Here is a 53480-nt window from a genome sequence, read left to right on the forward strand (position 1 = left end):
CTACGTCCTCGACACCCACCTACGCCCCGTACCCGTCGGCGCCACCGGCGAGCTCTACCTCGCCGGCTCCGGCCTCGCCCGCGGCTACCACCACCGCCCGGCCCCCACCGCCGAACGCTTCACCGCCGACCCCCACGGCCCGGCCGGCAGCCGCATGTACCGCACCGGCGACCTCGCGAAGTGGAACCACCACGGCGAACTCGAATACGCCGGCCGCGCCGACCAGCAGATCAAACTCCGCGGCTTCCGCATCGAACTCGGTGAAATCGAAGCCGCGTTGACCACCCACCCCGCCGTCGCCCAGGCCACCGTCCTCCTCCGCGAAGACACCCCCGGCCACAAGCGCCTCACCGCCTACACCGTCCCGACGGGCACGTTGGACGAAGCAGCCGTACGAACCCACCTCACGGCCACCCTCCCCGAATACATGGTCCCGGCAGCCATCGTCGTCCTCGACGCCCTCCCCCTCACCGTCAACGGCAAGCTCGACCGCCGCGCCCTCCCCGCACCCGACCTCACCCCGGTGTCCAGCCGCGCCCCACGCACCCCGCTCGAGGAGGTGCTGGCCACCCTGTTCGCCGAGGTCCTGGCACGTCCCCGGGTCGGCATCGACGACAGCTTCTTCGAGCTCGGCGGGCACTCCCTGCTCGCCACCCGTCTCCTCGGCCGCATCCGCACCACACTCGGCGAGGAAGTGGCCCTGCGGGACCTCTTCGAGGCCCCCACGGTGGCCGGTCTCGCGGAGCGGCTGACGACGGGCGGCGAACTCGGCGACAAGTTCGCCGAACTGATGCCGCTGCGCCGCGAGGGCGAGTTGCCGCCGCTGTTCTGCGTCCACGCCGGGTACGGCGTCGCCCTCGGCTACAGCCGTCTGCTCCCCTACCTGCCCGGCTGGCCGCTGTACGCCCTCCAGGCGCGCAGCCTCACCCGGAGCGACGAACTGCCGGACAGCGTCGAGCAGATGGCGGCCGACTACGTGGCCCACATTCGCCGGATCCAGCCGTCCGGCCCGTACCACCTGCTCGGCCACTCCTTCGGCGGCCTGGTGGTGCACGCCGTCGCCAGCCGCCTCCAGGAGCTCGGCGAGGAGGTGGCCCTGCTCGTCATCATGGACGCCTACCCGTACGCGACGTACACCGTGAAGGGCGTGGAGCGGGACGAACAGGAGACCCTGGAGCTCTTCCTGGAGATGTTCGAGGCCGAACGCCCGAGCCCCGAGGGCCGGCCGCTCGACCGGGACGAGGTGCTGCAGACCCTGGTGGACAGTTCGGCCTCGGCCTTCACGGCCGACGACCTCGCCGCGATGGGAGACGCCTGGGAGCGCCACACCCGGATGATGCGGGCCTTCGAGCCCGGCCACGTCCGAAGCGACGTGCTGTTCTTCACCGCCACCCGCGAGCGGCCCGAGGGCACCCCGTCCGCGACCGCGTGGGGCCCCCACATCGACGGCCGCATCATCGACCGCAACCTCGACGCCACCCACCACGGGCTGATGGACCCCCGCCACCTGGCCGAGATCGCCCGTGCCATCAACGAGTTCACCGCCGAGGAGCGCTGACACCACACCCACCGTCGCCCCGCCGACCCGAACGCCGTGGGCCCCGCTCCTCCGAGCGGGGCCCACGGCGTTCGCCGACGGCGTCCGGCGGAGATGGCGGGTCACCGCTATCCGGCCGGCTTCTGGTGGAAGGCCGTGAAGTCCGCGCCGGCTCCACCGGCCGCGGGCAGCGGCACCCGAGTAGCGGTCACCGGGCACCGCGCTCCGCTCAGCGGGGTTCGGTGCGCCTTTCGAGGCGGGTGCCGTGGCGCAGGGTGACGGACATCAGGTCGCTGGGGCCGTCCAGTTCGAGGCGGTGCCAGCGGCCGCGGGGGACGACCACCGCGGCGCCGGCCGGCAGTGGCACCAGCTCCTCGGCGCCGGCGGCGTCCTCGGGGCGCAGGTAGAGGCGGGCGCCGCCGGCGAGGCAGCAGACCGCCTCGTCGGCCTGCGGGTGCATCTCCCAGTGGTCGGCGTGGACGTCGGCGTCGGTCTCCACGTGGAAGGCGCCGATCTGCCAGGCGCCCGCCGCGCCGCCCGTCATCTGCCGTTCGGTGGCCCGGACTTCGCCGTCGGGGTGGAAGTGCAGGGCCGAGGCGAACAGGTCGACGGCGGTGGGTGTCATGGCGGTGTTCCTTCCGGTCAAGTTTTTGTACATGTACGAAAACTAGCCCCGGAGGATCCCCGCTGTCGACCCCTGAGGGATGATGGGGGCATGCCGCAGCCGTCCGCACCGCGCAAGGCCCCGGGCCGACCGCCCCGCATCTCCCGTGAGCAGGTCGTCGAGGCGGCCCGCCGGATCGTCACCGACGAGGGCGTGGACCGGTTGACCATGCGGCGGCTCGCCACCGAGATCGGCAGCACGCCGATGGCGCTCTACCACCACGTGCGCAACCGGGAGCAGCTGCTCGTCCTGCTGCTGGACGACTACGCCGCGCGGACGCTGCGCCGGCCGGAGCCGCCCGCCGGTCCCCCCGCCGATCCCCGCGAACGGGTCCTCGCCTCCGCCGCCGCGATCCACGAGGCGCTGTCCGGCTGCCCCTGGATCGTGGAGGTGCTGACCGCCGACGACCTGATGTCCACGTCGGCGCTGTGGTTCGTCGAGCAGATCGTCGACGGCTTGACCGCGTGCGGGCTGACCCCGGAGCGCGCCGTGCACGGGTACCGCGCGATCTGGTACTACACCGTCGGGGAGATGGTGGTCCGGGCGGCGGCGGGCCGGCGGCGCGCGGACGACGAGCGCGCGACGTACCGGGAGCAGGTGTTCGGCGGGCTCGACCCGGACGAACTCCCCCGCCTCGCCCAGGTCGCGGACCGCTGGGCCGAGCTGACCACCGACGACACCTACCTGGACGGCCTCCGGGCCCTGGTCGACGGCCTGCTCGCCGCCCGCTGAGCCCGCCTCAGGGGGCGCGTACCGCGCGGTCGCCGTCCCGATCCGACGGGGTTCAGGCGCGTTCCTGGATGCGCGGCGCGGGCTTGCCGTCGCCGTGCGGGCCCGTCGCGTGCTGGAGGGAGTGCAGGATCGCGAGGCCCTGGCTCACGATGCCCGCCGCCATCTGGTTGACACCGTCGCTGCCGTTGAGGACGGTGAGCTCGGCGCCGGACATGCCCCGGGCCGCCGCGTCCGCGAGGGCCGGGAGGTTCTCCACGATCCGGTTGGCCGCGATGAGCTCCTGGTTGCCGCCGCGCAGCGAGTCGGCCCGGGCGGTGTTGGCGTCCGCCTGCGCCTGGGCGAGCGCCCGCTCGCGGTAGGCGCTGCCGTCCGCCTCGAACTTCATCCGGTCGCGGCCGGCCTCGGCCAGCGTCCGCTGGCGGTACGCCTCGGCATCCGCCGGGCGCCGCACCTCGGCCTCCAGCTGCTGCGCCGCCAGCGCGGCCCGGCGCTGGGCGAGCGCGGTCTGCTCCTCGATCACGTCCTGGGAGGCCCGGGCTTCGGCCAGCGGGCCGGCCTGGGCCGCGCGGGCCCTGGACTGCTCCGTCTCGGCGAGGAACCCGGCCCGCTTGATCGCGGTGTCGCGCTCGTACTCGGCCTTCAGCGCGGCCGCCTGCTGTTCCCGCTCGGTGGCCTCCTGGTCCGCCTTGGCCTGGGCGATCCGGGCCTGGCTGGCGACCGCCGCCGCGTGCGGCGCGGCGAGGTTGTCGATGTACCCGGTCGAGTCCTCGATCTCCTGGATCTGCAGCGCGTCGACCACGATGCCGAGCTTCTCCATCTCGCCGTGGCTGCCCGCCATCACCTCCTGGGCGACCCTGCTGCGCTCCCGGATGATCTGCTCGACGGTCAGCCCGCCGATGATCGACCGCAGGTGGCCGGCGAAGATCCGGCCGACGAGCTCCTCCATCTGGTCCTGCTCCGAGAGGAAGCGGCGGGCGGCGTTGGCGATCGACACGGCGTCGTCCCCGACCTTGAACACGCAGACCGCCCGCACGGTGAGCCGGATCCCCTGCTGGGTCACGCAGTCCTCGGCGATCTCCGCCTCCCGCAGGGCCAGGGAGAGCATGCGGACCTTCTGCTTGACCGGCAGCACGAGGCTGCCGTGGCCGGTGACGATACGGAACTGGGTGTCCTGCGCCTGGTGCTTGGACCCGGAGATGAGCATCGCCTCGTTGGGCGCGGGAACGTGCCAGAAGAACATGATCGACCACCTGACCTGCTGGAATTCGAAACCGCGGTGAGACGTGCCCCGACCGTTCCCGCCGAGCCCGCGACGCGGATGGTCGGACACGCCCTGGGAGGGCAGCCCTAGGAGGGCAGGAGCTCGACGATCACCGACCGGGCCGAGATCGCGTCCACCACCACCACGCGGACGTCCCGGCCGACCGGCTCCGAGCACCAGGCCGCGAACACCTCCGAACCGCCCCGAAGGGCGACCAGGACCTCGCCCGGACCGCCCGGCGGAATGGGCACCGTCACCTTGCCGACGGCTCCGACCGGGCTCTGCCCGGAGTCATCGGCCACGGGCATCCGCTCTCGCGCCACCGGCGCCTCCGGTCACCACGTCCGCCGCACGTGAACCGCGACCGACCGCCGGCCCCGCCGCCTCCGCTCGTGGGAGGCCCGGGCCGCCGACCTGGCCACGGGTCGGGCACACCTGTGGCACCCGCCCACGGCGGCGGTGCCCCGACCTCTTCCACGGTACTCCCGCAGCTGTCGGCCAGGGCTGGCGGGCGGATCCGGCCGACCCTGGCACCGCGGTACTACGCGTGCCCGCCCGAGGGCGGCACCGGCGCCTGGGGCCTGTCCGGCCGGCGCAGGCCGCGGCGGCGGCCCGCACAGTGGAACCGGTTGCGCCGTCGCCGTCGACCGGCTCTGGACGCTGACGCACCGGAGAACGGCTACGAGTCAGTCGGCGAACGCCTCGTCCGACTCCTCGTCCGACTCCTCGTTCGGCTCCTCGTCCGGCTCCTCGTCCGACTCCTCGTCGGGGCCTTCCGATGCCGCGGGCAGCACGTCGATCCGGCCCATCTGGCCGTGCGCGGAGTGCACCATGTGGTGGCAGTGATAGACGTACTCGCCCGGATAGTCGCCCCAGGTCATGGCGATCCGGACGGACTCGCCCGGGTTGACCGTGACGGTGTCCTTCAGCCCGGCCTCGGCCGGGCCGACCGGCTCCCCGTCACGGTCCAGCACGCGGAACCGCACCAGGTGGGTGTGGAAGGAGTGGGGGGCGTGGAAAACCCCGGCCGGCCGGCGGGTGAGGCGATTGTGGATCGTCCAGATCTCGCTGGTGCCGACGGTGGTCCGCACGTCGGTCCGGTCCGGGTCGTACTTGCGCCCGTTGATCCTGGCGTCCGGGAAGGTCGTCAGCTCGAACTCCCGGTACACCGTCGCCTGCGGGATCGGCGGCAGGGTGGCCAGGACGTCCGGTATCCGGCTCTGGTCCTCGGCCGTCCGGGTGATGTCGAAGCGCAGCACCTCGGACCGCTCGGCCTCCAGCGCGGCCGTGTTCTCCAGCACCACCGATCCGCCGACCGGGTAGCGGGCGAAGTCGACCACGATCTCGGCGCGTTCCGCGCCGGCCAGGGTCAGTTCGTCCAACGTCAACGGCTCGGCGAGCAGTCCGCCGTCGGAGGCGATCTGGGTGAACGGCTCGCGGCCGGCGAGGCGCAGCGATATGTGGCGGTTGGGCGAGACGTTGAAGACCCGCAGACGGTACTTGCGCGCCGCCACCTCGAAGTAGGGCCGCTCCTTGCCGTTGACCAGCATGTGCGGGCAATCGTACGGGTCGGTGTAGACCAGCCTGCCGTCGGTCTCGATCCGGGCGTCCCGGATCAGCAGCGGGATGTCGAACTCGCCGTTCGGCAGCGGCAGGCCGCTCTCGTGCGGGTCGCTGAGCAGGTAGGCGCCGGCCAGGCCGCGGTAGACGTTCTCGGCCTCCAGCCGGTGCGCGTGATCGTGGTACCAGAGTGAGGCGGCCACCTGCTCGTTGGGGTAGCGGTACTCGCGGGTCTCGCCGGGCTCGATGAGGTCCATCGGCAGGCCGTCGTACCGCGACTGCACATGGCCGCCGTGCAGGTGAACGGAGGTGTGCACGCTCAGGTCGTTGGTCTGCCGGACCACCACCTCCCGTCCCTTGACCGCCCGGATGGTCGGACCGGGGAAGCAGTCGCCGAAGGCCCGGACGGTGGTCAGCAGCCCCTTGACGATCTCCACCCGGGTCTCGGCCATCCGCAGCTGGTACAGGTCCGAGGAGTCCGTCCGCGACACCGGACTCAGCACCGGGGGCACCCGCATGGCGTGCTCGAAGGGGACGATCCGGGCGGCCGACCGCTTGGGCGCCGACCTGGCTGGTGTGGTTGGCGGGGCTGCTAGCGCGAGGGACGAGGCCCGGCCCCCGCCCGGTGCGCGGTCCCATGGGAAGAGAACCGCCGGGCCACCTATGGCGGCGGCTTTCAAAAGGTCTCGTCGGTTCAGCATTCCCGGTCTCTCCGTCCAGGACTCGGCGGTCGGTACGCCGCCGGGCCAGTGGTCGCCGGTCGTGGCGTCCGGCGGCCCTGCTCAGTGGCCGCCGCGCCTACGACAGCGCGCGGGGCGGGCGTGTCGGACCGTAGTGTCAACAACACGTTCCGCAACTGCCCGTTGGCTCAGTATCATCGAGCTTCGCGCGCTCTGCACCGCGACCGCACCTGCCCGGGACTCGGCCCCGGAACGGCCGGCGGCCACTTGGCGCGGGGGCGAGCACCCGGAGATCGGCCGGGACGCGCCCTGGGCGCGGGCCCGATCCCCACGGGCCCCGGAGGCCGCACCCAGATCCTCTCGGAAGCGCCCCGACTCAGGGCGCGGCCAGGGCGACCGCGAAGCCGTGGTCCGGGATGTCGAGGAAGCGCCGGTTGAACCGTACGAAGGGCTCGATGAGCAGGTCCACGAAGACCAGGAAGGCCACCGTGCCGATGCCCACCGGGCCGCCCAGCAGCCATCCGCAGAGCAGCAGCACGCCCTCGATCAGCCCCTTCGCGCACCAGAAGGGCCAGGTCCGGCGATGCCGGATGGTGATCGCCAGCAGGTCGATGGCGCGGATCCCGAAGCCGCTCATGATGATCAGCGCCGACGCGTAGGCGCACAGCAGCGCGCCGAGCAGCATCAGCGGGTAGCTTCGCAGCCCCAACCAGGCCGCCGGGCGCAGCCATTGGAAGAGGTCGATCAGGCTGCCGCACAGGAAGAAGGTCACGAAGGGCGAGACCACCGGGCGCTTGCGGTTCCACGCCGCCCACGCCGCGATGCACACCACCGCGACGGCCGCCTGACAGATTCCGATGGTGAGCGGCAGGTGCCGGAGCACCCCGAGCGAGAAGACGTCGAGCGGATCGGTGCCCAGATCGGACTGGATGAAGAAGTGGGCGCCCGTCGAGAAGACCAGGCAGCCGGCCAGGTACACCAGCGCCCGGGGCAGTAACTCGCCCAACCGGCGCGGGTTTCCGTTCGGATCGACACCGAGGGGGTGGTGGGTGGACACGGGTTCCTCCAGGGGTGGACGGGCACCAGGCCCGCGGTCGCCCCGGAGGCGGGGAGCGGCTCAGGCGAGCGACTGGTAGGCCAGGAAGCCGCCGAAGAGGATGACGCCGACCCCGGCGACCAGGTCGACGCCCTTCAGCAGCCGGGCGCTGAACCGCCGCCGGAACACCACGACGCCCGTGCTCAGCAGGGTGAACCACAGGAGCGTGCCGCAGCCGACGCCGACGAGCATGGAGACCGAGGCGGGCAGCGTCCCGGTGACGTTCGCCGCCGTGGCCGCGGCGAAGGCGGCGGCCCAGTAACCGATCGTCGCCGGGTTGGCGGCGGTCGCCGCCAGCGCCGTGCGGAAGGCCGCCAGCGGGCGGACCACCTCGGGGTTCCGCTCGTCCTCGGTGGCCGCCCCGGCCCGGAAGGCGGAGCGCAGCGAGCGCGCGCCGATGTACACCAGCACCGCCGCCCCGGCCAGGCCCAGCGCCGTCCGCAGCGCCGCGACGTCCAGCAGCCGGCCGACTCCGGCCAGGCCCAGGCCGGCGTAGGTGATGTCCACCAGCGCCGCGCCCAGGCCGATCGCCCAGCCGGTCGGGAAGCCGTCACGTAGGACGCTGCGTACGCACAGCAGGCCGATGGGGCCGAGGGGCAGGGCCACCAGGAAGCCGAGGCCGAGTCCGGCGAACCACGCGGGCAGGATGTTCACCGTCGACCCCCGCAGGTCGCCGCGGTCATTCGGACCCGATGTACCGCGGTCATTCGGATCCGAGGTGCCTCCGCCATTCGGATCCGGCGTGCCACGGTTCGGATCCGGCGTGAGGCCTGGTGCGAGCACGTGCGCGACAATTCGCTCCGCCCCTCGTCACAACACCCGCCGATCAGGTCACTCGACGAGTTCCGATATGCCGAACCGTACCTCATCGCCTTCGGCCGGACTCAGGTCTTCGGGCGCGTAGAACAGCTCGTACACATTGGTCGACAACAACTGGCCGAGCCTGGTCAGGGCGTACACGTCCGTACCGCGCGGCTCCAGCCAGCCCTTGTCGATGAGCTGCTCGATTTCCGCTCCGAAGACCGCCTCCATGGTGACGCCGAAACGGTCGTGGAAGTCCGGCCGGTTGACCTCGCACATCTTGAGGCCGCGGATCATGACGCGGCGCATCTCCTGCTCCTTGGTGAGATAGGTGGCGAAATCCAGCGGAATCCGACCGCTTTCCACCATCTCGTAGTACTTCTTGAGCGGCTTGACGTTGACGAACAGCCGGTCGTGGATCACGCTCTTCGACGAGACGCCGAATCCGATCATCGGCCAGGTCCGCCAGTAGTACTCCAGGAAGCGCGAGTAGTCGGCGCAGCGGTCGGGGTGGAAGTAGCCGGTCGAGCTGCGCCGGACGAACCCCGCCGCCTCCAGGGCGTCGATGGCGTACTCGTACATGCGCCGCTCGTCCTGGGCCGAGGGGAGCGCCATCTTCCCTGCTGTGATGAGCGAGTGGAACGCCGTCTTCGGCCAGATCTCCAGGCCGTAGGCCGTGATGCAGGCCGGCTCGAGTTCGACGGCGCGGTCCACGCTGCGCTTCCAGTCGTCCACGGACTGGTCCGGGAGCGGGAAGATCAGGTCGATGTTGGTGTGCGTGAATCCGGCGTCGACGACGGTGCGGAAGGCCCGTTCGGCGGTGGCGCGATCGTGCGAGCGGTTGCAGATCTCCAGCAGCCGGTCGTCGAATGCCTGGACGCCGACGCTGAGCCGGTTGAATCCGGCCTCCCGCATACGCGCGACCTTGGCCACGTCGACCGTCGAGGGGTCGAATTCCAGGCCGATCTCCGCGCCTTCGTTGAATGCGAACGACTCCCGGCAGGCGTCCAGCAGTCGGGCCGTCTGGTCGCCGGTGAGGATACCTGGCGTACCGCCGCCGAAGTACACCGCGTCGACCCGGAACGCGGGGAAGGCGCGATTGGCGGCGAATGCGCGGATCTCGCGCTCCAGCGCGTCGACGTACTGGGCGAAGTGCTGCTCGTTCCGGTTGATGTAGACGGTGTAGTCGCAGAAACCGCACTTGGTGATGCAGAACGGGACGTGCAGGTACAGCACCGCGTTCTCGGGGCGGAAGTACTCGTCGTACTCGTGGTGCCGGTACTTGAACGGATACGTGTGGATGTTCCGTCGGATGATCTTCTCGGCCATCTGCGGTCGCTCCTTCATCGGGGCCGGCCTGGCGTGGTGGATGACGGATCCGGGGCCGGAGGCCGTCAGCAGAGGACCTGGAACGGTCGGACGTCGGCGGCCGCTTCGAGGGCCGGCCGGTCGTTGGGGACCACCGGGCGCCCGCACGAGACGAAGAGGTCGTCGTAGCGCGTCCGCGACCGCTCGCGGTAGTCGGCGGCGGACCTGGCCAGCATCTTGACGACCTCTTCGGCGAGCATCAGCTGGTACTGGCACGACTCGGTGTTGAGCTCGTTCACGTCGCCGGACGCCACGTGGTTCTCCTGCCGGCAGCCCCCGCCGCACAGGTAGCGGGCCCAGCAGGCCCCGCACACCCGGTGCTCGTCGACGGTGCGCCGCCACTCGGGGTGGTCCCGGGTGAGGCCCTCGGCACCGGTGCCCACGTCGAAGCCCTCGTCGCCGACCAGCCGGTGGCACGGGCTGATGCTGCCGTCCGGGGAGTGCGTGTAGTACGTCCGGCCGCCCGAGCAGAACGCCAGCGCCGCCGCGCCCTCGGTGATCATCTGCACGGTGCGCTCGTACTCCAGCACCCCCTTGAACCGGTTGTCGGGGGCGAACAGCCGCGGGTAGTGCACCAGGAAGTCCCTGAACTGCTCCACGATGCCGGGCTGGAGGAAGTGGTTGATGTACTGGATTCCCCTGGGCTCGGAGAGCTTGCGGTCCCCCAGGGTGAGGGCGATGGGCACCGTCGTGCCCTGGTCCACCGGGTAGACGCCCGGATAGATCTGGAAGTAGTCGAAGAGGTCGAGCCCCCACAGGTCGAGCACGTTCTCGGTCAGGCTGGGCTCCGCCGTCGCGATGGTCATCCGCGCCACCAGGGTGACGTCGTCGCCGCACGCCTCGCGCAGCCGGAACAGGTTGCGGATGATCCGGTCGAAGGAGCCCTTCCCGTTCTTGGACGGGCGGTTGGCGTCCTGGACCTCGCGGCCGCCGTCGATCGAGACCGAGACGATGAAGCCGTAGTCGCGGAAGAGCTCCTCGATGCCCCGGGGCATCAGGGTCAGGTTGGTCGAGACCCGGTGGACGAACTCGGTGCCCGTGCGCCCGGTGAGGTCGCGGGCGCGCTCGCAGATCTTGCGGATCACCTCGAAGTTCGCCAGCGGCTCCCCGCCGAAGAATTCGAAGCGGACCCGCTGCCCGGGTGCGGCGTAGCGGTCGATGAAGTCGAATATCCAGGCGATCGAGTGCTCGCCCATGGCCTCGGTGATGCGGCCGTAGTCGCCGCCCTCGGCGAAGCAGTACGTGCAGGCGAGGTTGCACACGTTCGTCAGGTTGACGTTGACCGCGAAGTCCGCGCCGTCGGACAGCGCACCCTCCCGGAGCCGGAGGCGGTTGGCCTCGCGGCCGGACGCGGCACCGGCCTGCAGCTTCTCCCACGCCCGCCGCTCGTCGAGCAGCAGGCGGTCGACGCCGGACGCCAGCCGCGCGGCGGTGTCCGCCGGGGCGAGCAGCAGCCGGTGGCTCCCGGTGATCAGGACGGCCGACATGTCGTCGCTGAACGGCAGGACCCGGTAGTCGGTTCCGTGCCGCATCGCGCCCTGCTCCGCCGCGCTCGCGGGCCCGGTCATGACCTGGTGCGGGGCTGGAAGAGGGGCAGCGGCGAGACGTCCTCGTTCAGCGTCCCGGCGGACGCCTCCACGGTCGGGAAGTGGGCGCGGTCGAAGACCTGGTGGAGGCTGGAGGTGCACTGCGACGGGACGGCCACCTGGACGCCGACCTCGCCCGCCGTGCTCTTGGCGGCGATGTACCGGAAGCTCTCCTGCGGGGCCAGGTCGATGACCTGCCACGCCTGGTCCGCGGCCGGGTCACCGTAGCGGCGGTGGTACGCCCTCACCGGCGCGCCGGAGGTGTTGCGCACCTGGACGTGCAGGGCGCGGACGTCGCCGTGCCAGTCGAAACGCGCCAGCTCCAGGCCCTCGGCGGGGAGTTCCGACACCCGGGTCCGCCTCCGGGCGTCGGGCAGCAGGACGACCGCGGCGCGGGCGCCGCACCCGACGCAGGCGCCGTCCGGGTCCAGGCCGACCAGGTCGGCGTTGAGGCCGTACCGGGTGATCTGGAGCTGCCCGCACCGGTGGCACCAGGTGTTGGTCGACTCCGTGTCGTACACGTTCCCCAGGTAGACGTGGTTCAGCCCCATGTCCCGGGCGACCTTGCGGGCCCGTTCCAGCCGGTCGACGGGGGTGCGGATGGTGTCGGTCATCTTGTAGTCCGGGTGGAAGCGCACGAAGTGCGTGGGCACGTCGGGGCTGAGCCGCTCGCCGACGAAGCTCGCCATCCCGCGGGCGGTCGTCTCGTCGTCGCTGAGGTCGGTGACCATCAGCGTGGAGACCTCGACGTGCTTGCCGGCCCGGAACACCTGCTCGGTGCCCTCCAGGACCGGCTCCAGCCAGCCCTTGGTGATCTTCCGGTAGTACTTCGGGTCCAGGGACTTGATCGACACCGAGAAGATGTCGATGACCGGGATCAGTTCCTCGATCGCCTCACCGCTGATGAAGAACGCGGACTTGTAGAGGTTGACGATTCCGGCCGCCTTGGCGAGGGCGGCCGTCTCCACCACGAACTCGTGCCACACCACCGGGTCGTTGTAGGTCCAGGAGATGACCCTGATGCCGTGCCGGACGGCGATGTCCACGACTTCCTCGGGCGTGTAGTGGTAGACGTCCTTGTCCTCCACGTGGCGCGCCTGCGAGGTCTTCCAGTTGTGGCAGTAGTCGCAGTTCAGCATGCAGCCGACATTGCCCATGGAAAGGATCCGGGCGCCGGGCGCGTAGTGGAACACCGCCTCGGTCTCGATGGTCTCCTCGGTGGCGTGGACGGAGCGCCCGTAGTTCAACGTCACCAGACGGCCGTCCCGATTGGCCCGGACCATGCAGAATCCGTGCTGGCCGGGGCGTATCCGGCAGTTCCGGGGGCTGAGATGACATCGGACGACGTCGTCGTCCAGCCGCTCCTCCAGCCGGGCAGGGCGTGGCTCGTTGTCCCAGGTCCTCTGCGACATGGCTGTTCCTTCCGTGCGGTGGTACGGAGGCGACGGGGTCGGGGCAGGGGTCCTCGGGGACCGGGCCGACCGGTGCGGCGCCGTCGGGCGATCCGGAGTTCCGGCACCGCGGTGCGGAATTCGGCTCCGGATTCGGCGATCCGGAATCATGGTCTGGAATCACGGTCCGGGTGGCGGCCCGGATTGACGGGGAGACCGTTCCCTCACGTGTCTCCCGCTTTCCCTCGGACAAAGGCGCTTCCGGGGGGACGCCTCACGGAAAAGGCCGAAGCGGAGCGGGAGATCACCGGGAATCACGCCGGTTACCGCGATGAGCTTCACCGGATGCGCACACGCCTGTCAAGGAGTCGACGGGCCGCCCGATCCGGCCGGTATCCCGAAGCGGACAGCCCCCTTCGATCCGGCCGGGCCGCAGGTTAGGCGGGCCTCACTCCCGGCGATCTGACGCGTGCCCAGCGGATTCCCAGACCGGGCACCGGCCACGGCTGATCCGGTGCGGTGGCACGGCCTGGGCCGCGTGTCGCGGAAGGAGGCCGAAAATCGCCGCTCTCCGAGGGAATACCCAACCGTCGCAGGACAGTTCGCCCGTCGCAGCCACCGCTCGTCCAGCACCCGCACCAGCACCGCGTCGACACCGGCACCGAGACCCGCGCCGGCGGAGAAAATGGCATGCACGCCACTAGCCAACCGGCCAGTAGCACCCCTACCGTCGACTTTCCCGTGGCTTCGACGGAGGAACTCCCTTGCGCCTACGCCCCCGCCCCCTCCGCTTCCCGGCCGCCGCCCTCGCGTCGGCCCTGCTCGTCACCACCGCCCTGACCACCACGCCCACCGCGGCCGCCCCCGCCGCCCCGACGGCCGCCCCCGCCGCCCCGACGGCGGCCACCGCCGCCGCGGCCGACTACTGCGGCGGCCGCTGCACGGACGTCCTGCCGCCCGGCGAGAACGGCAACGCCACCCTCGCGGAGATCCTGCTCAACAAGATGTTCGGCAGCCGCCCCGCTCACACCGACGACCAGCTCGGCCCCTACTCGGCCCTCGCCTCCGGCTACCCGGGCCTGACCGAGGCCAAGCTGCGCGACTTCTTCAACGACGCCTCCTTCGGCGTCCCCGCCGACCAGGTGGCCAGCACCACCAGCCCGCGCAGCGACGTGACCATCGTCCGCGACAAGGCCACCGGCGTCCCGCACATCACCGGCACCACCCGCTACGGCACCGAGTACGGCGCGGGCTACGCCGCCGCCCAGGACCGGCTCTGGGTGATGGACCTGTTCCGGCACGTGGGCCGCGGGCAGCTGTCCGGGTTCGCGGGCGGCGCCGCCGCCAACCGCCAGCTGGAGCAGAGCTTCTGGCAGGCCGCGCCGTACACCGAGGCGGAACTGCAGCAGCAGATCGACGCCCTGGCGGCCCGCGGCGGCCGGGCCACCCAGGCCCTCGCCGACGCGAACGCCTACCTCGACGGCATCAACCAGTACGTCACGGAGGCCTACAACGGCCGCACCTTCCCCGGCGAGTACGACCTGACCGGGCACATCGACCCGATCACCAACGCCGGGTCGATCGAGCCGTTCAAGCTCACCGACCTGGTCGCCCTCGCCTCCGTGGTCGGCGCCCTGTTCGGCTCCGGCGGCGGCGGTGAACTCGCCTCCGCCCAGGTCAAGTCGGCCGCCGAGGTCCGCTACGGCAAGGACGCCGGGGACGCGGTCTGGAAGTCGCTGCGCGAGGCCGACGACCCGGAGGCCGTCCAGACCCTGCACGACGGGCAGAGCTTCCCGTACGCCACGGTGCCCGACGCCCCGCAGGGCGAGGCCCTGCCCGACCCCGGCTCGGTGGTGCCCGAGCGGATGATCTACGACGCCACCGGCTCGGGCAGCACCGCCACGAAGACCGCCGCACCGGGCGTGCTGCCCGGCAACCTGCTCAGTGCCAAACACGGCATGTCCAACGCCCTGCTGGTCTCCGGCGCCCACACCGACGACGGCCACCCCGTCGCCGTCTTCGGCCCGCAGACCGGCTACTTCGCCCCCCAGCTGCTCATGCTGGAGGAGATCCAGGGCCCCGGGATCAGCGCGCGCGGCGCGGCCTTCGCCGGCCTGAGCTTCTACGTGCAGCTCGGCCGCGGCCAGGACTACGCCTGGAGCGCCACTTCCGCCGGGCAGGACATCACCGACACCTACGCCGTCCCGCTCTGCACCACCGACGGCTCCCCGGCCACCACCGCCGCCAACTCCTACCTGTGGCACGGCCAGTGCGTCCCGTTCGACCGGCTGGAACGCAAGAACGCCTGGAACCCGACCACCGCCGACTCCACCGCCGCCGGCTCCTACACCCTGGTGATGTACCGCTCCAAGTACGGCCTGGTCACCGCCCGCGGCACGGTCGGCGGCGCGCCCGTGGCCTTCACCTCGCTGCGCTCCACCTACCGGCACGAGGCGGACTCCATCATCGGCTTCCAGGAGCTCAACGACCCCGGCGCGGTGCACGACGCGGCGGGCTTCCAGCGGGCCGCGCAGGACATCAACTACACCTTCAACTGGTTCTACGCCGACTCGCGCGACATCGCGTACTACAACTCCGGCACCAACCCCGTCCGCGCCCCGGGCGTCGACGCAGGCCTGCCGCTGCGCGCCGAACCGGCCTACGAGTGGGCCGACTTCGACCCCGCCACCAACACCGCCCGGTACACCCCACCGGCCGAGCACCCGCAGTCCGTCAACCAGGACTACTACATCTCCTGGAACAACAAGCAGGCCGACGGCTTCACCTCGGCCGGCTTCGGCAACGGCTCGGTGCACCGCGGCAACCTGCTCGACGACCGGGTCAAGGCGCTGCTGAAGGGCGGCGGCAAGGCGAGCCGGGTCTCGCTCACCCAGGCCATGGAGAGCGCCGCCCTCGCCGACCTGCGCGCCGAGGACGTCCTGCCCGACCTGATCCGGGTGCTGCGCAGCGCCCCGGTCACCGACCCGGCCACCGCCACCGCGCTGCAGCAGTTGGAGGCCTGGCTGGCCGACGGCGCCCAGCGGAAGGAGACCTCGGCCGGCAGCCACAGCTACGCCGACGCCACCGCGATCCGGGTCATGGACGCCTGGTGGCCGCTGGTCGCCGAGGGCGTGATGCGGCCCGGTCTCGGGGACCCGCTGTTCACCGCGCTGACCGGCGCCCTGCAGATCAACGAGTCGCCCTCCGGCGGCCAGACCGGCCCCGGCGGCGGCCCCGTGAGCGCCAACGAGGCCATCCCGCACAAGGGTTCGGCCTTCCAGTACGGCTGGTGGAGCTACCTGGACAAGGACCTGCGGTCGGTCCTCGGCGACCAGGTGGCCGGCCCGCTGGCCCGCCCGTACTGCGGCGGGGGCGACCTGGCAGCCTGCCGGGGCGTCCTGCTCGACACCCTGAAGCGGGCGGCCGCCCAGACCCCGGCCCAGGTCTACCCGGGCGACACGGACTGCTCGGCCGGCGACCAGTGGTGCGCCGACACGATCATCCAGCGCCCGCTCGGTGGGGTCACGGACGCCAAGACCACCTGGCAGAACCGGCCGACCTACCAGCAGGTGGTGCAGTTCCCCGGCCACCGGTGAGTCACTGTGCCGGCCGCCGGCGCCCTGCCCCGGAGGGGGTGGGCGCCGGCGGCCACCGTCGTCACCGCCGTCACGGCGTCTTCTGCGACGCCTCCTTCCCCTTCTGCCGCGCCTCCTTCTGCCGCGCCGATTCCTCCGCCTTGGCGGCCACCTTCCGTTCGTCCTCGCGCAGGTTCTCGGCCTGCGCACGCAGCCGCTGGTCGGCCCTCCAGTACGCCGTGCGGGTGTCGGGGCCGGTCATCCGCATGTGGATGGTGCCGGCCAGCTCCGCCACGGTGTCCACCAGCGCGGCGAGGGCGCCCAGCAGCGCGGCCTCGTCACCCTCGGGCACGTCGTCGCGGCGCGCCCGGGCCCGCGGGAGGGCGTCCTCGCGGATCCGCGTCCTGGCCTCGCGCACGGCGTCGGCCATCGCCTTGATGTCGGTGTCCATCCCGGCCCCCTGTTCGTCGTCCGTCTCCGCTGTCCCGGTGAGCCTGCCCGGCACGCCCGGTCGGCACTCGCCCGGAAGGACCGGGCCCGGGACTCGACGGGCGGGGACGGGGCGCAGCACCTAGCGTGGTCCGGGAACGACCCGGGCACGCACCGCCACCGAGGTTGGAGCCCCCCAGGGTCAGACACCCCTCAGGCACTCCTCAGCCCCCTCGCAGACCTCCAGGAGGTAAGCCGACCATGACCGTCTCCCTGCCCGAGCTCACCGGGGACTACGTCCTCGACCCCGCCCACAGCCGGATCGGCTTCGTGGCACGCCACGCGATGGTGACCAAGGTCCGCGGCGCGTTCCACAGCTTCGAGGGCGCCGCCCACCTGGACGGCGCCGACCCGGCCCGCTCCACCGCGCGGGTGACGGTCCAGACCGAGAGCATCGACACCGGCGTCGAGCAGCGTGACCAGCACCTGCGCACCAACGACTTCCTGGACGCACCCACCTTCCCGACCATCACCTTCGTCACCACGGCGGTCCAGCCGAACGGCGGCAGCGACTTCCGCGTCACCGGCGACCTCACCATCAAGGACATCACCCGCCCGGTCACCATCGACTTCGAGTACACGGGCAACGCCGTCGACCCCTACGGCAATCTGCGGGTGGGCCTGGAGGGCGCGGTGACGATCAGCCGCAAGGACTTCGGGGTGACCTGGAACGCGGCGCTGGAGGGCGGCGGCGTCCTGGTCGGCGACAAGGTCGTCCTGGAGTTCGACATCTCGGCCATCCGGCAGAAGCAGTAGCGCCCGCCGGAACCCGGAATTCCGCCGGACCGGGCGGCGGTGGGCCGGTCGGACAAGCCCTAAGCTCCTGACATGGCGACAGACGGCTCCCTCGCAACCGGTCAGCGCTCCCTGGGCGATCCCACCCTCGACTACCCACTGTGGCCCCCGCTCACCGCAGGCTGTCCGCGCACCGGCACGCCCGACCTCGGCTACCCCGTCGAGGTCGACTACGCCTACCGGAAGGCCGACGCGGCGGCCCTGTTCGCCCCGGCGGCGGACGCCGGGGCGCCGCGCGGCGGGCTGGAGCGGTGGGCGCCGCTGCTGCCGCCGCTGCTCGCGCCGGGCCTGGGCGAGGGCGGCACGCCGCTGGTCGAGCTCGAACCCGGGGTGTACGTCAAGGACGAGACCCGCAACCCGACCTGGAGCCACAAGGACCGGCTGAACCGCTGCACCACCAGCGCGGCCGTGGGCGTCGGCGCGCCCGGAATCGCGGTGGCCTCCTCCGGCAACCACGGCGCCTCCGCCGCCGCCTACGCCGCTCGCGCCGGGCTGCGCTGCGTGGTGCTCACCGGGCCGGACCTGCCGCCGGCCGTCGACGCGTTCCTCAACGCCTACGGCGCCGTGGTGCTGCCGGTGCCGTGGGAGGCCCGCTGGCCGCTGCTGCGGCAGGTCGTCGACCGGCTGGGCCTGCACCCGGTCAGCAACCTGACCGCCACCCACACCGGGCACGCGTACGGCCCCGAGGGCTACAAGACCGTCGCCTACGAGATCTTCCGGGACATCGGCGTACCGGGCGCGGTGTTCGTGCCGACCGGCTACGGGGAGCTCCTCTTCGGCGTCTGGAAGGGCTTCAGCGAACTGCACCGACTCGGCCTGGCCGACCGGGTGCCGCGCATCCACGCCTGCGAGTCCGCGGCCGGCGCGCCGCTCGCCCAGGCCGTCCGCCAGGGCCTCCCGGCGGCGCGGGTGACGGTGGGACCGAGCGAGGCGTACTCGATCGGCTCCCCGGTCAGCGGCTACCGGGGCGTGGTCGCCGTCCGCGAGAGCGGTGGCCGGGCGCTCACCCTGGACGACGGCCAACTCGCCGCCGCCCAGGCCGAACTGGCCCGGGCCGGGCTCTGGACGGAACTGTCCGCGGCGGCCGGTCTCGCCGGGCTGCGCAGCCTCCACGGCGAGGGCCCGGTGGACGGGCCGGTGGTCTGCGTGTCGACGTCCAGCGGCTTCAAGGACCGGGGTGTCGGTGCTCGGTCGACCGAGCCGGTCACCCCGGAGTGGGAGGACGTCCGCCGCCGACTGCGCGCCGCCGGCATCCGCGACTGACCCCCGACGACCGGCGTTGGAGGCCTGCTGTTCGCCGCCCGGTCCGCTGACGGAGGGTCGGCGTTCGCCGGGGCCGCCCAGGCTGGTCCGGATCCGCACCGCCCCCGTCCTCTCCGCGCGTCGAAGGGCTGTCACCGTGACCCGTTCTCCCCGCCGTCTGCTGCCGCTGGCCGTCGCCGTCGCGGCGGTGCCCGTGCTCGCCCTGCCGGTCGTCCCGGCCGCCGCGGCCTCGTACGGCACTCCGACCATCGTCTTCTCGGCCGGGTACCTGTCCGGCGCCGTCGGCGCCACCGGCGACCCGACCGTGGCCGTCACGGTCGCGCAGAGCGGGGCCACCGCCTCGGCGCTGACCGTCGCCGCCTCCGCGAGCACCCGCAGCGCCGTCGCGCGGACCGGCGACGTGGCGGTGACCGGCACCGGCGGCACCCGCACCCTGACGGTCGCCGCACAGGGCGTCGGCTACACCGACCTCACCATCAAGGTCACCGGCCTGGGCGGCAAGACCGCCACCCGCACCCTGCACTACGCCGCCTCCCCCGCCGTCCAGTACCCGGCCGCCAGCCGCTACCTGACCGGCTCCAGCGACGCCTCGGCCGCGGTGGACGCGGGCGGCGGCTACATCCTGGTCGGCGACGACGAGTCCAACGTGCTGCGGCTGTACGACCGCGACAACTCCGGTGCGCCGCTCCGCACCTGGGACTTCAGCGACGCACTCGGCGTCTCCAAGGAGATCGACATCGAGGCCGCCACCCGGGTCGGCGACACCATCTACTGGACGGGCTCGCTCGGCAACAACAAGGACGGCCAGGTCAAGCCCGACCGGCACACCCTGTTCACCACCACCGTCACCGGATCGGGCGCCAACACCCAGCTCTCCCTGGCCGGTTCGCACCACGGCCTGCGCGACGACCTGATCGCCTGGGACTCCGCCCACGGCGACCGCTACGGCTTCGCCGCGGGCGCGGCGGACGGGCAGGCTCCCAAGCAGATCGACGGATTCAACGTCGAGGGCCTGGAGTTCGCCCCCGGCAGCACCACCACCGCGTACATCGGCTTCCGCGCGCCGCTCACCCCGGCGGTCACCGGCGGCCGGGCGCTGCTCGTGCCGGTCACCAACCTCCCGTCGTTGCTGGACGGTTCGGCCGCACACGCGACCTTCGGCGAGCCGATCGAGCTGGACCTCGGCGGGCTCTCCATCCGCGACCTGCGCCGCAACGACCTCGGACAGTACCTGATCGTGGCCGGCTCCTGGGCCGCCGAGGACAACTCCGCCCCGTACGCCCTCTACCGCTGGAACGGGCAGCCGGGCTCGAAGCCGGTCAAGCTGCTCGACCTGCCGACCAGCGACGCCGGCGCCTGGGAGGCCGTCCCGGACGTGCCGAACCTCGACACCCCCGGCGCCCGCGCCCAGCTGATCACCGACGACGGCTCCGCCGACCTCTACAACGACGGCACCGCCGCCAAGGACCTCACCCACCCGGAGTGGAAGAAGTCCCGCAGCACCTGGTTCACCCTGAACTGAGCACCACGGCCCCGGGGCGGGCGCGCGAAGGCGCCCGCCCCGGGGCCGGCCCGCCTAAGGCGTGTCTCAGACCTCGACCAGCACCTTGCCCCGGTTCGCGGAGCGGTCGACGTACAGGCTGCGGTAGACCGCCGGGATGTTGTCGAAGCCCTGGTGGACGGTCTCCTGGTAGTCGAGGTCGCCGCTGCGCACCAGGGCGCCCAACTCCCGCCGCAGCGCGGACCAGTTCTCCTCGGTGAACCACTCCAGCGAGAAGATGCCGCGGATGGTGGTGCGCGGGAACATGATCATCGGCAGCAGCCGCGGGCCCGCCCAGTCGCCGCCGACCTGGCTCCCCCACTGCCAGCAGACGGCCACCCGGCTGTCGACGGCGAGCATCGTGAAGGCCACGTCGGTGAGCGCACCGCCGAGGCTGTCGAAGTAGCGGTCGATGCCGTCCGGGGCGAGCACGGCGAGCTCCTCCCGCAGCTTCTCGGGGTCGTCGCCGTCGCGGTAGAGCAGCGCGGCGTCGAAGCCCAGGTCGAGCAGGTGGGCGACCTTGGCCGGGGTGGCGGTGGTCCCGATGACGCGGGCGCCGCGGTGCCTGGCCAGCTGGCCGACCAGCGAGCCGACGGCCCCGGAGGCCCCGCTGACCAGCACGGTGTCCCCGGGGCGGACGTCCAGGAACTTCTCCATCGTGCCCCAGGCCGTCATCCCGGGGCCGCCGAGCACGCCGAGGGCGGTGGAGAGCGGCAGGGCCTCGTCGTAGTCGGCCCGGTCGAGCCGCCGGTAGGCGGGGAACACCATCGGGAAGGTGCCGGTCTGCCAGAGCGCGGGGGCGCCGTTGCTGATCACGTGGCTGCGCCAGCCGCCGAAGCCCTGGACCAGGTCGCCGACGGCGAAGGGCGCGGCCGGCCCGGCCTCCAGGACCTCCATGATCGAGTCCGCGCCCATGTGGTCGCCGATCGGGGTGTCCAGGGCGATCCCCTGCAGGTACGGGTCGACCGAGACGTACCGCGTCCGCAGCAGCATCTCGTCCGCGGCGAGGCTGACGTCCACCTCCTCGACGACCTTCTGGTATATCCGCTCGACATCCGGGACGCCGTCCACGTGCTCGCGGACGATCCACTTCTCGATCCTCATGAGGTGACTCCAAACTGTCGGTCGACGGGCCCGACCGGTTCGACGAGCAGGGTGGGCGGCGGAGCGGTGTCGTCCACCGTGGCGGTGAACGGTCTGCCGTCGTCGCGGCAGACGAACTGGACCACGTGCCGACCTGCGGCGGCCGCGCGGATCAGGCCGCCGGTGGTCGCCCAGACACCGGAGAGGTAGAAGTTCGCCAGGCCCGGCAGCCCGGGTCCGTTGCGCTTGATCTCCTCCTCCAGGGTCTCGCCGCTCTCGACGAAGGGCTGCCAACCGAGCACCGTGCCGTCGTAGTTGCCGGTGTAGCGGACCTGGGTGAGCGGGGTGGAGACGTCCTTGACGGCCACCGCGTCCCGCAGGCCCGGGTGGTGTCCGTCCAGGAAGTCGATGACGGCGTCCCGCACCCGGCGCTTCTCCCGCTGGTACTCGCGACCCCGGCCCACCGGCAGGGTGTGCAGCTCCTCCCCTCGCCGCATCCGGGGCGCCTGCTCGGGCCCGGTGCTCAACTCCCGCCAGGGGGCGATGTCGCAGAAGTAGCTGGCGTACACGACGGTCGTCGCGGCGGGCGACAGCTCGGGGTAGTGGCGGCTGCGGAACTGGATGTTGATGCTGGGGTGCCGGATGCCGGTGAGCCGCTCGGCGACCTCGTCCTCCAGCAGGTAGGTGGTGCACGGGTCGCCCGCCGGGAAGGGGCGGCGCAGACCGAGGAAGACGGTCAGGTAGCCGGGGAAGACCATGCCGGGCTCGGTGATGGTCCGGGTGTACAGGCGGCGGTAGGTGTCGTTGAGGTAGCGGCCCTTGAGCAGGTCCAGCATGGTGGTGCGCCCGTCGCAGGCCGCCACCACGATGTCGGCGCGCACCTCCCGGCCGTCGCTCAGCCGGACCCCGACGGCCCGGTCGTCCTCGACCAGGATCTCGGTCACCTTGGTGTTGTACGTGATCTCGCCGCCGAGCCGCCGGTAGCGCTCCTCGATCGAGCGGGCCAGCCCGAGCGATCCGCCCTCCGGCACCCCGGCCGACAACCCGGCGTGCGAGGCGAGTTGGAAGTAGCTGGGCAGCACCGGGAAGTTCGGGTGCTTCTCGTAGAGGATGAAGTTGAACGCCTCGCGCAGCAGCGGGCTGCTGAACCGCGCCGAGTAGTCGCTCATCAGCACGGTGATCGAGCGGCGGATGACGTTGAAGTACGGCAGGAAGGAGGCCAGCATCCGCCAGCGCTCCCAGCGGCCCATCAGTCCGACCGGCTTGAGGAAGGGGTAACGAGCCAGGGCCAGCCGGAACTTGCGCAACCCGGCGCAGAACTGCCGGATCTGGCGGGCGTCCTCCGGGGCGAGCTCGAGCAGGTGCGCTTCGAGGCGGTCCGGGTCGGAGTAGAAGTAGACGGCCCGGCCGTCCCGGGTGCGCACCACGTTGAAGACGTCGAAGTTGCGCATCAGCTTGCCCTGCAGTGCGCCGAGTTCGAGCCAGATCTGGTGCATCTCGTTGCCGGGGCCGCTGCCGAGCAGCCAGCTCACGCAGCAGTCGAAGGTGAACTCGCCCCGGTCCCAGGCGGTGCAGCAGCCGCCGGGCAGCTCGTGCATCTCCAGGACCCTGGTGCGGTAGCCGTTCATCTGCGCGTAGCAGCCGGTGGACAGGCCGCCGAGCCCGCCGCCGACGATCACCATGGTCTGCCTGCTGGTGCTCATTCCGGAACTCCCACGGTGGCCCGGTCGAGTTGCGGCAGGCGGCCCCACTTGCCCGCGTGCCAGGGTTCCCGGTTGTCACTGGGCCAGGCCCGGAACGGCCGGCCGAGCTCCCGGCAGAGGTACTGCGCGGCGTACCGGCCGCTGGTGGCGGCGCGGATCAGGCCGCCGAGGGCCGTCCACTGCCCGGCCATGGAGAAGCCGCGCAGGCCGGGCAGCCGCATCCGGTCCCGGTTGACCAGGCGGTTGGCGGCGTCCTCGGCCTCGGAGAAGGCCTGCCAGGCGAGGATGCTGCCGTAGGTGTTGCCGGTGAAGCGCTCGGTGGTCACCGGCGAGGCGACGTCGACCAGTTCGATCCGGCGGCCGAGCCCGGGGTACGTCCGCTCCAGGAACTCCCGGACGAACGCGGCGACTTCCTGCTTGCGGGCCCGGTAGGCGCGGCGGTCCGCGACCCGCAGGTCCTTCCAGGAGCGGTAGTCGCTGAAGTAGGTGCAGTGCAGCACCGACTTGCCGGGCGGCGCGAAGCCGTCCGCGTAGGCGGAGCGCAGCTGGACGACCAGGCTGTGCTGGAGCGATCCCGGCAGCCGGGCCCCCTGTTCGGCCGACAGCAGGTAGGTGGTGCTGTGCGGTTCGCCCTCCGGCAGCGGGCCGTCGATGCCGACGAAGGCGGAGACCACGGCCGGGTAGAGGTTGCCGGGCTTGTCGAGCAGTTCGCCGTACAGCCGGTCGACGGTGGGGCTGGAGTACCGGCCCTCCAGCAGCCGGTCGAGGACCGTCGGACCGTCGCAGGCGGCCACCACGTGGTCGGCGAAGTGCCGTGAGCCGTCCCGGAGTTCGACACCGATCGCACGGTCGCCCTCGACCAGGATCCGCTCGACCCGGCAGCGGTAGCCGATCGTCCCGCCGAGCGAGGTGTAGCGCTCCTCCACCGAGCGGGCCAGACCGAGCGAACCGCCCTGCGGGAAGCCCGCGTTGCCGTTGTGCGCGGCGGCCAGGGTGTACAAGTAGGGCAGCAGCGGGAAGCCGGCCGGCTCCTGCAGGAACATGTTGGGCAGCGCCCGGCGCAGCAGCGGGTCCTGGAAGCGCTCGGCGAAGCCGCTCATCGGGGTCGTCGCGGTGCGCCAGAACAGCCGGAACGCGGGCAGTACGGTGCGCAGGGTGCGCAGCCGTTCGGCCGTGCCGCGCAGGGGTGGCGGGGTGAGGTCCCAGGGCAGGTCGATGGCGGCGAAGCGGCGCAGGTCCCGGCAGAAGGCGCGGATCGGCTTGGCGTCGCCGGGGGCGGTGGCCAGCAGGTGCCGTTCCAGCCGGTCCGGGTCCCCGAAGAAGGTGACGGCGCGGCCGTGTTCGTCGACGACGCGGTTGAACACGTCGAAGCGGGTGATGGACTTGCCGTCGAGGGCGCCGAGTTCGCGCCACACCTGGTGCGCGCCGGTGCCCTCGGCGGTGCCGATCAGCCAGTCGATGCAGTAGTCGAACAGGTAGCCGTGCCGGGACCACGCGGTGCAGCAGCCGCCGGGCAGCGAGTGCTTCTCGAAGATCCGGGTCTCCAGGCCGCTCATCTGCGCGTAGCAGCCGGTGGCCAGGCCGCCGATGCCGGCGCCGATGACGATGACCCGGGGCGGGCCGCCGGGGGCCCGCTCCCTTTCCGACCAGTCCGGTCCGCGGTCAGGCCCGGCCATCGGCGGTGCCTCCGGCCAGGATGGCGCCCGCGAGTTCGGCGTTGCGGGCGGCGAACTCGGCGTCCAGCATCTCGGCGTGGCTGCCGTGGCCGGCGTAGACGGCGGTGCCGGCGGTGGAGGCGCCGTGCCAGGAGCCGCGTTCGCCACCCGCGTGCAGCGCCAGCCGGTCGGGTTCGCAGAGCACGTTGAGCGGGGCGTCGACGGTGCCCAGGTTGGGCGTGCGGCTGCAGAACTCCAGGTAGTCCCGGGCCTGTTCGAGGGTCTCCTGGGCGACGATCCGGGAGCCGGTGTGCCGGTGCAGGTGTTCGTGGAGTTCGCGCTCGAAGACGGCCAGGTGCTCCGCGCCGAGGTCGAAGGGCTCGGGGATCCGGTAGGAGTCCACCACCAGGACGGAGCCGACCGTCCGGCCACGGCGTTCGAGCTCCCTGGCCACCTCGAAGGCGAGGTTCCCGCCGAGCGAGTAGCCGAGCAGGACGTACGGCCCCTCCTCGTGCAGTTCCTCGACCAGGTCGGCGTAGCGGGCGGTCTTGTCGTCGCCGGTGAGGTAGTTGAAGGCGGCGAGCCGGTGGTCGGGCAGGTGGGCGGCGAGCTGGCGGTAGACCAGGCCGTGGCCGCCGGCCGGCGGGAAGCAGAAGACCGTCCGCTCCTGCGGCGCGGCGGGGTTGAACCAGAGGTACGGCTGTCCGCCGGCGACCTCGCCGGTGATGATCTGCTCCAGCGTGCGGGCCATGCCGTGCAGGGTGGTGACCTTGAAGAGCAGGCCGACCGGGATGCTGATGTTGAACTCGGTCTGCAGGTGGTGGATCAGCTCGATCAGCCGGATGGAGCTGCCGCCGAGTTCGAAGAAGTCGTGCTGGAGGCCGACCTCCTCCACGCCGAGCAGGTTCTGCCAGTGCTCGGCGGTGCGCTGCTCGTAGAGGGTGACGGGCGGTTCGTGCCGTTCGCCGCCGGTGTCGACCCGGGGTTCGGGCAGGGCGGCCACGTCGACCTTGCCGTTGGGGGTGAGCGGCAGGGCGGGGAGTTCGGTGAGGTGGGAGGGGATCATCACGGTGGGCAGGTGCTCGGCGAGGTGGCGCCGCAGCTCCCGGCGGTCCAGTGCCGCCCCTTCGGCGGGTACCAGGTAGGCGGCCAGCACGCTCTCCCCGGTCGCGTCCTGGCGGACCGTCACGCAGACCTGGGCGAGTTCGGGGCGGGCGGCGAGGTGGGCCTCGATCTCGCCGATCTCGATCCGGTGGCCGCGCACCTTGACCTGGTTGTCGATCCGCCCGAGCAGGTGGGCGGTGCCGTGGGTGTCCCAGTGGCCGAGGTCGCCGGTGCGGTAGAGCCGCGCGGGCGGGCCGTCGAGTTCCAGGGCGGTGAAGCGCTGGGCGGTCTGCTCCGGGTCGTTGGGGTAGCCGGCCGCGACGCCCGCGCCGCCGATCCACAACTCGCCCGCCACGCCCGGCGGTACCGGTTCGCCGTACGGGTCGAGGATGTACAGCGTGCTGTTGGGGAAGGGCCGTCCGATCGGCACCATCCGGCCGGGTTCCAGCGCGTCCGCCGCGCCTTCGTAGTAGCTGGTGTCGATGGTGGCCTCGGTCAGGCCGTAGGAGTTGACCAGCCGGGTGTCCGGTCCGCACAGGGCGCGCAGCCGCTGGTGTTCGGCGGTCTTCCAGGAGTCCGAGCCGACGACCAGCAGCCGCAGGAAGTCCAGCCGCAGGCCCTCGCGTTCGCAGTGGGCCAGCAGGGCACGGGCGACGGCGGGCACGAACTCGCCGCAGTCGACGGCCTCCTCGCGCATGGTGCGGTGGAGCCGGGCGGTGTCGAACAGCAGGTCGCGGTCGACCAGGACGAGGGTGCCGCCGGTGCTCAGCGCCCGGGCGAGGTCACCGGAGAACACGTCGAAGGCGGTCCCGGCCATCTGCAGGTGCACCCGGGCCTCGGTGTCGAGGCGGTACTCGGAGCGCCAGCCCGCGGTGACGGCGGCCAGGTTGCGGTGGTCGACCCGTACGGCCTTCGGGCGGCCGGTGGAGCCGGAGGTGTGGATGACGTAGGCGGGGCGGTCCGGGTCGGCGGCGGGCAGCGAGCCGGTCTCGGCGGCGGGCCGGTCGAGGTCCTCCAGGGTGACCGGCCGGGCGGGCAGTTCGGCGCCGTGCGGCTTCCGCTCGTCGACGACGACCAGGGCGGCGCCGGCGTCGGCCACCTGGTAGGCGAGCCGGTCGGCCGGGTGGCCGGGGTCGAGCGGCAGGTAGGCGGCGCCGGCCCGCCAGATCGCCAGCAGGGTGACGATCAGCTCGGGCGACTTGCCCAGGCAGACCGCGACCACCGAGCCCTCCCCGACGCCGAGTTCGCGCAGCCGCAGGGCCGTCCGCTGGGCCCGCCGGTCGAGTTCGCCGTAGCTGAGGCGGCGCACGCCGGCCGGGCCGGGGGCGGTGACGGCGATGGCCTCGGGGTGTTCGGCGGCGGCCTTGGCGATCAGTTCGGGCACCGGGGTGTCGTGGTCCAGCCGCCGGTCGGCGCCACTGAACCCGGTGAGGATGCGGCGGCGTTCGGCCTCGTCGAGCATCCGCAGCCGGCCGACCGGGCGGTCGGCGCCGGCCCGGGTCATCGCGTCCAGCAGGTTGCGGTAGTGCGCGGCCAGCCGCTGCACGGTGGCGGGCTCGAAGAGGTCGGAGTTGTACTTGAACACGCAGTGGAAGCAGCCGTCCGCGCGGTCCTCGTAGGCGGACAGCGTGAGGTCGAACTGCCCTTCCTCCTCCGGGAGTTCGATGTACTCCAGGCGGTATCCGAAGCGCTCCACGGCGACCTTGTGGGTGAGCAGGATGAACATCGCCTGGAACACCGCCGAGCGGCTGGGGTCGTGCTGCAGCCCCAGCTGCTCGACCAGCAGCGGGAACGGGTACTCCTGGTTGTCCAGGCCGCCGAGCACGCTCTCCCGCACCCGGCCCAGCAGGTCGGCCACGGTCGGCTCCCCGGCCAGGCTGACGTGCAGCGGCAGCGGGTTGACGAAGTAGCCGTAGACGGCGGCGAACTCCTCCTGGGTGCGGCCGGTGACCGGACTGCCGACCACGATGTCCTGCTGCCCCGACCAGCGGTGCAGCAGCAGGTAGTAGGCGCTGAGCAGCACCATGAACGGGGTCGCGTGGTGCGCGCGGGCCAGCTCGTGGACGCGGGCGGTCAGGTCGGCGTCGAGCTGGAAGAACTCGGAGGCGCCGTTGTGGGTCTGCACCGCCGGCCGGGGCCGGTCGGTGGGCAGCGCGAGGACGGGCATCTCCGACGGCAGGTGGCCGCGCCAGTAGTCGAGCATCCGCCGGGCGTCGGGGCCGGCCAGGAAGCGGTTCTGGTGGTTCAGGAAGTCGAGGTAGCGGGCGGCCACGGCGGGGAGTTCGGGGGTGGCGCCCTTGCGCAGCGCCTCGTAGACCTCGAACAGCTCCTCGATGAAGGTGAAGGTGGAGATCGCGTCCGAGACGATGTGGTGGACGGCCTTCATCAGCACCCAGCGGTCGGGTCCGCGGCGGAACAGCCGCAGCCTGACCAGCGGGTCGTTCGCGAGGTCGTACGGCCGGCGGTACTCGGCGACGATCAGCTCGTGGATCTCCTCCCACGGGCGGCCCTCGACGTCGAACAGCCGGGTGTCGGCCGCGACCTCCGCGCGGATCCGCTGGAGCGGCCGGCCCTCCTCGGCGGTGAAGGCGGCCCGCAGCCCGGGGTGCCGGGCGACCAGCGTGCGGAAGGCGGCGAAGACCAGCTCCGGTTCGAGTTCGGCGCGCACCTCGACGGCGCCGCCGATGTTGTACGCGAAGCCGTCCGGGTGGAGCTGGCGCAGGAACCAGAGCGCCTGCTGGTTGTGGGTGAGCGGGTAGCGGGACTCGTCGGTGTACAGCTCGACCTCGGCCTGCGCCGGGCCGCCCTCGTCGGCGAGCCGCTCGGTCAGGCCCGCGCCGAGCAGGTCGACCAGGTCGCCGACGGTGCCGTTGCTGAGCAGCGCCACCACGGGCAGGGCGACGCCCAGTTCGCCGTGCACCCGGGCCCGCAGCTCCATCGCGAGCAGCGAGTCCAGGCCGTGCGCGCCGAGCCTGGTGTCCAGGTCGATCCGCTCGACGCCGATCCGCAGCACGGCCGCCGCGGCGGCGGTGAACCGCTCGGCCACCAGCTGCCGCCGGGCCTGCGGATCGGCCGTGCGGTAGGCGTCCAGGAAGCCGCCGGTCTCGGCGGGGACCTGCTCGGCGGCGGCCGCGGCCAGCTCGGCGACCAGCGGCGGCGGCGCGGGGTACCAGGCGAGGAAGGTCGGCCAGTCGACCACGGTGGCGACCAGCAGCTGGGCCCGGTCCTGGCCGAGGACGCGCTCCAGCACGGCCGTTCCGGCGTCCGGCGGGAGCGAGCTCATGCCGCGGGCGTCGCGGTAGTGGGCGACCAGGCCCAGTTCCTCGATCATGCCGGTGGCCCACGGGCCCCAGTCGAGGCTGAGCGCGGGCAGCCCGGCGGCCCGGCGGTGGTGGGCGAGGGAGTCCAGGAAGGCGTTGCCGGCCGCGTAGTTGGTCTGCCCGGCGGTGGTGAGCAGCGAGGCGACGGAGGCGAACAGCACGAAGTGGTCGAGCGGTTCGTCGTGCAGCAGCCGGTGCAGCAGGTGGCCGCCGACCACCTTGGGGGCGTACCCGGCGTCGAAGGCGGCCCGGTCCATCTGCGGGACCAGCACGTCCTTGACCTGCCCGGCGAGGTGGAACACGCCGCGGATGGGCGGGAGTTGGCGCTCACGGTAGTCGGCGAGCCAGCCGGCGAGGGCCGCCTCGTCGGTGACGTCGACCGGGGCGAGCAGCGGCGAGGCGCCGAGTGCCTGCAGTTCGCGCAGGAAGGCGATCCGCCGGCCGGCGGCGCTGTCGGGGTCGGTGTGCGGCCACTGCGCGGGCTCGGGCAGCGTGGTGCGGCCGACCAGGATCAGCCGCCGGGCGCCGCGCCGTACCAGCGCGCGGCAGAGCAGCCGGCCGAGGGCGCCGAACGCGCCGGTGACCAGGTAGCTGCCGTCGGGGCGCAGGACCGGCGGCAGCGGGCGGGTGAGTCCTTCGGCCTGGCGGAGCCGGCTGGTGCGGCGCCGCCCGGCCCGCAGGGCGATCTCCTGCTCGTCGCGGGCGGCGAGTTCACCGAGCAGTGCCTCGGCCTGGTCGAGGGGGTCGACGGCGGGGTCGAGGTCGATCAGGGTGCCGCGCTGGGCGACGAGTTCCTGCTGCCACAGCACGCGTCCGATGCCCCAGGCGGGTGCGCCGAGCGGTTCGACCCGGTCGCCGGGGGCGGCGGCCTGGGTGCCCCGGGTGACGATGTGCAGCCGGGCGTCCGGGCAGGCGGTGGGCAGGGTCTGGGCGAGGGCGATCAGCGCGTACGCGCCGAGGCCGGCGAGCTGGTCGAGCCGGTCGGCCGTGGTGGCGTCGAGCGCGGGCTGGTCGAGGTTCCAGAGGTGGACGACGGTGCGGTAGCCGGGGTCGAGGTCGGCGAGGAGCCGGGTGAGGTCCTCGGCGGAGTCGGGGCGGACGGTGCTGTGCCCGTCGCCCGGCCGGTAGCCGGCGCCCGGCCGGACCAGGTGGCAGCGGGCGCCGCGCTCGGCCGCCAGCGCGGCGAGGCGTTCGGCGAGGCCGCCGGCGTCGGCGAACAGCAGCAGGTCGCCGGGGTCGGCGGCGGCGGGCGCCGCCGGGGCGTCCACCCAGGCGAGTTCGGTGAGCCAGCCGTCGATGGTGGCGAGGCCGACCGAGGCCGGGGCCTGGGCGACGTCGGCGGCGCGGAAGCCGGTGATCCGGCCGAGCGGGGTGCCGTCCTCGGCGTAGAGGGCCAGGTCGCCGACGATCTCCTCGCCGCCGTCCCGGGTGACGGTGGCGTGCGCCCAGATCGGCCGGTCGCCGATCTCGTCGAGCCGGACCTCCTCGATGGACACCGGCAGCCGGACACCGCCGCCCTCGGGCGCGAGCAGCCGGGTGGTGAGCAGGGTCTGGAAGCAGGCGTCGAGCAGCACCGGGTGCAGGTGGTGGTCGGCGGCGTCGCGGCCGAGCCGGCCGGTCGGGCCGATCCGGGCGAGCGCCTCGCCGGGGCCGACCCACACCTCCTGGATGGCCTGGAAGGCGGGCCCGTAGTCGTAGCCGCGGGCGGCGAGGCCCCGGTAGCAGTCCGGGCCGTCGAAGCGCCGCCCGTGCGAGCGGATCACCTCGGCGTCCAGGGCCGGCCCGTGGGCGCGGCGCTGGCCGACCCGTACCCGGCCGCCGGCGTGCACCACCGGCTCGCCGCCGGCCGGGGTGGAGGCGATGGTGAAGCGGGCGTCCTCCGGGGCGTAGCCGAGCTGGACGGGAACGGGCTCGGTGTCGGAGAGGAACAGCGCCCGGTTCAGCTCGACCTCGGCGATCACCACGTCGGTGCCTCCGGTGAGCGCGCGGACGGCCTGGGCGGCCATCTCCAGGTACCCGGCCGCCGGGAAGACCACCTGGCCCTCGATCCGGTGGTCGGCCAGGTAGGGCAGCCGCTCGGGGTCGAGCGCGGTGGTCCAGGCGGGCTGGGCGCTCGCGGTACGGCGGCCGAGCAGCGGGTGGTCGACCTCGCCGAGCCGGACCTGCCGGACGGCGGGCGGCTCGACCCAGTACCGGTCGCGCCGCCACGGGTAGCCGGGCAGCGGCACCGGCCGACCGCTCGGGTGCAGCGCGCTCCAGTCCACCTCGGCGCCCAGGGTGTGGAGTTCGGCCAGGCTGCGGGTGAAGCAGGCGGACTCGTCGGCACGGCGGCGGATGGACGGCAGGGTGTGCGCGCCGTCGACGCACTCGCGGATCGCGTGGCCGAGCACCGGGTGCGGGCCGAGCTCCAGGAACAGGCCGTGCCCGTCCTCGGCCATCCGCTCGACGGCGGCCCGGAAGCGCACCGGGTTGCGGACGTTGCGCCACCAGTACTCGGCGTCGAGTTCGGGGCCGCGGGCGAGGCCCTCGCGGGCGGTGAGGTAGAGCGGCAGTCGGGCCTCGTTGGGCTTGAGCACGGCGAGCGCGGCGGTCAGCTCGTCCCGGATCGGGTCCATCCGCACGCTGTGGTAGGGGACTTCGACGTCCAGGAAGCGGGTGAACACCTCCTGCCCGCGCAGTTCCTCGGCGAGTTCGCGCAGCGCGTCGGTGTCGCCGGCCAGGGTCACGGTGGAGGGGCTGTTGGCGGCCGCCAGCGAGACCCGGGTGCGGTACGGGCGGATCCGCCGCTCCGCCTCCGCCTCCGGGAGGCCGACGGCGAGCATGGTGCCGGTGCCGGCCAGCCGCTGCTGCAGGCGACTGCGGGCCAGCACCACCCGGACGGCGTCGGCCAGGTCGTACACCCCGGCCTCGTGGAAGGCGGCGACCTCGCCGGTGCTGTGCCCGACCACCGCGTCGGGGCGCAGGCCGTGGCTGCGCCAGAGTGCGGAGAGGCCCAGCTGGACGGCGAAGTTGGCGGGCTGGGCGAGCCAGGTCTCGGTCATCCGTGAGTCGGCCTCGTCGCGGTGCATCTCGTCGAGCAGCGACCAGCCGGCCTGCTCGCGGATCTCCCGGTCGCAGGCCTGGACGGCCGCCCGGTAGACCGGCTCGTTCTCGTACAGGCCCCGGCCCATGCCCCACCACTGCGGGCCCATGCCGGTGAACACCCAGGCGAGGCGCCGTTGCCCGCGCTCCCGCGCGCGTCCCTGGAGCACCCGGGGGTGCGCCTCGCCGCGCTCGTGGGCGGCCAGTGCCTCGTCCAGTTCCTCCTGCGTGGAGTAGACCACTGCGAGCCGCTCGGGCAGGTGCTGGCGGCGGTGGGCCAGGGTGTGGCCGAGGTCGGCGAGCGGCACCCCGGCGGCGAGCTCCTGCCGGACGCCGGCGGCGAGTTCGGGCAGCCCGGCGGCGTCCTTGGCGCTCAGCGGCAGCACCGTGCAGGCCGGCTGCGGGGCCGGGGCGGCGGGCGCGGGGTGCGGCGGCTCCTCCAGCAGGACGTGCGCGTTGGTGCCGCCGAAACCGAAGGAGTTGACGCCGGCCCGGGCCGGCCCGTCGTGCTCGGGCCAGTCGACCGGGGTGGTCGGGATGTCGAAGGGCAGCGCGTCCAGGTCGATGCCGGGGTTGGGCCGCTCCAGGTTGAGGTGCGGCGGGATCCGCCGGTGCTTGAGGGCGAGGGCGGTCTTGATCAGCCCGGCGACGCCGGCCGCGGCCTCGGTGTGCCCGATGTTGGTCTTCACCGAGCCGACGTAGCAGCGGGCGCCGGGGCGGCGGCCGATGCCGAGCACCCGGCCGAGCGCGGCGGCCTCGATCGGGTCGCCGACGGGCGTGGAGGTGCCGTGCGCCTCGACGTACTGCAGGCTGCCGGGCAGCACCCCGGCCTCGGCACACACTCGTTCGATCAGGGTCACCTGGGCGTCCGCGCTGGGGACGGTGATGCCGTTGGTGCGCCCGTCCTGGTTGACGCCGCTGCCGAGGATGACGGCGTGCACCGGGTCGCCGTCGCGCAGCGCGTCCGACAGCCGCTTGAGGACGACCACACCGACGCCCTCGGCCCGGACGTAGCCGTCGGCGGAGGCGTCGAAGGCACGTGAGCGGCCGTCCGTGGAGAGGAAGCCGCCCTTGGTCTCGGCGATCGTGTACTGCGGCGCCATGTGCAGCAACGCGCCGCCGGCCAGCGCGAGTTCGGTCTCGCCGCGGAGCAGGCTCTGGCAGGCGAGGTGGACCGCGACCAGGGAGGAGCTGCAGGCGGTGTCGATCGACACGCTGGGGCCGCGGAAGTCGAAGCAGTGCGAGATCCGGTTGGACACCATCGTCATCATGGTGCCGGTGGCGGTGTGCGCGGCGAGCGTGCGGAAGTCGAGGTCGGCGAACTGCAGGATCTTGTAGTCGAGGGTGAAGGCCCCCATGTAGACGCCGACGTCGCGGCCGGCCAGTTCTCCGGGGCGCAGGCCGCCGTCCTCCAGGGCCTCCCAGCTGACCTCCAGGAGCTTGCGCTGCTGCGGGTCCATGTGCTCGGCCTCGCGCGGGCTGATGCCGAAGAAGTCCGGGTCGAAGGTGTCGAAGCCGTCGATGTAACCGCCCCGGCCACCGGTCAGGCGCCCCGGTTTGGACCGGTCCCGACTGCCGAGCGTGCCGGTGTCGTAGCGGTCGGCGGGTGTCGCGGTGAGACAGTCCCGGCCTTCGACGAGGTTGCGCCAGTAGGTCCGGTGGTCGTTGGCGTGTCCCGGCAGGCGGCAACCGATGCCGGTGATCGCGATCCGGTCACAGGGCACGGCGAAGGGCGAGGTGGTCATGATCCAATCCGAGGGTGAGGGCGTGGCGGCGCGGACACGGGCGGAGGAGGCGGCCTCGCCGGCCGAGTCAGACGGACGGCTCGGTGGTCTTTATCCGGCGCCAGGGGTGCAGCAGGGTGGCGCCCAGCTCGCCGGTGGCCGGGAAGGCGGCCGGATCGGCGAGGCCGACGGCGGTGGGCACCCGGCCGGGGCGCCAGGTGAAGCTGCCGAACACGTGGTCCCACAGCGAGAGGTCGGAGGCGTAGTGCCCGGCCTCGGCGAGGTCGGTGCTGTGGTGCAGTCGGTGGAGCTCGGGGCCGGCCAGCAGGTGACCGAGCGCTCCGAGGCGGACGTCGATGTTCGCGTGAACGAAATACCCCTGCGCAAGAATGAATATTCCGACCGCGAACACCGATTCCGCAGAGAATCCGATCAGCGCCAGCGAGAGTTGCACCACGGACTGCGCGACGAACACGTCCAGGAAATGGTTCACACCGTTGTTCGCCACATTCACCTTGTCCGGCACGTGGTGTACGCCGTGCAGACGCCAGAGCCAGCGGTTGTGGTGCGACCAGCGGTGGACGAGGTAGTCGCCGAGCGAGCCGACCAGCAGGGCGAGCGGGATCTCCACCGCGAACGGGAGTGCCGGATGCGCCGGCCCGAGTACCTCCACCAGCGCCGTCACCAGCCCCTGCGCGAGTGCGCCACCGACCATGCTCAGCACGAAGTACACGGTGTAACAGCCGAGTTCACGCCTGCTCGGATGCCAGTCGGTCCGGTACGGGATCACCCGTTCCAGCACGGCCAGGTACCCGAGGATTCCGATCAGCACGAGCGGGGAGACCCGGTCGGGCTCCCAGTGGAAGTGCAGCGTGGCGACGGCCGTGCACAGCACCCCTAGGAGCAGAAGCGGATGAGCGAGCCGGCGTGCAATGGCGGACAGCACACGCCCCCTTGGTTATTCGCGGACTAACGACTGGAAACGTCAGAGACTCTAGCGGGACCCGTCAGCCGGTGCAGTCATTCGACGTGTTAACGCCATGAATGACCCGATCGGCGGAAGATCTGTGCACAAAGTTGACGTTTGACCGGCGCAAAGGGGGCGCGTTCGTCAGTATGCGCGAGAGAGGCCGGCGCGTGGGCGGCCAGATCGTGCGCCGAGCACCGTTGCGCGCCCCCGTCGATCCCGCCCGTCCCGTCCGGTGGAACCCGCGCTCGCCCGGCACACGAGGCCGCCGGTCAACTTTTCGGTCCGACGAGACCGACCGGGCGACAGCGGGCCGGGTCGCACCCGGGCCGCGGACGGCGCGATCGCCGCCGACCGCCACGATCCCGCCGGCTCCGCCAGCCGCCGCGCCGTGTCCGGCCGATGCGCCGCGAGACGGTCGCGCAGGCCGCGCAGCTCGTACCCGACCAGGGCCGGCAGGGCCTCGACCGGGGCGGTCTCCAGAGTGGGCCCGAGCAGTTCGACGGCCGTCTGGGGGTCGTGCGCGCAGGCGTGGCAGTCCGCCACCCGGACGGTGAACAGCAGTCGGCTGGAGGGCAGCTGCGCCGGGCCGAGCAGATCGAGCGCGGTCTCGGCGGCGGTCAGCGCGCGCCGGGCCAGCCGGGGGTCGTCGACGACCGCGGCGAGGTCGCGCAGGGCGGCGGCCGCGCCGGACTCCACCCGCAGCCGCATCGAGGCGATGGAGAGCCAGGGTGCGTCGTCCTCGTCCCGGGCACCGATGTGGTCCAGGTGCAGCCGGGCACGGCCGAGGTGCCGGATGGTGGCCCGGACGTCGCCGGTGAGGGCGAGCGCGCGGGCCTGGCCGATCTGGCCCATCGCGCCGGACCAGTGCCGGCCGGGGGCGGCGCGGCCGACCTCCCGGGCGTAGCCGAAGGCTGCGGCCGGGTCGCCGTCCAGCCGGGCGAGGGTGCTCATGTCGCTGAGCGCGGCGACCTGGGTGGCCTGGTCCCCGGCCAGCTCGGCCCAGGCGAGCGCACGGTCGAAGCAGGCCATCGCGGTGGCGTTGCGGCCGTACTGCATCCGCAGCGCGCCCGCGGCGTGGGCGTGTTCGGCGGCGAGCCGGGCGAGCGGGCGGCGCTGCGCCGCGGAGGCCGCGGCGAGCCGGGCGAGCACGGCCTGCAGGGTGCGTTCGACGGCGGCGGCCAGGCCCGGCAGTCCGCCGGTCTCGCCGGAGCGCAGGTGGGCGGCGAGCAGCCCGGTCAGGGCGTGTGCGGTGGCGGTGTCCAGGGGCGGCGCGGCGGCCGGGTCGGCGGCGCAGAACTCGGCGTGCAGGGCCGCGAGTTCGACCGGGTCGGGGACGTCACAACCGTCGGCGCCGTGCAGCGGGCAGAGCAGGCCGTAGTCGGGCAGCCGCGGTGGCGGCTGGGCGGGGGCGGTCCACCGGACCGGGCCGCCGGGCCCGCTCGCGGCCGTGGGCAGCGGGGGCCGGAGCAGGCCCGGCGCGAAGGCCGCCAGCGAGGGCAGCTCGGCGGTCTCGGCACGCTGGCACGCGGCGCGCAGGTCACCACCGGCGCCGAGAAGTTCGTCGATCCGGTCGGCGATCCGCGGGGTGACCCGGCGGGCACCGTGCTCGATCTTGCTCACCGCGGTGTGGTCGTAGCCGATGCCGGCGCCGAGTTGGGCCTGGGTGAGGCCGGCCCGGCGCCGCCAGTGGCGCAGCCGGGCGCCGAAGTCCCGCCAGGCGTCCGGGTCCTGGGCGGGCGGCGGGGAAGACCGGGAGGGAGGTGCGGACGCCCGCGCCGCGGCCACGCGGTTCCGGTGCACGGCTGCCTCCTCCGGCCTGTCGCGGACCTCCCGACGATGAGGACGGTACTCGATGGCACCCGGCCCGTACATGAGGTGGTCTCAACCACCTGGAGGAAAGCCCAGCTTGACGGAATTTGCCAGCCCTATGCATCGCTCGCACCAGCCATTGACCAGAGCATGACGCCATGTGAGGGTTCCGGCACCCGAGCGCGGACGGCCCGCACGGCCGTCCCCCCAGACACGGCCCTGCGGTGCGCCACCAGCCATGCCGTCCGCGGTCGAGGACCCCCACATGCGAGGAGCCTCGATGCAACGCAGAGTTTCCACCGGACGGTTGCTGACCACGGCGACCACCCTGACCGTGCTGGCCGGCGTGATCGCCGCCACCGCGGGGCCGGCCACCGCCGCGCCCACCCCCTCCCCCGCACCACCGAGCGCGCTGAGCGCCGCGGTCAACGCCGCCGACGCCGCCGCGGCGGCCGGTGTGGACGCCCTCGCCAAGGGCCCCGGCGAGACCTACGAGCGCCGGGCCGTCACCCCCTGGATCGGCGGCCTGTACTCCGTCGCGTACGAGCGCAGCTACCGCGGCCTGCCGGTGGTCGGCGGCGACGCGGTGGTGCTCGCCGACGGCCAGGGCAAGGTCCGCGGCCTTCAGTCGGCGGCCTCCGGCCCGGTCGGCGGCTCGACGACCCCGCAGGTCAGCGCGGCGAAGGCGGAGCAGACCGCCCGGACCAAGCTCGCCAGTGTGGACAGCGTCGAGTCCCACCGGCTGGTCGTCCGGGTCAAGGACGGCTCCGGCGGCCGGCTCGCCTGGGAGACCGTGCTGACCGGCCGCAGCGAGAGCGCCCCGAGCCGGCTGCACGTCTTCGTGGACGCCGCGACCGGCGAGGTCATCGACTCCTACGACGACGTCCGCGCGGGCACCGTCAACAGCAAGTGGAACGGCCCGGCGCCGGTCACCATCAGCACCAGCGGCTCGGGCGGCTCGTACTCGCTGCGCGACCCGAACCGGCCCGGCCTCACCTGCTCCGACTACAGCACCGGCCAGGTCTTCACCAAGTCCAGCGACTCCTGGGGCACCGGCAACCCGTCCAGCAAGGAGACCGGCTGCGGCGACGCCATGTGGGCGGCCCAGAAGGAATGGGACATGCTCCGCGACTGGCTGGGTCGCAACGGGCACAACGGCAACGGCGGCAGCTGGCCGGTCAAGGTCGGCCTGAACGACGTCAACGCCTACTGGGACGGCAGCTCCATATCGATCGGCCACAGCCAGGCCGGCGAGTGGATCGCCGCGATGGACGTCGTCGGGCACGAGTTCGGCCACGGCATCGACCAGTACACCCCGGGCGGCGCCAACAACGAGTCCGGCCTGGGCGAGTCCACCGGCGACATCCTACAGCTGGATGCTCCGCGAGTTCAGCAGCATCGTGAAGATCACCGACAGCAAGGGCAGGCCCATCGGCCTGAGTCACACCCACCGCTTCCGCCACACCAAGCTGACCCGGCTCGCCGAACTCGGCCTGCCTGTCCACGTGTTGATGCGTTATGCCGGACACGCCACTCCGACGATGTCGATGCACTACATCGCCGCCCGCCAAGAGCACGCCGAACAGGCGTTCCTGGCCACCGCCAAGCTGCGAGCCGACGGCACGCACGTGGTCTTCTCCCGCGAGGACCACGACAGCCTGCACCTGTTCGAGCGTGCCGACCGGTTCCTGCCCCACGGCTGGTGCCTGCTGCCGCCCCTGCAGACCTGCGACAAGGGAAACGCCTGCCTGACCTGCTCGGTCTTCGTCACCGACACCTCCCACCAGCTAGCCCTGGAACGACAGTTGACCGAGACCGAGGCATTGATCGACCGAGCCACCACCGCCTTCCTGGAACGCCACGGCCGCCCGATGCCCGAGGACAATGTGTGGCTCCTGCAGCGGAGGGCCGAGCGCGCCACCCTGACCCGGCTGCTGGAGACCATCCGCGACAAGCCCGGCCGCGCGGTCCAGGGTGCCGGCTGCGGCACCGCCCCCACAGGACCCGTCCCCCTCACCCTTGATCTCGACCGTCACCGAAGGAATCGGCCGTGACCGACGCCCGCACCAAGCGCATCCACACCCTCAGCGTCGCTGCGAAGGCGAAGTCGCAGGCCAAGACCCAGGCCGCCGAGCAGGCCATCCGGCGGCTGATCAAGCGCGGCGAAGCGATCACTTTCCAGGCCGTCCAGCGCGAAGCCAGCGTCTCCCACGCCTTCCTTTACAACCATCCCGATCTTCGCGGACGCATCGAACGCCTGCGAGCTCAGGCCCGGCCTATCCCCGCACCGGCCGCCTCCACGGACGCAGAGAGCCCTCTCGTTCTCGCGCTGACCAGCCAGATCACCCGGCTGAAGAAGCAACACCGCCAGGAAGTTCAAGCGTTACGGGACGCACTGGAACAAGCTCATGGTGAGAACCTCAACCTTCGCCGTGAACTCGCCCGGCGCGGCGAAACCACCCCACCACGATCTGCGGTCATCAGTCCTGTGACAGTGGACCTTGAGTGAATGCCATGGAAGTTTGAGTGCCGGAGGCCGTGTCTGCCGAGTTCAGCGGCAGAGCTCCATGATGGTGTCGTCGAAGTCGAGGAACTCCCGGGTGGCCAACTCGATCACGGCGGCGGCTGACCGGCGCTGGCCCGGTGCGAACCGTTCCGCGACGACCGCCAGCTCCTGGTTGGGGCGTGGGACTCGGTCGCGATCGTACGGGGTGGCTGTCTCCCAGGGGCCGAGGCCGTCGGCCAGCAGCCACAGGAAGTCGCCCAAGTCGCGCGCAACCACGCCAGTCTCACCCTCGGACCCGAGGAAGACGACGGGCTGGTCGACCAGCGCTTGGTTCGGGCGGATCAGCCAGAACGCCGCATACCCGCCGGAGCCGTCCTGGCCGAATACGCGGAAGTCGTCGCCGCTCAGTTCCCCATTGCCGGTCCAGGCGCGGAACCAGTCGGTGGTCTCCTCGGCAGGCAGGAAGGCCGCGAAGGGTTCGAAGTCGACCCCATCGCCGGCGTCGTATTCGAACGGAACCGCCATCGCAGCAGCGAGCGCGGCCGGGAACTGTCGATCATCCGTGGTCATCACACGCACACGTTAGCGACCCGGTCAGACATCGGCGGCAACGCACCATCGGCCCCCGCTGACCACGTCACATCTATAGAAGGAACAACCTGAACAGGGAAAACGCACTCAGATCAAGATCGAACCGGCGATAACCTCGGGGCCGGCAATCACCAGGTTCTCCGCGCGGCCGATCCACTCCAGGGTGATCAGGGAGTTCTGGGTGGGTTCGGGGATGGTGGAGTCCTCGGCCCGCCACGACGCGAGCGTTTTGCCGGTGGGGAAGTTCGCCGAGTGGCGCCGAAGGCGCCTCGTTGCCGCGTCGCGGCCGGTGACCTCCTCGGAGATCAGCAGCCGAAGGACCTCGGCGGGGTCCCACCGCTGGGCCCGGGCGGTGGCCAGCACGTCGGGTGCGGCCTTGCGCATGTAGGGCAGGCGCATCCGGCGCATCAGCTTGTCGAGCTCCTCGGGCAGGGCCGGGGCTTGGGGAAACGTCACGGTCGGTAACTCCTTCGTAGGTCGCGGTGGGCGCCGATAGGCTCGGCGGGTGATCAACATGGCGGTGCGTGGAGACAGCGGGAACGTCGTGGCGAGCGCCGAGGCCGGCGTGGAGTGGGCGGCCGGATTCGCGGATCTGGATCCGGCGGAGTTCCCGATGCTCTCGGCCCTGGACCCGTATGGGGACGCGGTCTTCAACCAGCGGCAGATGCCGATGCTGCGGGCGGAACTCAAACGTCTTCCTGCCGGCCTGGGCGGCGACTGGGTCGGGCAGGCCCGCGAGCTGTGCCAGGTCGTCGAGCGCGGGCTGCACCTGTATCTGTGGTTCATCGGCGACTGACAGCGGTCAGTCGGCCCTCGACTCCCCGGCCGCCGTCGGCTGCTGCCCGAGGGCCTGCCAGGCGATGGTGCCGTTCTGAACGGCGTGGGCCTCGTCCGCGCGGACGACCTGGCCGACGGGCTTTCTGGCCGTGATGTGCTCCAGGATGGAGACCAGGTCGTCCTCGGCGAAGCGCCCGGCCGCGGCCGCGAGCCCGAGGGCCTGGTCGACCCGGTCGCCGCCGAGGACGGCGGCGAGCTCGACGGCGTGGGCCATCTTGGCCCGGATCCGGGACGCCCCGGCCGGTCCGGCCTCCTTCAGCCAGCGCCCTGCTCCGGGGCCGATGCCCACGAACGCGACCTCCGCCTCCGAGCGCGGTCGCAGCCTGGGCTGATGGACCGAGCGGCCGTCGGGGTGGTCGGGGTAGTGCGCATCGATGATCTGCGGGACGCCGGGTGTGGACAGCTGGTGACGCCAGATCTCCGACAGGTCACCGGACTTGGTGCGGGCAGTGATCGACAACTCGTCGCCGACGACCCGGCACCAGACCCTGGCGCCGGTGTAGCCGGGCGGGGTCGAGTAGCGCACGGAGTTGAAGCTGACGGTGCGGTCCGAGCCGACCACCCGCTCCTCGCCCCGCGCGAGCGCCAGCGGCTCGACCGGCAGGACGTGCAAGGTGGTGCGTTCGATGTCGAGCCGGTCGGCCGGGATCTGCCCGGTCGCCTTGTGCCGACGCGTGTTCACCGTGTCGCACCAGGTCAGGCAGGCGTCCGCGAGCTCGGCGAAGGTGTCGTAGGCGGGCAGCAGGTTCGCGGTCGTGGGGACCAGTTCGGCCTTCGCGATGCGGACCGTGGCCTCCGCGCCGCCCTCTCTCCGGCCGCCCCTGCCCCCGGCGTTGGGGCAATCCCCGCGCGTGCGGGGCCGACCCGGAGGGGCGGCGAGCGGTCGCGGCGGCGCTGGGGCAATCCCCGCGCGTGCGGGGCCGACACTTCGTGACCTGCGGGTTTATCGGCGGGAGCGGGCTGAGAGAATCAGTCCGTCGAAGTCGACGGGCTTCCAGCGGTCCTTGCCGGCGGTGCGGACGGTCCAGCCTTGTTCGTTGGTGGCGGGTTCGACGAGGACGGCTTGGCCGTCGCCGATGCGGGTGGCGAGGAGGTCCCAGAGGCGGTCGCGGATGCGGCGGCTGGGGCTGCCGACGAAGACACCTGCGTTGACCTCGACCATCCAGCGGGTGAGGTGGCCGCGGAGGCCTTCGGGGGCTGCGATGAGGATGATGACGGTCATGGGCTGCTCGTGTCCTGGGAGAACTCCGGGCCGATGATGGCCAGGTGTTCGTCACCCATTCCCGGGTCCGAGACGGTAGGCGCCGGCGTGACTTCGGAGCCGGACCAGTTAACGCCGCCTTGGACTGCCCCGACACGTTCGTCCCAGAGCTCGTTGACCTCGACATCGGGCATGTGGGTGCCGTCCGGGCTGAGGAGGGTCTTGACGTCATGGACGATGCGCCCCAGCAGCTTGTCCTGGGCGATGCGGTCACGCAGACCGAGGCGGGCATCGCGTTCCTCGGTGTGGCGCTGCTCAGCGAGGTCGAAAGCGAGGGGGATGGTGTACTCGGCCTTGTAGAGGTCGGCGATGTCGAGGACGAACGAGGTCGCCAGTCCGGTGTGGACAAAGCCGAGACCGGGGCTGGCGCCCAGCCCGGTGATGACCGCGTGGCAGATCCCGTAGAGCGCGGCGTTGGCCGCCGACAGCAGTCGGTTGAGGTCGTCGCCCGCGGCGTTCGCGTCGCCGGCCTTGTAGACCCGTCCGTTCCAGGGGACACCAGTTCGCTGTGATTCCGCTTGGTAGAGCTTGCGGATGCGGGCGCCCTCGCGGCCGCGCAGCTGCTGCATGGTGGCCGTGCTGACGTCCTCGCCCGGGAACCGCATGCGATACATGTTCCGCGCAACGGCCAGGCGCTCCTTGGTGCGGCTCACCAGCCACGCCTGGCGGTTGAGGAGAGCCGCGCCTCGGCTGGGGCCAAGCCCGGCGGCGTACATGCGCACGCCCTGTTCGCCGACCCAGCACACGGTGGTGCCGGAGTCGGCGAGCAGGTTGACGGCGCCGTGGGTGATGCGGGTGCCCGGGCCGAGGAGCATGACGGCGACCATGGCAGCGGGGACGCGGACGGTCTCGCGCTTGTTGATGACGACGACGGCGTTCTCGTCGCGGTCGATGTGGCTGCGTTCGACGTAGACGCTGGAGACCCGGTCGGCGAGGCGGTGCAGGTCGTGTGGGTGGGCTTTCCACCAGATGTCGGCCATCGGTTAGCGGGCTCCGGTAGGCAGCGGGGCGAGGGTGAGCAGGCCGCAGCCGTAGGCCTTGGAGGGGCCGATACCGCCGAGGAGCGCAGCCTCAAGGAGACCAGGGTCGCTGATGCGCAGACGGCCTTCGAAGGTGGCGGTGGTGAGGGTGACCGGGGTGCGGGTGCCGGGCTTGGTGAAGGTGCTGCGGCTGCGGTCGGTGATCCTCACCTCCCGGGCGGGCGGCGCATCGATGGGGGGTTCCGCAGCGGACGGTCCGAGGCCGGGGGACGGGTCGTCGGTGCGCGCCTCGGGGACGGTGAAGCCCCACCGGGCGGTGCGGTCCAGGAACCAGGTGAGCTGCTGGGCGGCGGTTCGGTGGGCCATGCGGTAGGAGCGGTGGTGGAGTTCGGCGTCGGTCTTGGTGCGGTGCGCGCTGGGCTTGTCGGGCTTGGAGGTGTTCTGGACGGGGCTGGCCTTGAGTCGGAAGGCGAACTCGCGGCCGACGGCGAGCTGGGCGAGCAGGGGGCTGTAGTCGCGGATCGCGTAGTGCTCGCCTTCGGCGTCGGGCCATCCGGCCTGTTCGACGATGTGGGTCCAGTCCGGCTTGGAAGGGGTGAGGACCAGCAGCATGGGGCGGCGCGGGTGGTCGGCGTCCAGACGCCACAGGATCCGGTCGCCTGGGGCGGTGTCGGGGATGCCGGCCAGGACGGCGCCGTGCAGGGCGCGGGGGCTGGCGAGCAGGGTGCGGCTGGCGGCGCGCAGGGGGTTGATGCGGACGCGGGAGAGATAGGTCATCGTGTCACCAGCCCAGCAGGGCGAACGGGTCGTGGCCGCCGGCCGCGGCAACCGGTTCGGCGGTCGTGGTGGGCGATTCGAGGCCGGTGGGGACGTTGAGCCAGGCGTGGCGGATCCGCCGGGTGGAGAAGCCGCGTTCGCGGGGCGCGAAGGAGCGTGGCACGTCCTGGAGGGTGTCGTCGCCCGACGGGTCGTCGAAGGTCGCGGCCAGGTCGATCCGCTGCGGGGAGAACGGCACCGGGCCCCGTTCGGCCCGTCGGCGGTAGGCGGCCCTGGCAACCTTGCCCGCCTGCCAGGGCTCCTCCGCCAGCACGTCCTCCAGGGTGGCGTCGCGCACCTCGCCGAGGGCGATCGGCTGGGTGGGAACACAGGAGCGCCGGCCAAGCGCGAGCGGGAAAGCGGGGCGGCGGATCGCCTCGGCAAGCGTGGCGATGAGGCCGGCCGGGCCCTGGACGGCGGCGACGAACACCGCGTCCTGGAGGTAGTAGCGGTGGGTGACGTGGGTGTCCTTGGCCGGGGAGGTCGGCTTCTGCAGGCCCTTGGCATTGACGCCGGCCTGTGGCAGCGGCCGGCCCCGGTAGTCGCTGACGGTGTGGTAGTCGCGCAGGAGCGTTCCGGGCTGATCGATGCGCACGCCGAGGCGCAGGCCGACCAGGTCGGTGATGTCCGCTTCGCGGGGTCGGCCCGCGGCGGCGGCGAGCAGTCCCACGACGCCGGACTTGGTCGGCTGGGGCGGGGTGTCACGGCGGTTGAAGGCACTGCGCTCGCCCCAGGACTGGAGAGGTGCGGCCAGGCGCAGTACGAGGACCGCCTGCTCCTCGTCCGGGGCCGGTGCGGGGGTGGGGTCGGCGGGCATCAGTTGTCGTTCACCCGCTCGGTGAGGACGGTGCGCAGGCCGTCGCACAGCTCGGTGAAGGTGCGGTTCACGCCGAAGGCCTCAGCCAGCGTCTGTCCGGTCTCGTTCGTGCCGGTGTCAGTGCCGAGGGTATGGCAGATGCCGACGTAGAGCGGGGTGTCGCCCCACTGCTCGGTGGCGGTGGCGAACTCCCCTGCGAGGCGGCGCGCGGACTCGGCGACGATGCCCCGGCTCGCCGGGACCGGGTTCTCGTACGCGGAGACGAGGTTCACGGGCTGATCTGCGCGGACGACGACGGCGACCAGGCTGGGGCGGGTGCGGTGGGCAAAGGAGTTGCCGTAGCCGGTGGGCATGGACCGGGCGAAGGAGTCGACGAACAGGTCGACGGCGTCGACGGCGGCCTTGTCGTCGCCGAGGTTCTCCCGCAGCTGGTGCAGGCCGACGGTGGCGTAGCGGTAGAGGGTGGCGGAGTTGAAGCCGATGGTGCCGATCATGCCGGCGCCGGTCTCGTCGGCGGTGTTCTCGTCGTCGACCGCCGTGTAGTAGTCGAACTCGAGCTCCGCGGCGTGGGTGGAGATCGCGTGCGCGACCTGCGTGGCGGCATCAACGTTCAGACTGGGGATGTCGGCGACCATCCGGCCGAAGAGCGCCACATCGGCCGGGTGCCCGGTCTGCAGTTGCTCCTTGACCGGCAGGGCCTTGACGGCCTCCTCCAGGGCCTTCGCGTCGAGGGCGACGAGGTCGGTGGCGGTCTCGGCAACCAGGTCGACGATGCCGTCAAGCTGGCGGCGCCCGTAGAAGAGGAGGTAGGCGGTGTCGCCGTCCTTCTTGCCGGCGGAGATCCCGGTCGACTTGATCAGGGCGTCGGCGATCCGCTGCGCGTCCTCGGCCGCGATGCCGGTGCGCTCGGCGATGCCCTTGGCGAGCTGGGCGGCGATCCGCTTGGTTCGGGTGGCGAGGTCCTGCCGGTCGCGGCTCTCGGCGAAGTGGATGCGAGTGGCGCGCTTCCAGGCCTGGGAGGAGACCCGGGAGCGGCGCTTGCCGCCGAAGTAGGCTTCCTTGGGGTTGCCGTTGTCGTCGCGGTTGAGGTTGGCCGGCGGGACGGTCTGCAGGATGTGCACGTCGACGTAGAGGCGGTCGGTCATGCGCTTCTCCTCGAAGGATGATGGTCCAGTGGTGGTGGGTGTGCCGGGGCGGCGAGTTGTCGCAGGTGCGGTCAGTCGGCGGGCGTCTGGTCCTTCCACGCCTGGTAGCCGATGGCCCACTTGAGGCGGACCTGCGGGCGCCGGTCGGCGTGGTGCCAGCCCTGGATGTCGGCCATCAGGTGGTTGTAGTCCAACGGCTGTCCGACGGTGCGCAGTTGGGTGATCAGGCCTCGCAAGTGGACCAGGAGCGCGGTCACGCTGGTGGCGCCCGCGAGTTGGGCAACGCGGGTATCGAGCGCCTCCTCGCTGAACTTGCCGCTGCGGCGCAGGGCGCGCAGCGCCTCGCCGAGCTTGACCCCGCGGCGGTGCATCGGCTTGGACTGACTCTGCTGGTGCAGGCCGTAGAGGGCCAGCGCGGCGTGTTCGGCTTTCTGCTCGTCGGAGACCTCGTCGCGCAGCGCGAGGACGTCGTTGACCTCGCAGCTGTAGAGCGGCCACATCTTGGGGCTGTCCATGACGGCACGTCCCAGGCCCGAGCGCATGGCCGCGAGATCCTCTCCCGGCGGTCGACGCGGCTGCTTGGTGCGGGGGTCGATGCGCCAGGTGTGGTCGGGGGCGGTGAACGCGTCCCAGTACCGGCGCTGTTTGGCGGCGGTGGTGTTTTCAGTAGTCAAAGTCCGCTCCAGGGGCGGGGTCGGAGTCGGGAGTGGGTACGGTCGCAGCGGCCTGGGCGGCAGCGGCTTCCCGTACGGCGTCGGCGTGGCGGGGGAGGATCTCGTTGACCTTTTGCCGGAAGTTGGCGCCGGCCGTGCCGAGCCGGTAGGTCTGCGTCTTGCCCGCCTTTCCGGGCTGGTCGAGGGTGCGGCCACCGAACGTGGCGGCGGGTGCGGCCAGTAGGAGCGTGTTCGCCACGTCCCACGCGTGGCGGTGGGCGAGTTGCTCCCAGGCGAATCGACCTTGGCCCAGGACGTCCTCGTCGGTGCCGGCGGTACGGACGCCGGCGAGCAGGCGGCGCACCAGAGGGTCGAGGGTGTGCAGGAGGAGTTCGCCGGGGCGCTGGCCCTTGTCCCAGGGAATGGGGTCGGTTCCGCCGGCCCGGCGCAGGTCGGCGGAGAGGTTGTTGACGGCCTGGGCGAGCCGCTCCGCCTGCTCGGCGACGTCCAGGAGCAGCTGGTGGGCTTCGCTGTCCTGGTGGAGAGCGAGCAGGGGCAGGGGGATGGCGTCGTGGATGACGTCCTCAACGACGGAGGACTGGGTGCCGTAGACCATCCCGAAGGTCTCGACCTGCAGCGGGTAGTCGGCGGGGAGTTGGTCGTCTTCTTGCAGGGCGCTGACCTGGTCGAGCAGGATGCTGGTCTCGAAGGCGCCGTCGGAGCTCTGGCGGGTGGGTGCGAGGATGGCTTCCAGGCCTCGCCAGGCGGCCTTGCCCTGGGTGTGGCGGCGCGGCCTGCGCTCGGGCAGAGGCGAGGTGGACTTCCTCGCGGGTGCGGTGAACGTCCAGGCGGTGTGCGGCTCCTGCTCGGGCATGGGCATGAGGCGGTCGCCGGCGCTGATGACCACCCGGGCGACCCGCAGCTGCCCAGTCTCGTCCTGATGCGGGATGAGCCGGATCCGCCGGGCCTGCCACGTCCACAGGTCGAGGAGGCCGTCGGCCTTGCGGGGCCTCCAGGTGGGTTTATGGGGGCCCCGCAGCCACTGCGGGATGCCGAGGATGTCGGGTGGGGTGACCGGGAGGTTCAGCAGGAGGGTCTCATACAGGGTGCGCCCGGTGGGGACGATGACGCCGAGCTGGCCGAGCGGGCCGGTCGGGTTCCCCGTCGTCTTGCCCGCCTTGACCTGATCATCGCCGACGACGCCGGTCTTGATCGCCGCGGTGTCCCAGCAGTGGGCGTGCACGAGCCAGTGGGCGGCCTGGGCCGGTGTCAGATCGAGCGGATCCGCGTCGGTGCGGCTGGCGAACAGCGGGACGTTGTTGCCGCTCGCCGCGGTCGCCACCAGGGCAGCAGAGCCCTTCGTCTCACCCTTGGCGGTGCGCAGCCCGGCGACCTGCCCGAACGGGGCCTCGGGATCGAAGAGATCGAACTTCGCACGGTGCTCGTCGAGGTAGGGCAGGAGCTTCTTGTCCAGCTCGTCCTTCGTGAACCCGCTTTCCCGGGTGAGCCGTTCGCCCTTCTCCTGGAGGTCCTGGGGCGCGCCGGTGGCGTCGGCGACGACGGGCAACAGGACCTGGCGCAGGACGGCCGGCAGCTGGGTGGAGAACTCGACGACAAGGCCCTCGAGCTCGTGGGCCCTCGCCAGGGCCTCGGCGATCCCCAGCTTCACGGGAGGCCCGCCTCCGACGGGTCGTACCGTCAGCCACGGTTCGTCGACAAGGTTGTACCCAGGCACGCGCCGTTCTCCCAACTAGCCATGTTTAGCTTGTGGTTGTTCATCGTGGCACCGGTGGAGACCTGCTGTTGGGCAAATGCTTGAATTGCCCCTCGGTCCCGCGGGTTTCGTGCGCGGGGATGGCCCCTGGCCGTGTTTGCGAGCCGGCTTCGGAGGCAAGTCGGCCCCGCGCTCGCGGGGTTGGGGAAGCGTGGGCGGAACGGCACTCCGTCCGTTCCGCCCACGCGCTCTACCGGTACGGGTGACCTCCGCTCACCACGAGGCCGAGCAGATCGTCGTAGCACAGCCGGAAGTCGCCGAGGACCGCAGCACCGTGCTCGTCGAGTTCAAGGGCCAGGCTGTACCGCAGCCACGGGTGGTCGCGCCAACCCGAGAGCGGACCGAGCGCCTGCTCGGCAGCCTTTGTAAGCTTGGTGGGGAGGCGTACCGTTCCGGAGAGCACGTCGTCCACCAGCTCGGCCGCGACCTCGCCGTTCGGCCCGAGTTTGCGGCCCGTCATCGCGTCGAAGCCACTCTCCGTACGGCGCACCAGGACCACCTCCACGCTCCGGTCCCCGTCCCGGACAAGCGCCTCGAACTGCGCCTCTGCCAGCGTGCCGTGGGCTCCGAAGTGCAGGCCGGCCAGGGTAGGTTCCCCGTGCTCCCCGGCACGGGTCAGCACGTACTGGGCTGCTTCCGAACTTCGCTTGGCCTGCCGTTCTTCCCAGTCATGCATTGCCTGCGCCTCGGCCTCGGCCCACTCGGCCGGGACGACGGGATCGGTGCCGTATACCCGGGCGACCAGGTCCGGCACCTGGCCGGGGATGCTCCACGTGCCCCCGCCTGCCTTAGCCACCCGCTCGACCTCAGCGGCCGTACGCAGCAGGAGGTAGCGACCGTAAATCCCTTCGGAGGCGCGCAGGAAGTGCGGCGCGCTGTCGTCGTCGAGATGGATGCCGGTGACGGCAACGGTGGGCCTGGACAGCAGGTCGGGACGCCTCACACCGTCGTGGCGGTGAAGGCGTCCGATGCGCTGGAGGATCAGGTCCATCGGTGCAAGGTCGGTGATCAGCAGATCGGCGTCGACGTCGAAGGACTGTTCCGCAAGCTGAGTGGCGACGACGATCAGCCTGTCGGGGCGCTCGGATCCTTCCGTCGGCCGTCCGAGGAGTTTCAGCACCTCTTTCGTGCGGTCGGCCCGGTGGCCTGCATGCAGGCGGCCGTGCAGAAGCCGGACGTCGGCGCCGAACTCCTTACGGAGGGCCTCGAACGTGGTCTGGGCGCGGGCCACGGTGTTGCGGATGACCAGGACGCATCCGCCGTCGACCAGGCGCTCCTTCAGGTAGTCGACCACGGTGGCGTCCACCGGCCCGGCGTCGTGCTGCGGAGTCCGGGAATCGGTCCGCGTCGGCGGTTCGTCGAGCACCTCAACCCGCACCTGAAGGTCGTCACGCCAGGATTCGGTACTCTCGACCAACAGCGCCGGCCTCCCTCCTTGTGCTGGCCAAGCCGCCGTCACGCTCGGATAGCCCTGCTGCTCGGGAAGCGCCAGCGCAGCCGAGGACTCCGCCGACTGCGTACCGGCCAGGTAGGCGGCGACCAGGCGGCGCCGCTGCTCTGGCGGCAGGGTAGCCGACAGCAGTACCACCGGCACTCCGGCCTGCCCGAGCCACCACAGGCCCTCGAGCAGGAACTGCGACATGTAGACGTCAGCGGCGTGGACCTCGTCGAGGATCACGACCTTGCCGACCAGGCCGGCCATACGGAGCATCACGTGCTTGGTGCGGGTCGCGGCGTAGAGGAGTTGGTCGATGGTGCCGACCACGAACGGGCTCAACAGGCCACGGCGACGCCCGAGGAACCACTCGGCGGGAGCCCTGCGCTCCCCACCCTCGCAGCCATCGAAGCAGTCGGTCCGCATTCCGAACTCGTCTTCGCCCACTGACGAGTAGTGGGAGTCAGCGTTCTGCCCCCACTGCCCCGCGCCCTCCAGCAGGGCGCGCCACTCCTTGTTGAACATCCGCTTGCCATGCAGCAGCGCGACCTGGTCCTCCAGCCCGTCACCGACCTCGCGCAGCCACCACCGGACCTGGGTGAACATCGGGTCCGCGGTCGCCTGGGTCGGCATTCCCAGGAACACCCCGTCCGCGCCGTGACGCGCCGCCATCAGCTCGGCCGCCGCCAGCGCCGCCTTCGTCTTCCCCTCCCCCATCGGCGCCTCAACGATCACCAGGCCAGGCCCGCCCATCCGATGCACCACATCGATGACCAACTCCTGGGACGGCCGGGGCCCGTGGCCGAAGCGGTCCCGAAACGTCTCCGGGCCGGGCACCGCCAACGCTCCCCATCCACCATGCAGTTCGAGCCTCGACCACGCCACCGCGGCCCGCTGCCGCGCCTGAGGCATCGCCACCCTCTGCAGATCGGACACGCCCGTGAAGTGCCGCTCGTCGCTGGCGATCCAGTCCGCCATCACCACGAAGCCGGACAGCTGGAGCTGCATCGCACGGCTCGGTACCCCCAGAGGTTCGACGGCGGCAAGCGGCGCCTCGCCCTCATAGCCGAGCTCCCGGGAGAACACCTCCACCAGCGCCAACTGCGCGAGCTTCCAGGACTGGCTGCTTCCCTGCAGCCTCTCGTTTTTCTTCGGTGGGCTCAGCTGCCCCAGTGTCGGGATCAGCCCGTGGTGGCCGGCGACCAGCGGCCATACCCAGCCGACCTGCTCCTTCGACCACTTCGCTTCGGTGAGCAGTGCCCTCAGCACCCGGGCACCGGCTTTGTCATGCCGCCAAGACGAGCCTTTCACCGCGTACTTGTCCCAGGTGAGCCCCGCTTGACGGACAGCTGCCTCGCCGACGGCGTCGAGATCCTGAAACACCGGGGTGGCCTTGCCGCAGTCATGGATCCCACACAGCCAGGCGAACAGACGCCGCCCGTTGCCAGCGCCTCCCGCCAGAGCGTCCAGACGCCACTTCGTCACCGGCGGCAGGTAGCGGTCCCAGACCACCTCGGCCACCGCGGCAGTGTCCAGCATGTGCGACAGCAGAAGGTTGACAGTCCCACCGCCCCGCGCCGCCGACTTGCCCCACAGCGCGCCCAGCCAGTCCCTGACCTCGGGCGGATACCACTGCCAACGGTCATCGACCATCGTCCCAACCTCCACGTACGGGTACGCTTCGGGAGCCTAGGACACGGCACTGACAACTCACCTTAGAGCAGGGAGAGATGAAAGCGAGATATCAGCTCCCCTTCGGGCTGTCATCCGATCGAACTGAATCAACCAGCGCCCTCTGACACCAGTCGCCGCAGGTCAGCAAGTGTCGGCCCCGCGCTCGCGGGGGTTGCTCCGCCCTCGCCGGGTCGGCCCGGACCCATCCGGTGTCGGCCCCGCGCTCGCGGGGGTTGCTCGAGTCGACGGCGGCGGCGGTCGGCCGCTGCAAGGTCGGCCCCGCGCTCGCGGGGGTTGCTCGCGGCTCTGAGGACGCCGGACGAGGGCGACCGGGTCGGCCCCGCGCTCGCGGGGGTTGCTCTCCGCCGGTGCCCAGGTCGAACGGCTCCGGGGCGTCGGCCCCGCGCTCGCGGGGGTTGCTCCCGTCAGCTGGGCCGGTCAGCGGGTGGTCTGGCGTCGGCCCCGCGCTCGCGGGGGTTGCTCGAGGTCCCGGGCAGGCTCGCTGCCGTGCGGGCTGTCGGCCCCGCGCTCGCGGGGGTTGCTCCGAGTCGCCCACCACGGGCCGGATGAACGGGTAGTCGGCCCCTCGCTCGCGGGGGTTGCTCCCTGGCCCTCGCGCTCGCGAAGATCGCGCATGAGTCGGCCCCGCGCTCGCGGGGGTTGCTCCCTGATCCGGGCACTGGCGGACATTGTTGACGAGTCGGCCCCGCGCTCGCGGGGGTTGCTCAAGGTTTATGACCCGAAAGGCGCCGGTGATTACGTCGGCCCCGCGCTCGCGGGGGTTGCTCCTTGTAGCTACGAGACCCGACCACCTGCGTGAAGTCGGCCCCGCGCTCGCGGGGGTTGCTCCGTTCTGGCGGTCGGATGTGTCCTGACCGTGGAGTCGGCCCCGCGCTCGCGGGGGTTGCTCGCCGCCGTCGACACGGCCGTGTCGCCCGCCCTAGTCGGCCCCGCGCTCGCGGGGGTTGCTCCTGGCCGCCGCCGAGGACGACGAGAAGCACGCCGTCGGCCCCGCGCTCGCGGGGGTTGCTCCAAGCGCGGCCCGGCGCCGAAGTACTGCAAGGCGTCGGCCCCGCGCTCGCGGGGGTTGCTCCCCGCGCTCTGGGGCAAGCCCTGCCGCCAACGAGTCGGCCCCGCGCTCGCGGGGGTTGCTCCTACCGCACGGCCGCCGCGCAGGCTGCCCGCGAGTCGGCCCCGCGCTCGCGGGGGTTGCTCCCGCCGGGCGTCCACGTGCGTCAGCTCGACCTCGTCGGCCCCGCGCTCGCGGGGGTTGCTCCCGGGTGAGTACGGGTCGCAGTCCGGGCAGCCGGTCGGCCCCGCGCTCGCGGGGGTTGCTCCGGGATCGGGCCGGTGCGCTCCAGGGCGCCGTGGTCGGCCCCGCGCTCGCGGGGGTTGCTCCTGGGCGGTCTGGGTGCCGCTCTCCCACACGATGTCGGCCCCGCGCTCGCGGGGGTTGCTCCTGCGGGATCTGCTCCAGCCGGATCGCCTCGCAGTCGGCCCCGCGCTCGCGGGGGTTGCTCCACCGGGCAGCTATCACCTAGCCCTCCAGGTCAGTCGGCCCCGCGCTCGCGGGGGTTGCTCCTTGGTGCCGATGGTCACCGAGGGCGTCACCTGGTCGGCCCCGCGCTCGCGGGGGTTGCTCATCGGAGGAACTGGAGCTGCTGCCGCCGTTCATGTCGGCCCCGCGCTCGCGGGGGTTGCTCCCTGGATGAGCTCGGCGCGGATCTTCGCGGGGTGTCGGCCCCGCGCTCGCGGGGGTTGCTCTCCCATTCAGGAGGCCGAGGCGCTGCGCGTCCTGTCGGCCCCGCGCTCGCGGGGGTTGCTCTCCAGGTGGCCGAGCGGGTGTCGGTGCGGCCCGGTCGGCCCCGCGCTCGCGGGGGTTGCTCCCAGCCCCAGGCCGAGCCGGACTCCCCGGCCCGGTCGGCCCCGCGCTCGCGGGGGTTGCTCTAGAAGTTCACTGAGAATCAGGGGTTCTGGCCCTGCGTCACTCGGTGTGGGGCCAGACTGCTGATGTGCAGGGAGAATGGGCTGGGGAGCTGGTCGGGCCGGATGTTTGGGAGACCTGCCGGGAGCTGATCCCGGCGGGGAGCGTGTTCGCATTCCTGGCCAAGCACCGGGAGACGCTGTTCCCGGGGTCGATGTTCACGGACATGTACCCGTCGACGAACGGGCGGCCGAGCATGCCCCCGCAGGTCCTGGCAGCC

At 72.1% G+C, this 53480-nt stretch carries 36 protein-coding genes, 2 pseudogenes and 1 CRISPR repeat array; of the genes and pseudogenes, 11 read left to right on the forward strand and 27 right to left on the reverse strand.

All coding sequences use genetic code 11. The annotated features are described in order from the left end of the window. Positions 1 to 1558 (forward strand): alpha/beta fold hydrolase (locus tag ACIO5E_RS38355; protein WP_400676970.1); only part of this gene is annotated, 1558 nt, incomplete at its 5' end. A gap of 208 nt (positions 1559 to 1766) precedes the next feature. On the opposite strand, the gene ACIO5E_RS38360 is transcribed toward ACIO5E_RS38355, so the two are convergent. Then, complete coding sequence (locus tag ACIO5E_RS38360) at positions 1767 to 2162, reverse strand: cupin domain-containing protein (protein ID WP_400676972.1); 396 nt, start codon at positions 2160 to 2162, stop codon at positions 1767 to 1769. Between the two features lie 90 nt (positions 2163 to 2252). Here ACIO5E_RS38360 and ACIO5E_RS38365 point away from each other — a divergent pair, with 90 nt between their 5' ends. After that, complete coding sequence (locus ACIO5E_RS38365; RefSeq protein ID WP_400676975.1) at positions 2253 to 2933, forward strand: TetR/AcrR family transcriptional regulator; 681 nt, start codon at positions 2253 to 2255, stop codon at positions 2931 to 2933. A gap of 52 nt (positions 2934 to 2985) precedes the next feature. Here ACIO5E_RS38365 and ACIO5E_RS38370 read toward each other — a convergent pair whose 3' ends face one another. From ACIO5E_RS38370 to amrS, 8 genes are all read right to left on the reverse strand, one after another. Then, positions 2986 to 4173, reverse strand: a complete 1188-nt coding sequence (locus ACIO5E_RS38370) for an SPFH domain-containing protein (RefSeq protein WP_400676978.1) — start codon at positions 4171 to 4173, stop codon at positions 2986 to 2988. A 107-nt stretch (positions 4174 to 4280) separates the two neighbouring features. Further along, positions 4281 to 4496, reverse strand: coding sequence for a hypothetical protein (locus ACIO5E_RS38375; protein ID WP_400676981.1), 216 nt, complete (start codon positions 4494 to 4496; stop codon positions 4281 to 4283). 384 nt (positions 4497 to 4880) lie between these two features. Further along, positions 4881 to 6257, reverse strand: a complete 1377-nt coding sequence (locus tag ACIO5E_RS38380) for a multicopper oxidase family protein (RefSeq protein WP_400676984.1) — start codon at positions 6255 to 6257, stop codon at positions 4881 to 4883. Between the two features lie 553 nt (positions 6258 to 6810). Continuing rightward, the gene (locus tag ACIO5E_RS38385) at positions 6811 to 7491 is read right to left on the reverse strand and encodes a YitT family protein (protein WP_400676987.1); all 681 of its coding nucleotides are present in this window, start codon (positions 7489 to 7491) and stop codon (positions 6811 to 6813) included. 60 nt (positions 7492 to 7551) lie between these two features. Next, positions 7552 to 8184: a LysE family transporter gene (locus tag ACIO5E_RS38390; protein ID WP_400676990.1), complete on the reverse strand. Its 633-nt coding sequence runs from the start codon at positions 8182 to 8184 to the stop codon at positions 7552 to 7554. Between the two features lie 177 nt (positions 8185 to 8361). Next, a complete protein-coding gene (locus tag ACIO5E_RS38395; RefSeq protein ID WP_400676993.1) occupies positions 8362 to 9660 on the reverse strand; it encodes a coproporphyrinogen-III oxidase family protein in 1299 nt (432 codons plus the stop codon). Positions 9661 to 9725: 65 nt separating this feature from the next. Next, a complete protein-coding gene (locus tag ACIO5E_RS38400; protein WP_400676996.1) occupies positions 9726 to 11267 on the reverse strand; it encodes a radical SAM protein in 1542 nt (513 codons plus the stop codon). Continuing rightward, on the reverse strand, positions 11264 to 12697 hold the full coding sequence (gene amrS, locus ACIO5E_RS38405) for an AmmeMemoRadiSam system radical SAM enzyme (RefSeq protein WP_400676999.1): 1434 nt from the start codon (positions 12695 to 12697) through the stop codon (positions 11264 to 11266). Before amrS ends, ACIO5E_RS38400 begins: the two co-directional genes overlap by 4 nt. A 743-nt stretch (positions 12698 to 13440) precedes the next feature. Between amrS and ACIO5E_RS38410 the strand changes: the two genes are divergently transcribed. Further along, a complete protein-coding gene (locus tag ACIO5E_RS38410) occupies positions 13441 to 16272 on the forward strand; it encodes a penicillin acylase family protein (protein WP_400677002.1) in 2832 nt (943 codons plus the stop codon). Between the two features lie 70 nt (positions 16273 to 16342). Here the strand turns inward: ACIO5E_RS38410 and ACIO5E_RS38415 are convergent, their stop codons facing one another. Beyond that, complete coding sequence (locus tag ACIO5E_RS38415; protein WP_400677005.1) at positions 16343 to 16702, reverse strand: hypothetical protein; 360 nt, start codon at positions 16700 to 16702, stop codon at positions 16343 to 16345. A 239-nt stretch (positions 16703 to 16941) separates the two neighbouring features. Here ACIO5E_RS38415 and ACIO5E_RS38420 point away from each other — a divergent pair, with 239 nt between their 5' ends. The 3 genes from ACIO5E_RS38420 to ACIO5E_RS38430 all read left to right on the forward strand — a co-directional run bounded on the left by ACIO5E_RS38420 (position 16942) and on the right by ACIO5E_RS38430 (position 20320). Further along, a complete protein-coding gene (locus ACIO5E_RS38420) occupies positions 16942 to 17496 on the forward strand; it encodes a YceI family protein (protein WP_280685193.1) in 555 nt (184 codons plus the stop codon). 72 nt (positions 17497 to 17568) lie between these two features. Next, entirely contained in the window at positions 17569 to 18798 is a 1230-nt protein-coding gene (locus ACIO5E_RS38425; protein WP_400677008.1) for a pyridoxal-phosphate dependent enzyme, read from the forward strand. Between the two features lie 136 nt (positions 18799 to 18934). Beyond that, a complete protein-coding gene (locus ACIO5E_RS38430; protein ID WP_400677011.1) occupies positions 18935 to 20320 on the forward strand; it encodes a hypothetical protein in 1386 nt (461 codons plus the stop codon). Between the two features lie 66 nt (positions 20321 to 20386). On the opposite strand, the gene ACIO5E_RS38435 is transcribed toward ACIO5E_RS38430, so the two are convergent. The 6 genes from ACIO5E_RS38435 to ACIO5E_RS38460 form a co-directional block, all read right to left on the reverse strand. Further along, positions 20387 to 21442 (reverse strand): MDR family NADP-dependent oxidoreductase, encoded by a 1056-nt coding sequence (locus ACIO5E_RS38435; RefSeq protein WP_400677014.1) that lies wholly within the window; start codon positions 21440 to 21442, stop codon positions 20387 to 20389. After that, the gene (locus tag ACIO5E_RS38440; protein WP_400677065.1) at positions 21439 to 23103 is read right to left on the reverse strand and encodes a phytoene desaturase family protein; all 1665 of its coding nucleotides are present in this window, start codon (positions 23101 to 23103) and stop codon (positions 21439 to 21441) included. Before ACIO5E_RS38440 ends, ACIO5E_RS38435 begins: the two co-directional genes overlap by 4 nt. Before the next feature lie 17 nt (positions 23104 to 23120). Continuing rightward, positions 23121 to 24800, reverse strand: coding sequence for a phytoene desaturase family protein (locus tag ACIO5E_RS38445; protein ID WP_400677017.1), 1680 nt, complete (start codon positions 24798 to 24800; stop codon positions 23121 to 23123). Beyond that, complete coding sequence (locus ACIO5E_RS38450) at positions 24787 to 34029, reverse strand: amino acid adenylation domain-containing protein (RefSeq protein WP_400677020.1); 9243 nt, start codon at positions 34027 to 34029, stop codon at positions 24787 to 24789. Before ACIO5E_RS38450 ends, ACIO5E_RS38445 begins: the two co-directional genes overlap by 14 nt. A gap of 67 nt (positions 34030 to 34096) precedes the next feature. Next, a complete protein-coding gene (locus ACIO5E_RS38455) occupies positions 34097 to 34954 on the reverse strand; it encodes a sterol desaturase family protein (RefSeq protein WP_400677023.1) in 858 nt (285 codons plus the stop codon). 165 nt (positions 34955 to 35119) lie between these two features. Further along, on the reverse strand, positions 35120 to 36778 hold the full coding sequence (locus ACIO5E_RS38460; RefSeq protein ID WP_400677026.1) for a helix-turn-helix domain-containing protein: 1659 nt from the start codon (positions 36776 to 36778) through the stop codon (positions 35120 to 35122). A 289-nt stretch (positions 36779 to 37067) separates the two neighbouring features. Between ACIO5E_RS38460 and ACIO5E_RS38465 the strand changes: the two are divergent. The 3 genes and pseudogenes from ACIO5E_RS38465 to ACIO5E_RS38475 form a co-directional block, all read left to right on the forward strand. Beyond that, positions 37068 to 38156, forward strand: a pseudogene (locus ACIO5E_RS38465) (M4 family metallopeptidase); the annotation flags it as partial. Positions 38157 to 38163: 7 nt separating this feature from the next. Then, entirely contained in the window at positions 38164 to 38841 is a 678-nt protein-coding gene (locus tag ACIO5E_RS38470; protein WP_400677029.1) for a tyrosine-type recombinase/integrase, read from the forward strand. Continuing rightward, positions 38838 to 39296, forward strand: a complete 459-nt coding sequence (locus ACIO5E_RS38475) for a DUF6262 family protein (protein ID WP_400677032.1) — start codon at positions 38838 to 38840, stop codon at positions 39294 to 39296. Before ACIO5E_RS38470 ends, ACIO5E_RS38475 begins: the two co-directional genes overlap by 4 nt. Before the next feature lie 42 nt (positions 39297 to 39338). Here ACIO5E_RS38475 and ACIO5E_RS38480 read toward each other — a convergent pair whose 3' ends face one another. Both ACIO5E_RS38480 and ACIO5E_RS38485 read right to left on the reverse strand, forming a co-directional pair. After that, on the reverse strand, positions 39339 to 39863 hold the full coding sequence (locus ACIO5E_RS38480) for an SMI1/KNR4 family protein (protein WP_400677068.1): 525 nt from the start codon (positions 39861 to 39863) through the stop codon (positions 39339 to 39341). A 108-nt stretch (positions 39864 to 39971) separates the two neighbouring features. Further along, the gene (locus tag ACIO5E_RS38485) at positions 39972 to 40340 is read right to left on the reverse strand and encodes an ATP-binding protein (RefSeq protein ID WP_400677035.1); all 369 of its coding nucleotides are present in this window, start codon (positions 40338 to 40340) and stop codon (positions 39972 to 39974) included. A 58-nt stretch (positions 40341 to 40398) separates the two neighbouring features. Between ACIO5E_RS38485 and ACIO5E_RS38490 the strand changes: the two genes are divergently transcribed. After that, on the forward strand, positions 40399 to 40680 hold the full coding sequence (locus ACIO5E_RS38490; RefSeq protein WP_400677071.1) for a hypothetical protein: 282 nt from the start codon (positions 40399 to 40401) through the stop codon (positions 40678 to 40680). A 6-nt stretch (positions 40681 to 40686) separates the two neighbouring features. On the opposite strand, the gene ACIO5E_RS38495 is transcribed toward ACIO5E_RS38490, so the two are convergent. The 9 genes from ACIO5E_RS38495 to cas3 form a co-directional block, all read right to left on the reverse strand. Continuing rightward, positions 40687 to 41403 (reverse strand): Mu transposase domain-containing protein, encoded by a 717-nt coding sequence (locus tag ACIO5E_RS38495; protein ID WP_400677038.1) that lies wholly within the window; start codon positions 41401 to 41403, stop codon positions 40687 to 40689. A gap of 261 nt (positions 41404 to 41664) precedes the next feature. Then, a complete protein-coding gene (cas2e, locus tag ACIO5E_RS38500; RefSeq protein ID WP_400677041.1) occupies positions 41665 to 41943 on the reverse strand; it encodes a type I-E CRISPR-associated endoribonuclease Cas2e in 279 nt (92 codons plus the stop codon). Beyond that, the gene (gene cas1e, locus ACIO5E_RS38505; RefSeq protein WP_400677044.1) at positions 41940 to 42962 is read right to left on the reverse strand and encodes a type I-E CRISPR-associated endonuclease Cas1e; all 1023 of its coding nucleotides are present in this window, start codon (positions 42960 to 42962) and stop codon (positions 41940 to 41942) included. Before cas1e ends, cas2e begins: the two co-directional genes overlap by 4 nt. Before the next feature lie 3 nt (positions 42963 to 42965). Beyond that, complete coding sequence (cas6e, locus tag ACIO5E_RS38510) at positions 42966 to 43739, reverse strand: type I-E CRISPR-associated protein Cas6/Cse3/CasE (RefSeq protein ID WP_400677047.1); 774 nt, start codon at positions 43737 to 43739, stop codon at positions 42966 to 42968. A 4-nt stretch (positions 43740 to 43743) separates the two neighbouring features. Beyond that, positions 43744 to 44595: a type I-E CRISPR-associated protein Cas5/CasD gene (gene cas5e / locus ACIO5E_RS38515; protein ID WP_400677050.1), complete on the reverse strand. Its 852-nt coding sequence runs from the start codon at positions 44593 to 44595 to the stop codon at positions 43744 to 43746. Next, entirely contained in the window at positions 44595 to 45740 is a 1146-nt protein-coding gene (cas7e, locus tag ACIO5E_RS38520) for a type I-E CRISPR-associated protein Cas7/Cse4/CasC (protein WP_400677053.1), read from the reverse strand. The genes cas5e and cas7e overlap by 1 nt, the downstream gene beginning before the upstream one ends. A 71-nt stretch (positions 45741 to 45811) precedes the next feature. Beyond that, positions 45812 to 46414, reverse strand: coding sequence for a type I-E CRISPR-associated protein Cse2/CasB (gene casB / locus ACIO5E_RS38525; RefSeq protein ID WP_400677056.1), 603 nt, complete (start codon positions 46412 to 46414; stop codon positions 45812 to 45814). Further along, a complete protein-coding gene (gene casA, locus ACIO5E_RS38530; RefSeq protein WP_400677059.1) occupies positions 46404 to 48128 on the reverse strand; it encodes a type I-E CRISPR-associated protein Cse1/CasA in 1725 nt (574 codons plus the stop codon). Before casA ends, casB begins: the two co-directional genes overlap by 11 nt. 229 nt (positions 48129 to 48357) lie before the next feature. Then, entirely contained in the window at positions 48358 to 51255 is a 2898-nt protein-coding gene (gene cas3, locus ACIO5E_RS38535; RefSeq protein ID WP_400677062.1) for a CRISPR-associated helicase Cas3', read from the reverse strand. A 171-nt stretch (positions 51256 to 51426) separates the two neighbouring features. Further along, a CRISPR array of direct repeats spans positions 51427 to 53223; the repeat unit is 28 nt; unit sequence GTCGGCCCCGCGCTCGCGGGGGTTGCTC. Positions 53224 to 53312: 89 nt separating this feature from the next. Here cas3 and ACIO5E_RS38540 point away from each other — a divergent pair. Further along, positions 53313 to 53480: pseudogene (locus ACIO5E_RS38540) on the forward strand (IS5/IS1182 family transposase); the annotation flags it as partial.

Source organism: Kitasatospora sp. NPDC087314 (assembly GCF_044744365.1).
GTDB lineage: Bacteria > Actinomycetota > Actinomycetes > Streptomycetales > Streptomycetaceae > Kitasatospora.

Bases quoted from the DNA above. Each gene is read 5' to 3' on its own strand.
- ACIO5E_RS38360 (WP_400676972.1), bottom strand. From the start codon at position 2,162: ATGACACCCACCGCCGTCGACCTGTTCGCCTCGGCCCTGCACTTCCAC.
- ACIO5E_RS38365 (WP_400676975.1), top strand. From the start codon at position 2,253: ATGCCGCAGCCGTCCGCACCGCGCAAGGCCCCGGGCCGACCGCCCCGC.
- ACIO5E_RS38370 (WP_400676978.1), bottom strand. From the start codon at position 4,173: ATGTTCTTCTGGCACGTTCCCGCGCCCAACGAGGCGATGCTCATCTCC.
- ACIO5E_RS38395 (WP_400676993.1), bottom strand. From the start codon at position 9,660: ATGGCCGAGAAGATCATCCGACGGAACATCCACACGTATCCGTTCAAG.
- ACIO5E_RS38400 (WP_400676996.1), bottom strand. From the start codon at position 11,267: ATGACCGGGCCCGCGAGCGCGGCGGAGCAGGGCGCGATGCGGCACGGA.
- amrS (WP_400676999.1), bottom strand. From the start codon at position 12,697: ATGTCGCAGAGGACCTGGGACAACGAGCCACGCCCTGCCCGGCTGGAG.
- ACIO5E_RS38415 (WP_400677005.1), bottom strand. From the start codon at position 16,702: ATGGACACCGACATCAAGGCGATGGCCGACGCCGTGCGCGAGGCCAGG.
- ACIO5E_RS38420 (WP_280685193.1), top strand. From the start codon at position 16,942: ATGACCGTCTCCCTGCCCGAGCTCACCGGGGACTACGTCCTCGACCCC.
- ACIO5E_RS38425 (WP_400677008.1), top strand. From the start codon at position 17,569: ATGGCGACAGACGGCTCCCTCGCAACCGGTCAGCGCTCCCTGGGCGAT.
- ACIO5E_RS38435 (WP_400677014.1), bottom strand. From the start codon at position 21,442: ATGAGGATCGAGAAGTGGATCGTCCGCGAGCACGTGGACGGCGTCCCG.
- ACIO5E_RS38440 (WP_400677065.1), bottom strand. From the start codon at position 23,103: ATGGTGATCGTCGGCGGCGGGCTCGGCGGCCTGTCCACCGGCTGCTAC.
- ACIO5E_RS38445 (WP_400677017.1), bottom strand. From the start codon at position 24,800: ATGGCCGGGCCTGACCGCGGACCGGACTGGTCGGAAAGGGAGCGGGCC.
- ACIO5E_RS38450 (WP_400677020.1), bottom strand. From the start codon at position 34,029: ATGACCACCTCGCCCTTCGCCGTGCCCTGTGACCGGATCGCGATCACC.
- ACIO5E_RS38470 (WP_400677029.1), top strand. From the start codon at position 38,164: ATGCTCCGCGAGTTCAGCAGCATCGTGAAGATCACCGACAGCAAGGGC.
- ACIO5E_RS38480 (WP_400677068.1), bottom strand. From the start codon at position 39,863: ATGACCACGGATGATCGACAGTTCCCGGCCGCGCTCGCTGCTGCGATG.
- ACIO5E_RS38490 (WP_400677071.1), top strand. From the start codon at position 40,399: ATGGCGGTGCGTGGAGACAGCGGGAACGTCGTGGCGAGCGCCGAGGCC.
- cas2e (WP_400677041.1), bottom strand. From the start codon at position 41,943: ATGACCGTCATCATCCTCATCGCAGCCCCCGAAGGCCTCCGCGGCCAC.
- cas1e (WP_400677044.1), bottom strand. From the start codon at position 42,962: ATGGCCGACATCTGGTGGAAAGCCCACCCACACGACCTGCACCGCCTC.
- cas6e (WP_400677047.1), bottom strand. From the start codon at position 43,739: ATGACCTATCTCTCCCGCGTCCGCATCAACCCCCTGCGCGCCGCCAGC.
- cas5e (WP_400677050.1), bottom strand. From the start codon at position 44,595: ATGCCCGCCGACCCCACCCCCGCACCGGCCCCGGACGAGGAGCAGGCG.
- cas7e (WP_400677053.1), bottom strand. From the start codon at position 45,740: ATGACCGACCGCCTCTACGTCGACGTGCACATCCTGCAGACCGTCCCG.
- cas3 (WP_400677062.1), bottom strand. From the start codon at position 51,255: ATGGTCGATGACCGTTGGCAGTGGTATCCGCCCGAGGTCAGGGACTGG.